This window comes from Klebsiella sp. M041 (genome assembly GCF_059759695.1).
In genome coordinates this window covers 55,922-104,601 of the sequence record NZ_JCAXWU010000016.1, presented here as the reverse complement: position 1 = coordinate 104,601, position 48,680 = coordinate 55,922, and the positions used below count along the sequence as shown (strand labels likewise).

Here is a 48,680-nt window from a genome sequence, read left to right as displayed (position 1 = left end):
CTTTTTGCAACGCGAAATGCTGGGTTAAATGGGTAGGGCGCCTTTCACGCTGCAAATGCGTTGTCTGCGCCCCTCAACCCCGGTCACTTACTGATGTAAGCTCCCGGGGATGTCGGGTCTTGACGCTTTTTTGCAACGCGAAATGCTGAGTTAAATGGGTGGGGCGCCTTTCACGCTGCTAATGCGTGGTCTGCGCCCCGCTCGCGCTGCGCTTACCAGGGCTATAGTTGCCAGGTAACCCGGCTAAGCGAAGCGCCGCCGGGTTCTTCCTTGGTCATGCTCCGCTTATTGGGGCTACGGCTTAATGCTTTTCCCAACCGGTCTGCTGGGCGCTAAAGCCGAGCGCCTGCATAAAGGCCGCCATCACGCCGCGGTCTTCCACCCCGCGGTCGGCGACGCGCCAGCTATTGATCGCCGGGTTATCACGCAATGTCTCTTCCACTAAATATTGCCCGACGCCGCGGCGGCGGGTCACTTCACGCACGCACAGATCGCTGAGCTCACCTTCGACGCCGCGCAGGGTAACGCGCACAGCGCCCAACAGGCGCTCGTTAAAGCGAGCGGCATAGAGACGATGGTTTTCATCCAGGGTCAGCGTCGACAGATCCTGCGACGGCCAGATTTTCCCCAGATCAATGCGATCCTGATCGCTGAAGTGCTGTAAACGGATAATAGTCAGTTTCATGGGCGGCAAGTCCAGTGCAAAACAGAGGCGCCAGTGTACCCAAAATTGCTGTCTGGCGGAGCGCTGTTTTTTGCGCAGACATCAGGGGATTCGTTTTCCTGGCGTTGTTGGGGTAGCGCAATCCGTCATGGATCGAAAAATAAGCAGGATTTTAACCTAATGTGCAGCGTTTTATTCCGCCTTATGTATCGTTATTTTATGCTGCCGCATGGACTTTTTTTTGTTTATCTTCAGCAAAATACAGAATATTATCTTTGCTTAATCGACTGAAAAATAGAGATTTTAATCTGTTTTTTAGTGAAAAGCTGCGCTAAACCATTAAACTCAATGGTAAAAATGGCGTTGTTTAATAAAAGCACAGAATGCTTTTTAACCATAAAAATACAAAACATTTACACCACATCACGAACGGGGTTCTGCAGCATGAAAAGGAACGCGAAAACCATCGTCGCGGGCATTGTCGCATTAGCGATGTCGCACGCGGCGATGGCCAAGGATATTAAGGTCGCCGTGGTCGGCGCGATGTCGGGTCCGGTGGCCCAGTGGGGCGACATGGAGTTCAACGGCGCGCGTCAGGCGATTAAAGACATCAACGCCAGCGGCGGTATTAAGGGCGACAAGCTGGTGGCCGTCGAATATGACGACGCCTGCGATCCGAAGCAAGCGGTCGCGGTGGCCAACAAAATCGTCAACGACGGTATTCAGTACGTTATCGGCCACCTGTGCTCCTCTTCCACCCAGCCGGCTTCCGATATCTATGAGGATGAAGGCATCCTGATGATCTCCCCGGGAGCGACCAACCCGGAGCTGACCCAGCGCGGCTATCAGTACATCATGCGTACCGCCGGCCTCGACTCCTCGCAGGGGCCGACCGCGGCGAAATATATCGTCGAGAACGTCAAACCGCAGCGTATCGCCATCATTCATGACAAGCAGCAGTACGGCGAAGGGCTGGCGCGTTCGGTGCAGGACAACCTGAAAAAAGCCGGGGCCAACATCGTCTTCTTTGACGGCATCACCGCGGGCGAGAAAGATTTCTCCGCGCTGCTGGCGCGCCTGAAGAAAGAGAACATCGACTTCGTCTATTACGGCGGTTACTACCCGGAAATGGGCCAGATGCTGCGCCAGGCGCGCTCCGTGGGGCTGAAAACCGTGTTTATGGGGCCGGAAGGGGTCGGCAACGCCTCGCTGTCCAATATCGCGGGCGCCGCGGCGGAAGGGATGCTGGTGACGATGCCAAAACGCTACGATCAGGACCCTGCCAACAGCGCCATCGTCAACGCGCTGAAAGCGGAGAAGAAAGATCCGAGCGGGCCGTATGTCTGGATCACTTACGCCGCGGTTCAGTCGCTGGCGCAGGCGATGGACAGAACCGGCAGCCAGCAGCCGCTGGATTTAATCAAAGATTTGAAAGCGCACGGGGCGAAAACCGTGATTGGGCCGCTGACCTGGGATGAAAAAGGCGATCTGAAGGGATTTGAGTTTGGTGTCTTCCAGTGGCACGCCGACGGCTCTTCGAGCGCGGCGAAATAAGCGCTGAAGATGAGTTATCCCTCCGCCCGCGATCCGCGGGCGGTTTGAAAAAGGTTACCTTATGTCCGAGCAGTTTCTCTATTTTCTGCAGCAGATGTTTAACGGCGTCACGCTGGGCAGTACCTACGCGCTGATCGCCATCGGCTATACGATGGTGTACGGCATTATCGGCATGATCAACTTCGCCCATGGCGAGGTCTACATGATTGGCAGCTATGTCTCCTTCATGATCATCGCCGCGCTGATGATGATGGGTATCGACACCAGCTGGCTGCTGGTCGCCGCCGGCTTCGTGGGCGCCATTGTGATTGCCAGCGCCTACGGCTGGAGCATTGAGCGCGTGGCCTATCGGCCGGTGCGTAATTCCAAGCGTCTGATTGCGCTGATCTCCGCTATCGGGATGTCTATCTTCCTGCAGAACTACGTCAGCCTGACCCAGGGCTCCCGCGACGTGGCGCTGCCGAGCCTGTTTAACGGCCAGTGGGTCGTCGGCCACAGCGACAGCTTCTCCGCGACGATCACCACCATGCAGCTGGTGATCTGGGTGGTGACCTTTATCGCCATGCTGGCCCTGACGCTGTTCATTCGCTACTCGCGGATGGGGCGCGCCTGCCGCGCCTGTGCCGAAGACCTGAAAATGGCGAGCCTGCTCGGCATTAACACCGATCGCGTCATTGCCCTGACCTTTGTCATCGGCGCAGCGATGGCGGCGGTGGCGGGCGTGCTGCTGGGTCAGTTCTACGGCGTGATTAACCCCTACATCGGCTTTATGGCCGGGATGAAGGCCTTCACCGCCGCCGTGCTCGGCGGTATCGGCAGTATCCCCGGCGCGATGATCGGCGGCCTGATCCTGGGTATTGCCGAGGCGCTCTCTTCTGCCTATCTCAGCACCGAATATAAGGACGTGGTTTCCTTTGCGCTGCTGATTCTGGTGCTGTTAGTGATGCCGACCGGCATTCTGGGCCGCCCGGAGGTGGAAAAAGTATGAAACCGATGCAAATTGCAATGGCGCTGCTCTCTGCTGCGATGTTCTTCATTCTGGCGGGCGTCTTTATGGGTGTGCAGCTGGAGCTGAACGGCACCAAACTGGTGGTGGATACCGCCGCCGATATTCGCTGGCAGTGGATCTTCATCGGCACCGCGGTGGTCTTTTTCTTCCAGCTGCTGCGGCCGCTGTTTCAGAAAGCGGTTAAGAACGTCTCCGGGCCGAAGTTTATTATGCCGGCGATTGACGGCTCGACGGTGAAGCAGAAGTTGTTCCTGATAGCCCTGCTGGTGATTGCCGTGGCCTGGCCGTTTATGGTGTCGCGCGGTACGGTGGATATCGCCACCCTGACGATGATCTATATCATTCTCGGCCTCGGGCTGAACGTGGTGGTCGGCCTTTCCGGCCTGCTGGTCCTGGGCTACGGCGGGTTCTACGCCATCGGCGCGTATACCTTCGCGCTGCTGAACCACTATTACGGTCTCGGCTTCTGGACCTGTCTGCCGCTGGCCGGCCTGGTCTCCGCGGCGGCTGGCTTCCTGCTTGGCTTCCCGGTGCTGCGTCTGCGCGGCGACTACCTGGCGATCGTGACCTTAGGCTTCGGCGAGATCGTGCGTATTCTGCTGCTCAACAATACCGAAATCACCGGCGGGCCAAACGGCATCAGCCAGATCCCGAAACCGACCTTCTTTGGCCTCGAATTCAGCCGCAGCGCCCGCGAAGGCGGCTGGGATACCTTCAGCAACTTCTTCGGCGTCAAATACGATCCCTCCGACCGGGTCATTTTCCTCTATCTGGTGGCGCTGCTGCTGGTGGTGCTGAGCCTGTTCGTTATCAACCGCCTGCTGCGGATGCCGCTGGGGCGGGCGTGGGAAGCGCTGCGTGAAGATGAGATCGCCTGTCGTTCGCTGGGCCTGAGCCCGACGCGCATCAAGCTGACCGCCTTTACCATCAGCGCCGCGTTTGCCGGCTTCGCCGGGACGCTGTTCGCCGCGCGCCAGGGCTTCGTCAGCCCGGAATCCTTTACCTTCGCCGAGTCCGCCTTTGTACTGGCGATCGTCGTGCTGGGCGGGATGGGCTCGCAGTTCGCGGTGATCCTGGCGGCTATTCTGCTGGTGGTGTCGCGTGAGCTGATGCGTGACTTTAACGAATACAGCATGTTAATGCTCGGCGGCCTGATGGTGCTGATGATGATCTGGCGTCCGCAGGGGCTTCTGCCAATGACGCGCGTGCAGTTGAAGCTGAAAAACGGTCAGGCGAAAGGAGAGCAGGCATGAGTCAGCCATTATTATCCGTCAGCGGCCTGATGATGCGTTTCGGCGGTCTGCTGGCCGTCAACAATGTGTCGCTGGAGCTCAAAGAGCGCGAGATCGTCTCGCTGATCGGCCCCAACGGCGCCGGGAAGACCACCGTCTTTAACTGCCTGACCGGTTTTTACAAGCCCACCGGCGGCACCATTCTGCTGCGCGACCAGCATCTGGAAGGGCTGCCGGGCCAGCAGATTGCCCGGATGGGCGTGGTGCGGACCTTCCAGCACGTGCGCCTGTTCCGCGAAATGACGGTGATTGAAAACCTGCTGGTGGCGCAACATCAGCAGCTGAAAACCGGGCTCTTCTCCGGCCTGCTGAAAACGCCGGCCTTCCGTCGGGCGCAGAGCGAAGCGCTGGACCGCGCGGCCACCTGGCTTGAGCGTATCGGCCTGCTGGAGCACGCTAACCGGCAGGCCAGCAACCTGGCCTATGGCGACCAGCGCCGGCTGGAGATTGCCCGCTGCATGGTCACCCAGCCGGAAATTCTGATGCTCGATGAACCGGCGGCGGGGCTGAACCCGAAAGAGACCAAAGAGCTGGACGAGCTTATCGCCGAGCTGCGTAACCATCACAACACCACCATCCTGCTTATCGAACACGATATGAAGCTGGTGATGGGCATTTCCGATCGCATCTACGTCGTGAACCAGGGGACACCGCTGGCCAACGGGACGCCGGAAGAGATTCGTAATAACCCGGACGTGATCCGCGCATACCTTGGTGAGGCATAAGATGGAAAACGCGATGTTAACTTTTGACAACGTCAGCGCCCACTACGGCAAGATTCAGGCGCTGCACAACGTCAGCCTGCATATCAAACAGGGCGAGATCGTCACGCTTATCGGCGCCAACGGCGCGGGGAAAACCACCCTGCTCGGCACGCTGTGCGGCGATCCGCGCGCCTCCAGCGGGCGTATTGTCTTTGACGGTAAGGATATTACCGACTGGCAGACGGCGAAGATCATGCGCGAGGCGGTGGCGATCGTCCCGGAAGGGCGGCGCGTCTTTTCGCGAATGACGGTGGAAGAGAACCTGGCGATGGGCGGTTTTTTTGCCGACCGCGATCAGTTCCAGACCCGCATCAAATGGGTGTATGAGCTGTTTCCGCGTCTGCACGAGCGCCGTATCCAGCGCGCCGGCACCATGTCCGGCGGCGAACAGCAGATGCTGGCCATCGGCCGCGCCCTGATGAGCCAGCCGCGTCTGCTGCTGCTGGATGAACCGTCGCTGGGGCTGGCGCCGATCATCATTCAGCAGATCTTCGATACCATCGAGCAGCTGCGCGAGCAGGGGATGACTATCTTCCTGGTTGAGCAGAACGCCAACCAGGCGCTGAAGCTGGCCGACCGCGGCTACGTGCTGGAGAACGGCCACGTGGTGCTGGAGGATACCGGCGACGCGCTGCTGGCCAACGAGGCGGTGCGCAGCGCCTATCTCGGCGGTTAATTCATCGCAACCCGGCGTCGTTCACTTCGCCGGTTTGTAGCCCGGGCGAGGCGCTTGCGCCGACCCCGGGAGCCGATCGCACAACTATTATCCGTGTCTCAGCTCCCACTTTACTTCCCCCGTCCTTTCATCGGCTTGTCATCTCTCTGACCCGTTACTATCTTTTTTTTGTAATAAAAAAGTTATTTTTCTGTAATTCGAACATGTCATGTTACCCCGCGAGCATAAAACGCGTGAAATCGCGCATCCGGCACAACAAGAGAGATAACCGATGATATCGTTACGACATACAGCTTTAGGACTGGCGCTGAGCCTGGCTTTTGCCGGTCAGGCCCTGGCGGTTACCACCATCCCGTTCTGGCACTCAATGGAAGGCGAACTGGGTAAAGAAGTGGATTCTCTGGCGCAACGCTTTAACGCGGCCAATCCTGATTACAAAATCGTTCCGGTATACAAGGGCAACTATGAACAGAGCCTGAGCGCCGGTATCGCCGCCTTCCGTACCGGCAACGCGCCGGCGATCCTGCAGGTGTATGAAGTGGGTACCGCCACCATGATGGCGTCAAAAGCCATTAAGCCGGTCTACCAGGTGTTCAGCGAGGCGGGCATCACGTTTGATGAATCGCAGTTTGTGCCGACGGTCGCCGGGTATTACACCGATTCGAAAACCGGCCATCTGCTCTCCCAGCCGTTTAACAGCTCCACGCCGGTGCTGTACTACAACAAAGACGCCTTCAAAAAAGCCGGCTTAGATCCGGAGCAGCCGCCGAAGACCTGGCAGGATCTGGCGGCCTACACCGCGAAGCTGAAAGCCGCCGGGATGAAGTGCGGCTACGCCAGCGGCTGGCAGGGCTGGATCCAGATTGAGAACTTCAGCGCCTGGCACGGCCTGCCGGTGGCGACGAAAAACAATGGCTTTGACGGCACCGACGCGGTTCTTGAGTTCAACAAGCCGGAGCAGGTGAAGCATATCGCGCTGCTCGAAGCGATGAACAAGAAGGGCGATTTCAGCTACTTCGGGCGTAAAGACGAGTCCACCGAAAAGTTCTATAACGGCGACTGCGCCATTACCACTGCCTCGTCCGGCTCGCTGGCCGATATCCGCCAGTACGCCAAATTTAACTACGGCGTCGGCATGATGCCTTACGATGCCGACGTGAAAGGCGCGCCGCAGAACGCCATCATCGGCGGGGCCAGCCTGTGGGTGATGCAGGGTAAAGACAAAGAGACCTACACCGGCGTGGCGAAGTTCCTCGACTTCCTGACCAAACCGGAAAATGCCGCCGAATGGCACCAGAAAACCGGCTATCTGCCGATCACCACCGCGGCCTACGATCTGACCCGCCAGCAGGGTTTCTATGATAAGAACCCGGGCGCCGATATCGCCACGCGCCAGATGCTGAACAAGCCGCCGTTGCCGTTCACCAAAGGTCTGCGTCTGGGCAACATGCCGCAAATCCGCACCATCGTCGATGAAGAGCTGGAGAGCGTGTGGACCGGCAAGAAAACCCCGCAACAGGCGCTGGATTCCGCCGTTCAGCGTGGGAACCAGCTGCTGCGCCGCTTCGAACAAGCGACCAAATCGTAATCTGTAACTTGCCCGGTGGCGCTGCGCTTACCGGGCCTACGATGTGCCTTATGTAGGCCGGGTAGGGCGTAGCCGCCACCCGGCATTGTTCAGGAACCCAATCTCAATGTCATCATCCCGTCCGGTATTCCGCTCGCGCTGGCTGCCCTATGTCCTGGTCGCGCCGCAGCTGATTATCACGCTGATTTTCTTTATCTGGCCCGCGGGCGAAGCGCTGTGGTATTCGCTACAGAGCGTCGATCCGTTTGGCCTGTCCAGCCAGTTTGTCGGCCTGGATAACTTCGTGGCGCTGTTCCATGACCCGTACTATCTGGATTCGTTCTGGACCACTATCAAATTCAGCGCCCTGGTGACCGTCAGCGGCCTGCTTATTTCGCTCTTTTTCGCTGCGCTGGTCGACTACGTGGTGCGCGGCAGCCGCTTCTATCAGACTCTGATGCTGCTGCCGTATGCCGTGGCCCCCGCGGTGGCGGCGGTGCTGTGGATCTTCCTCTTTAACCCCGGGCGCGGGCTGATCACCCATTTCCTCGGCGAGCTGGGCTACGACTGGAACCACGCGCAGAACAGCGGCCAGGCGATGTTCCTGGTGGTCTTCGCCTCGGTATGGAAGCAGATAAGCTACAACTTCCTGTTTTTCTTCGCCGCGCTGCAGTCGATCCCGCGTTCGCTGGTTGAGGCTGCCGCTATCGACGGCGCCGGGCCAATCCGCCGCTTCTTCAGGCTGGCACTGCCGCTGATTGCGCCGGTGAGTTTCTTCCTGCTGGTGGTCAACCTGGTTTACGCCTTCTTCGACACCTTCCCGGTGATCGATGCCGCCACCGCCGGCGGCCCGGTGCAGGCGACCACCACCCTGATTTACAAAATCTATCGCGAAGGTTTCGCCGGGCTCGATCTTTCCGCTTCCGCCGCGCAGTCGGTGGTGTTGATGTTCCTCGTCATTATCCTGACGGTGGTGCAGTTCCGTTACGTTGAAAGTAAGGTGCGTTACCAATGATTGAGAACCGTCGCGGGCTGACGATTTTCAGCCACACCATGCTGATTCTGGGCATCGCCGTTATTTTATTCCCGCTGTATGTCGCCTTCGTGGCGGCGACGCTGGATAACCAATCGGTGTTCGAAACGCCGATGACGCTGATCCCCGGCGGACATCTGCTGGAGAACATGAAGACCATCTGGGTGAACGGCGTTGGCGTCAACAGCGCGCCGTTCTGGCTGATGATGCTCAACAGCTTCATCATGGCGTTCGCCATTACGGTGGGCAAAATCGTCGTGTCGATGCTGTCGGCGTTCGCCATCGTCTGGTTCCGCTTTCCGCTGCGTAACCTGTTCTTCTGGATGATCTTTATCACGCTAATGCTGCCGGTCGAGGTGCGTATTTTCCCGACGGTGGAAGTGATCGCCAATCTCAACATGCTCGACAGCTACGCCGGGCTTACGCTGCCGCTAATGGCCTCAGCCACCGCCACCTTCCTGTTCCGCCAGTTCTTTATGACCCTGCCGGACGAGCTGATTGAAGCGGCGCGTATCGATGGCGCTTCGCCGATGCGCTTCTTTCGCGACATCGTGCTGCCGCTGTCGAAAACCAACCTCGCGGCGCTGTTCGTCATCACTTTTATCTACGGCTGGAACCAGTATCTGTGGCCGTTGCTGATTATTCAGGATGTGAATCTTGGCACCGCCGTCGCCGGCATCAAAGGCATGATCGCCACCGGCGAAGGTACTACCCAGTGGAATCAGGTGATGGCGGCGATGCTGCTGACCCTGATCCCGCCGGTTGTCATCGTTTTAGCCATGCAGCGCGCATTTGTGCGTGGCCTGGTCGATAGTGAGAAATAAAATGGCTGGTTTAAAACTACAGGCAGTAAGCAAAAGCTGGGATGGCAAAACCCAGGTGATTCAACCGCTGACGCTGGACGTGGCGGACGGGGAATTTATCGTCATGGTCGGCCCGTCGGGCTGCGGGAAATCAACGCTGCTGCGGATGGTCGCCGGACTGGAGCGGGTGACCAGCGGCGATATCTGGATCGACCGCAAGCGGGTCACCGAGATGGAGCCGAAGGATCGCGGCATCGCCATGGTGTTCCAGAACTATGCCCTTTATCCGCATATGAGCGTGGAAGAGAACATGGCGTGGGGGCTGAAGATCCGCGGCATGGGTAAGGGATTGATCGCCGAGCGGGTGCAGGAGGCGGCGCGTATTCTTGAGCTCGACGGCCTGCTCAAGCGCCGCCCGCGCGAGCTCTCCGGCGGCCAGCGCCAGCGCGTGGCGATGGGCCGCGCCATCGTGCGTGACCCGGCGGTATTCCTCTTCGACGAACCGTTGTCAAACCTCGACGCCAAGCTGCGCGTGCAGATGCGTCTTGAGCTGCAGCAGCTGCATCGCCGCCTGAAAACCACCTCGCTGTACGTTACCCATGATCAGGTGGAGGCGATGACCCTCGCTCAGCGGGTGATGGTGATGAATAAAGGCGTTGCCGAGCAGATCGGCACCCCGGTGGAAGTGTATGAGAAGCCGGCCAGCCGCTTTGTGGCGAGCTTTATCGGCAGCCCGGCCATGAACCTGCTGGAAGGGCGCATCAGCGATGACGGCGGTCGCTTTGAGCTGGCGGGCGGCATCCAGCTGCCGACGAATCATGAGCACCGGCGCCACGCCGGGCGTAAAATGACCCTCGGTATCCGCCCGGAGCATTTTATCTTAAGCTCGCAGGCGCAAGGCGGCATTCCGCTGCTGATGGACTCCCTGGAAATTTTAGGCGCCGATAATCTTGCCCACGGGCGCTGGGGCGAACAGAAGCTGGTGGTCAGACTGCCGCACCAGCAGCGCCCGGCGGCAGGCAGCACGCTATGGCTGCATCTGCCTTTGGAACATCTGCACCTCTTTGATGGTGAAACAGGACAACGCGCATGAGTAACTGGCCTTATCCCCGTATCGTCGCCCATCGCGGCGGCGGTAAACTGGCGCCGGAGAACACCCTGGCGGCTATCGACGTCGGCGCTCGCTACGGGCACACGATGATTGAATTTGACGCCAAGCTGTCAAAGGACGGGCAGATCTTTCTGCTGCATGACGATAATCTCGAACGCACCAGCAACGGCTGGGGCGTGGCGGGGGAGCTGCCATGGGACGATCTGCTGAAGGTGGATGCCGGTAGCTGGTTCAGCCGTGAATTTAAGGGCGAGCCGCTGCCACTGCTCTCCCAGGTGGCGGAGCGCTGCCGCCGTCACGGCATGATGGCGAATATCGAAATTAAACCGACAACCGGCCTTGGGCCGCAGACCGGCAACGTGGTGGCCCTGGCGGCGCGGGAGCTGTGGGCGGGAATGACCGCGCCGCTGCTGTCGTCGTTTGAAATCGATGCCCTGGAAGCGGCGCAGGAAGCCGCCCCCGAGCTACCGCGCGGGCTGTTGCTGGATGAGTGGCGTGAGGACTGGCGGGAGTTGACCGCCCGGCTGGGCTGCGTCTCCATTCACCTTAACCACAAGCTGCTGGACGCCGGGCGGGTGGCAAGCCTGAAACAGGCCGGCCTGCATATCCTGGTGTATACCGTTAACAAACCCCAGCGCGCCGCCGAGCTGCTGCGCTGGGGCGTAGACTGCATCTGCACCGATGCCATTGACGTCATCGGGCCCCATTTCCAGCCTTAATGACCGCTGCGCGGCGGCTGGCCTTTACGGGTTGGTCTGCCGCAGCATCCCTCCGTTATTGTTCGGCAGCACCTGCTGCGGCGGATTGAGATTCCCGCCCTGCGCCGCGCGCTGCTGATTGGTCTGCAGCTGGTTTTGCAGATGCTGCTGCTGGGAGCGAGTCTGATTGTTCAGATTCTGCTTCAGCATGCTCTGTTGCTGCTGTTGCTGCACCTTCATCTCATTTTGCATGCGCTGCTGGCTGGGGACCACGTAACCCGGCTGGTTGGGGTTGTTATCAATATTGATTGGCTGGGCTAAAACGCCGAGCGGCATCAGCGCCGCCAGAAATAACATCGCTTTCATGGTTTTCTCCTCCCGTGCGTGGGATCACTTAAGTGTACCTCGAATCCGCCATAACAATGATTTTTTAGGAGTTATCAACCAGGCTTAAGCGGGGAATGAAACCTACCTATCAGGAGTAAGACAATGATAAAAACAACAATCTGGCGTCAGGTGGTCATCGCTGCGTTGCTGGCGGGCGGTAGTTTTACCGTCGCCGCCAGTCCACCGCCGCCGCCGCCGGTCTCTTATGGCGTAGAGGAGGATGTATTCCACCCGGTGCGCGCCCGGCAGGGCATGGTGGCCTCGGTGGATGCGCTGGCCACCCGCGTCGGGGTGGATATTCTGCGCCAGGGCGGCAACGCCGTCGATGCGGCGGTGGCGGTTGGCTACGCGCTGGCGGTCACTCATCCGCAGGCGGGGAATATCGGCGGCGGCGGTTTTATGATGCTGCGGACGAAAGACGGCAAGACTACGGCGATCGATTTCCGCGAAATGGCGCCAGAGCAGGCCACCCGCGACATGTTCCTCGACGACCAGGGTAACCCGGACAGTAAAAAATCGCTCACCTCGCATCTGGCCTCTGGCACGCCAGGCAGCGTGGCGGGCTTCTCTCTTGCCCTGGAAAAATACGGCACCATGCCGCTGAACAAAGTGATCCGCCCGGCAATCAAGCTGGCGGAAGAGGGCTTTATTGTTAACGATGCGCTGGCGGACGATCTGAAGACCTACGGCAGCGAAGTGATCCCGCAGCACGAAAACAGTAAAGCGATCTTCTGGAAGAACGGCGAGCCGCTGAAGAAGGGCGACCGGCTGGTACAGAAGAACCTGGGGAAAAGCCTCGAGCTGATTGCCGAGCACGGTCCGGATGCCTTCTATAAAGGCGCTATTGCCGACCAGATCGCGGACGAGATGAAAAAGCACGGCGGGCTTATCACCAAAGCCGACCTCGCTAACTATAAGGCCGTGGAGCGCACGCCGATTAGCGGCGAATATCGCGGGTATGAGATCTACTCTATGCCGCCGCCCTCCTCCGGCGGGATCCACATCGTGCAGATCCTCAATATCCTCGAAAACTTCGATTTGCAGAAATATGGCTTTGGCAGCGCCGACGCTATGCAGGTGATGGCGGAGGCGGAGAAACACGCCTATGCCGACCGCTCTGAATATCTCGGCGACCCTGACTTCGTCAAAGTGCCGTGGCAGGCGCTGACCAGCAAAGCCTACGCCAAAGCGATTGCCGCCGAGATCGACATCAATAAGGCGAAGCCTTCCAGCCAGATCCGCCCGGGCAAGCTGGCGCCCTATGAAAGCAACCAGACCACCCACTTCTCGGTGGTCGATAAAGACGGCAATGCGGTTGCGGTGACCTATACGCTGAATACCACCTTCGGCACCGGCATTGTGGCGGGGGACTCCGGCATTCTGCTGAATAACCAGATGGATGATTTCTCGGCGAAGCCCGGCGTACCTAACGTCTATGGCCTGGTGGGCGGCGACGCCAATGCGGTGGAGCCGAAAAAACGCCCGCTGTCGTCGATGTCGCCGACCATTGTGGTGAAAGACGGCAAAACCTGGCTGGTGACCGGCAGCCCGGGCGGCAGCCGGATCATCACCACTGTGCTGCAGATGGTGGTCAATACCATCGATTTCGGGATGAACGTCGCAGAAGCCACCAACGCCCCGCGCTTCCATCATCAATGGCTGCCGGATGAGCTGCGGGTGGAGAAAGGCTTTAGCCCGGATACCCTGAAGCTGCTGGAGGCGAAAGGGCAGAAAGTGGCGCTGAAAGAGGCGATGGGCAGCACTCAGAGCATTATGGTGGGGCCGGACGGGATGCTGTATGGCGCCTCCGACCCGCGTTCGCCGGATGATTTAACGGCGGGGTATTGATATGTTGCCCGGTGGCGCTGCTGCGCTTACCGGGCCAACCACTGCACGAACGCAGGTCGGGTAAGGCGAAGCCGCCACCCGGCAACATGCTACTTCATTCTCGCCATATAATATGCATCCACATATTCACCGTTGCGCAGCGCGTAACGCTTGCCGGTGCCTTCGATCTCAAATCCGTGTTTTTTGTACACCGCAATCGCCGGCTTGTTATCGGCGAACACCGTCAGCTCAATGCGGTCAACGCGCAGCCAGTTATCGCACAGGTCGATCATCTCGCGCATCAGCGCGCTGCCGATACCGCGCCCCTGATGGCCGGCGGCAACCGCCATGCCAAAGGTCGCCACGTGGCTGCGACGAGGGCGCGGTTCGACATGGAGCGACAGATGCCCGGTAACCCGATCGTCCAGCGTCGCCACCAGATGGAAGGTATGGGGTTTAGGCTGTAGCTTCTCCTGCCAGGCTTCCATGGCGGGGTAAGGGATCTGTAGCGTGTCATGATAGACCTCCGGGTGCGCCATCAGCATACGTAAAGGTTCAGCATCGCGCGGTTCGGCATGGCGTATCACTATGTCACTCATTCCCTTATCCTCTTTTTGGTGGTTGATTCCCCTTCACCATCTCTGACGGCAGCCGGGGAGTCAATGCCGTTTTTTGCAAAAAAAGATAGACAAGTGCGAATGAGAATGATTATTATTGTCCTGCATTCAGGAAGACCCTTGCGGAAAGCCTGAAAGCACGACATTGCTCACATTGCTTCCAGTATTACTTTAGCCAGCCGGGTGCTGGCTTTTTTTTTGCTGCTACCTCAGGCGCTTTGCGTCCTGGCGGACATCACGCCGTCTTCCGCAACCAGGCCGATGAGATGACTTTTGCTTTCCGCCGCGGCCAGCACCTCGGCGCTGCCGGTGAACTGGCCGCCCTTTTTAATCGCCAGCGAGCGATAGGCGAGGGTGCCATCCAGATTGCCGTGCTCCTCAATGGTGATGCTGTCGCCGCGGCACTGGCCCTGAACCTTGCCATCAATAATCAGCTCACGGCAGCTGATGTTGCCCTCGACCTGACCTTCACGCATCACCTTAATCAGATGTTCTTTCGCCTCAATGTTGCCGGTAAGCTGGCCGTGAATATAGACATGGCCGCTGGCGACAATATTGCCGACGAAATGCACCCCGCTGGCGATGACCGTGGTCTCTTGTTTTTTGCTGGCGACCGCCTGGGGTTCTGGGTTGTTTGCCGGAGGCGTGGCCACTTCTGACGTCTGAGGTTCCGTTTTATTTTTCTTAATAAACATCGCGTTAATTTTGTTCCGTTGGCTATGGAGGAGAAAGGCGACCAGTGCGCAGGCGGCCGCCAGGCGCGCCGGCACGATCGCATCGACAGACCAGGCGATCAGCGCGAGAAGCCAGAAAAAAAGGGCGCCGTTTAAGGCGAGATACTGTTTGTCCATCCGTAGCGGCTGGCTACTCCGTTAGTCATCAGCAACGTCCTGGTTTGCCCTCCACTTATCCGCAGTTTCGCCATTGAGATCAAGATATTTAACCGAAAAATGTCGATTTAATCTGTTGTTAATAAATGAGTTATTAATAATTACGTATGGATGGTACGAGACCTATTTTTTTGACGAATCTTCACGGAAAACGGACTGAGAGGATGAAGTCATGTCCCGGCTTGCGCTATGGTTGAAGGTAGCTCATTAACTAAGGACAGCGTTATGACTCTGCACTGCGCATTTATTGGCTTCGGCAAAAGCACCACCCGCTACCATCTTCCTTACGTGTTACACCGCCAGGACCGCTGGCAGGTGGCGCACATCTATCGCCGTCGGGCGAAGCCCGAGGAGCAGGCGCCGCAGTATTCCCACATCCATTTCACCAGCGATCTCGATGAAGTATTAAACGACCCGCAGGTCAGGCTGGTGGTGGTCTGCACCCATGCCGACAGCCATTTTGACTATGCGAAAAAGGCGCTGGAGGCGGGGAAAAACGTGCTGGTGGAAAAGCCGTTCACCCCGACGCTGGAGGAAGCCAAGACCCTGTTTGCGTTGGCGAACAGCAAAGGCCTGACGGTGACGCCCTACCAGAACCGCCGCTTCGACTCCTGCTTCCTGACCACTAAAAAGGTGATTGAGAGCGGCAAACTTGGCGAACTGGTGGAGATCGAAAGCCATTTTGACAACTACCGCCCGCTGGCGGAGACCAACCCCGGCGGCCCGCAAAACGGCGAGTTCTATGGCCTTGGCGTGCATACCCTGGACCAGATTATTTCGCTGTTCGGCCGCCCGGACCATGTCGCTTACGATCTGCGCTCGCTGCGCAACAAAGCTAACCCGGATGATACCTTTGAGGCCCAGCTGTTCTACGGCGATCTGAAGGCCATCGTTAAGACCAGCCACCTGGTGCAGATCGACTACCCGAAATTCATCGTCCACGGCCATAAAGGCTCGTTTGTGAAATATGGTATCGACCAGCAGGAGACCAGCCTGAAAGCCAATATCATGCCGGGCGAGCCGGGCTTTGGCGCGGACGACAGCGTCGGCGAGCTGGTGTATGTCAACGAGGCGGGGGAGACGGTGCGCGAAGCGGTCCCGCTGGAGAGCGGCGACTATGGTCGGGTCTACGACGCGCTGTACGACACCCTCGTCAACGGCCAGCCAAATTACGTCAAGGAATCTGACGTTCTTACCAATATGGAGATCCTGCAGCGCGGCTTTGACCAGCCCTCACCGGCCACCATTACTCTGGTGAAATAAGCCCAAGCGGCTCCTCTGCGCTTGTTCATATTTTTTGAACAGAGGAGTCAATTTTCACCCTCTATGATCGTCGGCGAAATGGGTCCACACTGACTCCATCGAAAACATATGGGGGTGCAACATGATCTACTTACGCAAAGCGAACGAACGTGGCCACGCTAACCATGGCTGGCTGGATTCCTGGCATACTTTCTCTTTCGCCAACTACTACGACCCGAACTTTATGGGCTTCTCCGCCCTGCGGGTGATTAACGACGACGTCATCGACGCCGGTCAGGGCTTCGGTACCCACCCGCATAAAGATATGGAGATCCTGACCTATGTGCTGGAAGGGGCGGTGGAGCACCAGGACAGCATGGGCAACAAAGAGCAGGTGCCGGCGGGCGAGTTCCAGATCATGAGCGCGGGTACCGGGGTGCGTCACTCTGAGTACAACCCGAGCAAAACCGATCGTCTGCGTTTGTACCAGATCTGGATTATTCCGGAAGAAACCGGCATTACCCCGCGCTACGAGCAGCGCCGCTTCGACGCCGCCCAGGGCAAACAGCTGGTGCTGTCGCCGGATGCACGGGATGGCTCGCTGAAGGTCTATCAGGATATGGAGCTGTATCGCTGGGCGCTGCTGAAAGATGAGCAATCGGTTCACCAGATTGCCGCGGAACGTCGCGTCTGGATCCAGGTCGTCAAAGGCGAAGTGACCATCAACGGTACCAAAGCCACTACCAGCGATGGTCTGGCTATCTGGGACGAGCAGGCGATTTCGGTTCATGCCGACAGCGATAGCGAAATCCTGCTGTTCGATCTGCCGCCGGTTTGATCGTTATCTGAGGTCGTCTATACCCAAAATAATTCGAGTTGCAGAAAGGCGGCGACGCAGAGAATCCCCAGGAGCTTACTTAAGTAAGTGACTGGGGGTGAGCGAGGAAAGCCAACGCGCATGCAACTCGAAGTATGATAGGTATAAATAAATTGCGTAGCCTTCCCTCATGTTAGGGAAGGTTGCGCTTTGTCCGTGATAAACTGAGAAAATGTTCCCCGTTGATCACAGTCAGGACGATGAAAAAGAAAAGACCCGTACTTCAGGATGTAGCCGATCTTGTCGGCGTGACCAAAATGACGGTCAGTCGCTATTTACGCAACCCGGAGCAGGTCTCCGAAGCGCTGCGTGGCAAGATTGCCGTTGCCCTCGATGAACTGGGTTATATTCCCAATCGCGCCCCTGACATTCTCTCCAACGCCACCAGCCGCGCCATTGGCGTGCTGCTGCCATCGTTAACCAACCAGGTGTTCTCGGAAGTGCTGCGCGGGATTGAAAGCGTCACTGACGCCTTCGGCTATCAAACCATGCTGGCGCACTACGGCTACAAGCCGGAAATGGAAGAGAAACGCCTCGAATCGATGCTCTCCTGGAACATTGACGGCCTGATCCTCACCGAACGCACCCATACGCCCCGCACCCTGAAGATGATTGAAGTCGCCGGCATTCCGGTGGTGGAGCTAATGGACAGCCAGTCACCGTGCCTTGATATCGCGGTCGGTTTCGATAACTTCGAAGCGGCGCGGCAGATGACGGCGGCGATTATCGCCCGCGGCCACCGCCACGTTGCTTATCTCGGCGCGCGTCTTGATGAACGTACTATCATCAAACAGAAGGGATACGAGCAGGCGATGCTCGATGCGGGCATGACGCCCTACAGCGTGATGGTGGAGCAGTCCTCGTCCTATTCATCCGGGATTGAGCTGATGCGCCAGGCGCGCCGCGAATACCCGCAGCTTGACGGCATCTTTTGCACCAACGATGACCTCGCGGTCGGCGCGGCCTTTGAGTGCCAGCGCCTGGGGCTGAAGATCCCGGACGACATGGCGATAGCCGGTTTCCACGGCCACGATATCGGCCAGGTGATGGAGCCGCGGCTGGCCAGCGTCCTGACCCCGCGCGAGCGGATGGGGCGCATTGGCGCCGAACGTCTGCTGGCGCGCATTCGTGGCGAAGCGATTACCCCTAAGATGTTAGATTTAGGTTTCACATTGTCACCGGGCGGATCAATTTAAACTGACAAGTTTGAAGTAGATCACACATATTCACATCTGGCACGAATGGATATTGCTTCTCCACAGGTCCGGCATGACAATGTTACCGATAACAGTTACCCGTAACAATTAACCGATACGCCGCCTTCGCGCTCAATGAGTCAGCCCCGGCGCGGCGTACCTGTCCGGTGGGAGGATGCTTTGAGCACGACTAATCATGATCACCACGTCTACGTTCTGATGGGCGTTTCCGGCAGCGGGAAATCCGCTGTCGCCAGCGAAGTGGCGCATCAGCTGCATGCCGCGTTTCTCGACGGCGACTTTCTGCATCCGCGCAGCAATATCACCAAGATGGCCTCCGGTGAGCCGCTCAACGATGACGACCGTACCCCGTGGCTGCAGGCGCTAAATGACGCTGCGTTTGCCATGCAGCGTACCAATAAGGTGTCGCTGATCGTCTGTTCGGCGCTGAAGAAGAGCTATCGCGACATTCTGCGCAAGGGCAACCCGAACCTCTCCTTCATCTACCTGAAAGGCGACTTCGAGGTGATCGAAAACCGTCTGAAGGCGCGTAAAGGGCACTTCTTCAAAACCCAAATGTTGGTGACGCAGTTTGAAACGCTGCAGGAACCAGGCGCCGACGAGAGCGATGTGCTTATCGTCGATATCGACCAGCCGCTGGAAGGCGTGGTGGCCAGCACCATTGAGGTGATCAACAAAGGCAGTCACTAGTGAGTACTTTAACGCTTGTTTTAACAGCAGTCGGCTCGGTATTGCTGCTGCTGTTTTTAGTCATGAAGGCGCGGATGCACGCCTTCGTGGCTTTGATGGTGGTTTCTATTGGCGCAGGTCTCTTCTCCGGCATGCCGCTGGATAAAATCGCGGCGACGATGGAGAAGGGGATGGGCGGTACGCTGGGCTTCCTGGCGATCGTCGTCGCGCTGGGCGCGATGTTCGGGAAGATCCTGCATGAAACGGGGGCGGTCGATCAGATTGCCGTCAAGATGCTCAAATCCTTCGGCCACAATCGCGCGCACTATGCGATTGGTCTCGCCGGCCTCATCTGCGCGCTGCCGCTGTTTTTCGAAGTGGCGATCGTGCTACTGATCAGCGTCGCCTTCTCGATGGCGCGCCATACCGGCACTAACCTCGTGAAGCTGGTGATCCCGCTGTTTGCCGGGGTGGCCGCCGCCGCGGCGTTCCTGCTGCCGGGACCGGCGCCGATGCTGCTGGCGTCGCAAATGCACGCCGACTTTGGCTGGATGATCCTGATTGGCCTGTGCGCGGCCATTCCGGGAATGATTATCGCCGGGCCGCTGTGGGGCAACTTCATCAGCCGCTACGTTGAGCTGCATATTCCTGATGACGTGACAGAGCCGCATCTCGGCGAAGGCAAAATGCCCTCCTTCGGCTTCAGCCTGTCGCTGATCCTGCTGCCGCTGGTGCTGGTAGGCCTGAAAACCATCGCCGCGCGCTTTGTGCCGGTGGGGTCGACCGCTTACGAATGGTTTGAATTTATCGGTCACCCATTCACCGCGATCCTGGTAGCCTGCCTGGTGGCAATCTACGGCCTGGCGGTACGTCAGGGGATGGCGAAAGACCGGGTGATGGAGATCTGCGGTCATGCGCTGCAGCCGGCGGGCATTATCCTGCTGGTGATCGGGGCAGGCGGCGTCTTCAAGCAGGTGCTGGTTGACTCCGGCGTCGGCCCGGCGCTGGGTGAAGCGCTGACCGGTATGGGGCTGCCGATCGCCATTACCTGTTTCGTGCTGGCGGCGGCGGTGCGTATCATCCAGGGTTCCGCCACCGTGGCGTGCCTGACGGCGGTCGGCCTGGTGATGCCGGTGATTGAGCAACTGAACTACAGCGGCGCGCAGATGGCGGCCTTGTCTATCTGTATCGCCGGCGGCTCGATTGTCGTGAGCCATGTGAACGACGCCGGCTTCTGGCTGTTCGGTAAATTTACCGGCGCCACCGAAGCCCAGACGCTGAAAACCTGGACGATGATGGAAACCATCCTCGGCACCACCGGGGCGATTGTCGGCATGATCGCCTTCCAGCTGCTGAGCTAAGTCTGTTCGCCACCCGCTCGCGGGTGGCCAAAAGCCAGGGTAACGCCGTTTACCCTGGCTTCCCGGCGATAAGCCGCGCTTTTTCCCTCTTTTCTCTTTCCGCTCCTCGCCTTTATTAGCGCTACGACGATGCTCGTATCCTTCGGCAAGCCTTGCTGCACCTGGGTTTGTTGCCTGTTTTTGGCAAGGGGGAAATCAGCGGATTTCGCGCTTAATCCATAATCAGGATCAATAAAATCGCGACGGAAAATGTTCCATTCCCTTGGTGATTTCCCCGATAATCATTGCGCTTTGACGACGACCAGCGACGGTGGACAATGTGCAGGATAAGTTGCTTTTCTGATTGTTCAGCAATCATTGATTAATTTCACTTGCGACTTTAGCTGCATTTTGTAAGGTGAGGGATAATCCAGTTGGAAACTGGTCAGGCACAAACAGCACACACCTCGCAGGAATACGTTATGAAAAATGTTGGTTTTATCGGCTGGCGCGGAATGGTCGGCTCTGTTCTCATGCAACGCATGGTTGAAGAGCGCGACTTCGACGCCATTCGCCCGGTGTTCTTCTCTACCTCCCAGCTGGGACAGCCAGCGCCGTCTTTCGGCGGTAGCACCGGTGGCACGCTCCAGGATGCGTTCGATCTGGACGCGCTGAAGGCACTGGACATTATTGTCACGTGCCAGGGCGGCGATTACACCAACGAGATTTACCCGAAGCTGCGCGAAAGCGGCTGGCAGGGTTACTGGATTGACGCTGCCTCTTCGCTGCGCATGAAGGACGATGCGATCATTATCCTCGACCCGGTTAACCAGGACGTGATCACCGCCGGCCTGAACAACGGCGTAAAAACCTTTGTCGGCGGCAACTGTACCGTCAGCCTGATGCTGATGTCCCTCGGCGGCCTGTTTGCCCAGGATCTGGTGGAGTGGGTCAGCGTGGCGACATACCAGGCGGCTTCCGGCGGCGGCGCGCGTCATATGCGCGAACTACTGAGCCAGATGGGCCAGCTGCACAACCACGTCGCGGCAGAGCTGGCGGACCCGGCTTCCGCCATTCTGGATATCGAGCGCAAAGTGACGTCGCTGACCCGCAGCGGCGAGCTGCCGGTGGATAACTTCGGCGTACCGCTGGCGGGCAGCCTGATCCCGTGGATCGACAAACAGCTGGATAACGGCCAGAGCCGCGAAGAGTGGAAAGGCCAGGCGGAGACCAACAAGATCCTCGCCACCTCGTCCGTTATCCCGGTAGACGGCCTGTGCGTCCGCGTTGGCGCGCTGCGCTGCCACAGCCAGGCGTTCACCATCAAGCTGAAAAAAGATGTCTCTATCCCGACCGTTGAGGAGCTGCTGGCCGCGCATAACCCGTGGGCTAAAGTGGTACCGAACGATCGCGACATTACCATGCGCGAGCTGACCCCAGCCGCGGTGACTGGCACCCTGACCACCCCGGTAGGACGCCTGCGTAAACTGAATATGGGGCCGGAGTATCTGTCGGCCTTTACCGTTGGCGACCAGCTGCTGTGGGGCGCCGCGGAGCCGCTGCGCCGGATGCTTCGCCAGCTGGCGTAAGCGCAGGATGAACAGAAAGGGGGTCTTCGAGCCCCCTTTTTTTTTGCGTAATACAAGGAGTAAACGCGGATGTTAGATTTTTCCCCACGGAGGTAACTCAGCCTTGGCTATGCTTTAAGTAAGGAATTCCTTACCTGAAGGTGGGACGGAGCAGAAGGATGCAGAAAGCGCTGCGCCGTTCAGGTCAAAAAAAGTCGCCAGTTACAGGAATGAGCGACACTTACAACAGGATGAAAGCATGTCTAATCATATCGATAGAGACGTGATTAATGCGCTAATCGCCGGTCATTTCGCGGACCCTTTTTCCGTGCTCGGCATGCACCGTACCGACGCCGGGCTGGAAGTGCGCGCATTATTACCCGATGCCACCGATGTGTGGGTTATTGAACCGAAAACCGGACGCAAAGTCGGCAAGCTCGAATGCCTCGACTCGCGTGGTTTCTTCAGCGGCGTTCTGCCGCGGCGTAAAAACGCCTTTCGCTATCAGTTGGCCGTCACCTGGCACGGGCAGCAGAATCTGATTGATGACCCTTATCGCTTTGGTCCGCTGCTGCAGGATCTTGACGTCTGGCTGCTGTCGGAAGGGACCCACCTGCGCCCTTACGAAACGCTGGGCGCGCACGCCGCCACCATGGACGGTGTCACCGGCACCCGTTTCTCGGTATGGGCGCCGAACGCCCGTCGCGTTTCGGTGGTGGGGCAATTTAACTACTGGGACGGCCGGCGCCACCCGATGCGATTCCGCAAAGAGTCCGGCATCTGGGAACTGTTCGTCCCCGGCGCGCACAATGGCCAGCTGTATAAATTCGAGCTGATTGACGCCCACGGCCATCTGCGGGTCAAAGCCGATCCTTACGCCTTTGAATCGCAAATGCGTCCGGAAAGCGCCTCGCTTATCTGCGACCTGCCGCCTAAAGTCGAACAGCCGGCGGACCGCAAAGCGGCGAACCAGTTCGATGCCCCTGTCTCTATCTATGAAGTGCATCTTGGCTCATGGCGTCGCCATACCGACAATAATTTCTGGCTGAGCTACCGCGAGCTGGCCGACCAGCTGGTGCCCTACGCGAAATGGATGGGCTTCACCCATCTCGAGCTGCTGCCGGTTAACGAGCACCCGTTCGACGGCAGCTGGGGCTATCAACCCACCGGCCTCTATGCGCCGACCCGCCGTTTCGGCACCCGCGATGATTTCCGTTACTTTATCAACGCCGCGCACGCCGCCGGGCTAAACGTCATTCTGGACTGGGTGCCTGGCCACTTCCCGGCGGATGATTTTGCCCTTGCCTCTTTCGATGGCACCGCGCTGTATGAGCACAGCGATCCGCGCGAGGGGTATCACCAGGACTGGAATACCCTGATCTACAACTACGGACGCCGCGAAGTCAGCAACTTCCTGGTGGGAAATGCGCTGTACTGGATCGAACGCTTCGGCATCGATGCTCTGCGCGTCGACGCGGTGGCCTCGATGATCTATCGCGACTATAGCCGCAAGGCGGGGGAGTGGATCCCCAACGAATACGGCGGCCGGGAAAATCTGGAAGCCATTGAGTTTCTGCGCAACACCAACCGCATCCTTGGCGAACAGACGCCGGGCGCGGTCACCATGGCGGAAGAGTCCACCGATTTCGCCGGGGTAACCCGTCCGCCAGCCGGCGGCGGCCTCGGTTTCTGGTTCAAATGGAACCTCGGCTGGATGCACGACACCCTGGATTACATGAAACTCGATCCGGTGCACCGCCGCTACCATCACGACAAAATGACCTTCGGCATGCTCTACAACTACACCGAGAACTTTGTGCTGCCGCTCTCCCACGATGAAGTGGTGCACGGCAAAAAATCGATTCTCGACCGCATGCCGGGGGACGCCTGGCAGAAGTTCGCCAACCTGCGCGCCTACTACGGCTGGCTGTTCGCCTTCCCGGGGAAAAAGCTGCTGTTTATGGGCAATGAGTTCGCCCAGGGCCGCGAGTGGAACCATGACGGCAGCCTCGACTGGCATCTGCTGGAGGGCGGCGACAACTGGCACCACGGCGTCCAGCGGCTGGTGCGCGACCTGAACCATACCTATCGCCACCATAAGGCGCTGCACGAGCTGGACTTTGACCCGTACGGCTTCGAATGGCTGGTGGTGGATGACCACGAGCGCTCAGTGTTTGTCTTTGTGCGCCGCGACCGGGCGGGGAACGAGATTATCGTCGCCAGCAACTTCACGCCGGTGCCGCGCCACGACTACCGCTTCGGCATCAACCAGCCGGGCCGCTGGCGCGAGGCGTTGAATACCGACTCAATGCACTATCACGGCAGCAACCAGGGCAACGGCGGGGTGGTGGAAAGCGATGCCATCCCCAGCCACGGTCGCGAACATTCGCTGTCCCTGACCCTGCCGCCGCTGGCGACGATCTGGCTGGTCCGGGAGGCGCAATGACCAACCTCGCGGCAGGCAAGCCTGCGCCGTTGGGCGCCAGCTATGACGGCAAGGGGGTGAACTTCGCCCTCTTCTCCGCCCACGCGGAGCGGGTGGAGCTGTGCGTGTTCGACGAGCAGGGCAACGAGCAACGCTTCGATCTCCCGGCGCGCAGCGGCGACATCTGGCACGGCTGGCTGGCTGCCGTCGGGCCGGGCCTGCGCTACGGCTACCGGGTGCATGGCCCCTGGGATCCGGCGCAGGGACACCGCTTTAACCCGGCCAAGCTGCTGCTCGATCCCTGCGCTCACCGGGTTGAGGGCGATCTGCCGGACGACGAGCGCCTGCACGGCGGAATGTGGCAGCCGGATCATCGCGATAGCGCCGCGATAGCGCCAAAATCGCAGGTAGTGGATCTGCGTTACGACTGGCTGGGCGATAAACCGCCGCGTACCCCATGGGGGGAAACGGTGCTTTATGAAGCGCACGTGAAAGGGCTCACCTTGCTTAATCCGCAGCTGCCGGAAGCCATTCGCGGAACGTATAAGGCGCTGGGCCACCCGGTGATGATCGCTTACTTCAAATCGCTGGGCATCAGCGCCCTTGAACTGTTGCCAGTGGCGCAGTTCGCCAGCGAGCCGCGACTGCAGCGGATGGGGTTGAGCAACTACTGGGGCTACAACCCGCTGGCCTGGTTCGCGCTGGATCCGCGCTATGCCAGCGACCCGACGCGCGCCCTGGATGAGTTTCGCGATGCGGTTAAGGCGCTACATGCCGCCGGTATCGAGGTGATTCTGGATATCGTGCTCAACCATAGCGCGGAAATCGATCTTGAAGGTCCCACCGTCTCCCTGCGCGGAATCGACAACCGTAGCTATTATTGGGTAAGGGAAGATGGCGATTATCACAACTGGACCGGGTGCGGGAATACGCTCAATCTCAGCCACCCGGGGGTAGTGGAACTGGCGCGCCAGTGTTTGCGCTTCTGGGTGGATGAGTGCCATGTCGACGGTTTTCGCTTCGATCTCGCCTCAGTGATGGGACGGACGCCGGAATTCCGCCAGGATGCGCCGCTGTTCGAGGCTATCCGCCACGACAGCGTGCTGTCGCAGGTGAAACTGATCGCCGAACCCTGGGATATCGGCCCGGGGGGCTACCAGGTGGGCAATTTTCCCCCGCTGTTCGCCGAGTGGAACGACCATTTTCGCGATAGCGCCCGCCGCTTCTGGCTGCAGCAAAACGTCTCCCTGGGGGATTTCGCGCAACGCTTCGCGGCCTCCAGCGATCTCTTTGCCCGTGATGGCAAGCCGCCATCGGCGACGGTCAATCTGGTGACGGCCCACGATGGCTTCACGCTGCGCGACTGCGTTTGTTTCAATCAGAAACACAATGAGGCGAACGGGGAGGAGAATCGCGATGGGACTAACAATAACTACAGCAACAATCATGGTATAGAAGGATTAGAAGCTAATTTTGCGGTGATTGAACGGCGACGCGCCAGCGTGCATGCGCTGCTGACGACGCTGCTGCTGGCTCAGGGGACGCCGATGCTGCTGGCGGGCGATGAGCAGGGCCACAGCCAGCACGGCAACAATAATGCCTACTGTCAGGACAACGCCCTTACCTGGCTCGACTGGCGCCAGGCGAACCCGGGATTAACCGCCTTTACCGCGGCGCTGATCCACCTGCGCCGGCGCATTCCGGCGCTCACCCGCAACCGCTGGTGGCAGGAGGGGGATGGCAGCGTCCGCTGGCTTAATCGCCATGCCCAGCCGCTGACTGCCGGGGAGTGGCAGCAGGGGGCAGCGTGTATGCAGATCCAGTTGTCGGATCGCTGGCTGCTCACGCTGAACGCCACCGCAGAGGTGGTCGATATGGTTTTACCCGAGGGGGAATGGCGCGCCGTTCCTCCATTCGCCGGAGAGGATAATCCGGTCATCATGGCTGTCTGGCATGGGCCCGCGCACGGAGTGTGCGTATTTCAAAGGTCGTAAGCCCTGAAGCTTCCGGTTGAACCCGTGGCGGCGGCGCGGCGGGATGAGCAGGAAAGCGGGGGTGTAAAAAGGAGTTAATCATGGTTAGGCTTGAAAAAAACGATCCGCTGATGCTGGCGCGTCAATTACCTATCAAATCCGTGGCGTTGATCCTCGCGGGCGGCCGTGGCACCCGGCTTAAGGATCTCACCATTAAGCGTGCGAAACCTGCCGTTCACTTCGGCGGCAAGTTCCGTATTATCGATTTCGCATTATCTAACTGCATTAACTCAGGGATCCGCCGCATCGGCGTTATTACCCAGTATCAGTCGCATACGCTGGTGCAGCACATCCAGCGCGGCTGGTCGTTCTTCAGCGAAGAGATGAACGAGTTTGTCGATCTGCTGCCGGCCCAACAGCGCGTACACGGCGAAAACTGGTATCGCGGCACGGCGGACGCGGTGACGCAGAACCTGGACATCATCAGCCGCTACAAGGCCGAGTACGTGGTGATCCTCGCGGGCGACCATATTTATAAGCAGGACTACTCGCGCATGCTGATCGACCATGTCGAAAAAGGGGCGCGTTGCACCGTGGCCTGCATGCCGGTGCCCATTGAAGAGGCATCCGCCTTCGGCGTCATGGCGGTCGACGAAAACGAAAAAATCATTGAGTTTGTCGAGAAACCCGCCAACCCGCCGGCGATGCCGACCGACCCGACCAAATCGCTGGCCAGCATGGGCATTTATGTCTTCGACGCCGCCTATCTTTATGAGCTGCTGGAAGAAGACGATCGCAACGAGAACTCCAGCCATGATTTCGGCAAAGACATCATTCCGAAGATCACCGAAGCTGGCATGGCTTATGCACATCCTTTCCCGCTCTCCTGCGTGCAGTCCGACCCGAACGCCGAGCCGTACTGGCGCGACGTGGGGACGCTGGAGGCCTACTGGAAGGCCAACCTCGATCTGGCGTCAGTTACGCCGGAGCTGGATATGTACGACCAGAACTGGCCGATCCGTACCCATATGGAATCGCTGCCGCCGGCGAAGTTCGTGCAGGACCGTTCCGGAAGCCACGGCATGACCCTGAACTCGCTGGTCTCCGGGGGCTGCATTATCTCCGGGTCGGTGGTGGTACAGTCGGTGCTGTTCCCGCGCGTGCGGGTGAACTCATTCTGTAACATTGATTCGGCAGTCTTGTTGCCAGATGTCTGGGTGGGGCGCTCATGCCGCCTGCGTCGCTGCGTGATTGACCGCGCCTGCGTCATCCCGGAAGGAATGGTGATTGGTGAGAACGCGGAAGAGGATGCACGCCGCTTCTATCGCTCAGAGGAAGGTATCGTGCTGGTGACCCGCGACATGCTGCGGAAATTGGGGCACAAACAGGAGCGCTAATGCAGGTCTTACATGTATGTTCTGAGATGTTCCCGCTGTTAAAGACGGGCGGTCTGGCGGACGTCATCGGCGCGCTGCCGGCGGCGCAAATCGCGGAGGGTATCGATACGCGCGTGCTGTTGCCGGCGTTTCCCGATATCCGCCGCGGCGTGGTGGATGCCCAGGTGGTGACCCGCCGGGATACGTTCGCCGGGCGGATCACGCTGCTGTACGGCCACTTTAACGGCGTGGGGATCTATCTGATAGACGCCCCGCATCTCTATGACCGGCCGGGGAGCCCTTACCACGATACCAACCAGCACGCTTATACCGACAACGTTCTGCGCTTTGCGCTGCTGGGATGGGTGGGAAGCGAAATGGCCAGCGGACTGGATCCGTTCTGGCGCCCGGATGTGGTCCATGCCCACGACTGGCACGCCGGCCTGACGCCGGCCTACCTGGCGGCGCGCGGGCGTCCGGCTAAATCGGTCTTTACCGTGCACAACCTGGCGTACCAGGGGATGTTTTACTCCTGGCATATGAATGATATCGAGCTGCCGTGGTCGTTTTACAACATGCATGGCCTCGAGTTTAACGGCCAGATCTCGTTTCTGAAGGCCGGTCTTTACTACGCCGACCATATTACGGCGGTGAGCCCGACCTACGCGCGCGAGATCACCGAGCCGCAGTACGCCTACGGCATGGAGGGGCTGCTGCGTCAGCGCCATCATGAAGGGCGGCTGTCGGGAATTCTCAACGGCGTTGACGACGGTATCTGGAGCCCGCAAAACGACCTCCTGCTGCCGATGCGCTACGATCGCGACACGCTGGAGGAGAAGGCGGAGAACAAGCGTCAGCTGCAGATCGCCATGGGCCTGAAGGTCGATGATAAAGCGCCGCTGTTTGCCGTCGTCAGCCGTCTCACCAGCCAGAAAGGGCTGGATCTGGTGCTCGAAGCGCTGCCGGGCCTGCTTGAGCAGGGCGGCCAGCTGGCGCTGCTGGGCGCTGGCGACCCGGTGCTGCAGGAAGGGTTCCTTGCCGCCGCTGCCGAACACCCGGGCAAGGTGGGGGTGCAGATTGGCTATCATGAGGCCTTCTCCCACCGCATTATGGGGGGCGCCGACGTCATTCTGGTCCCGAGCCGCTTTGAACCCTGCGGCCTGACCCAGCTGTACGGTCTGAAGTACGGTACGCTGCCGCTGGTGCGCCGCACCGGCGGGCTGGCGGACACGGTCTCTGACAGTTCGCTGGAGAACCTTGCCGATGGTCTGGCGACAGGTTTTGTCTTTGAGGACAGCAATGCGCTGTCATTGCTGCGCGCTATACGTCGCGCCTTTGTCCTCTGGTCGCGCCCATCGCTCTGGCGCTATGTGCAGCGTCAGGCGATGAATATGGATTTTAGCTGGCAGGTTGCCGCGAACTCCTATCGCGAACTTTATCAACGCTTGATGTAATCACTGGAGTCATTGTTATGAATGTACCCTTTAGCTATGCATCACCGACGCTGAGCGTTGAGGCGTTAAAACATTCTATTGCCTATAAGCTGATGTTTATCATCGGTAAAGATCCGGCCATCGCCAACAAGCATGAATGGCTTAACGCCACGCTGTTTGCCGTTCGCGATCGCATGGTGGAGCGCTGGCTGCGCTCCAACCGCGCGCAGCTCTCGCAGGAAGTGCGCCAGGTATACTATCTGTCGATGGAGTTCCTGATCGGCCGTACCCTCTCGAATGCCCTGTTGTCGCTCGGCATCTATGACGATGTGAGCAGCGCGCTGGCGGAGATGGGGCTCGATCTCGAAGAGCTGATCGATGAAGAGAACGACCCCGGACTTGGCAACGGCGGTCTGGGCCGCCTGGCGGCCTGCTTCCTTGACTCCCTGGCGGCGCTGGGGCTGCCGGGACGTGGCTACGGGATCCGCTACGACTACGGGATGTTTAAACAGAATATCGTCGATGGCCGGCAAAAAGAGTCCCCTGACTACTGGCTGGAGTACGGTAACCCGTGGGAGTTTGAGCGCCACAACACCCGCTATAAAGTGCGCTTCGGCGGCCGCATTCAGCAGGAGGGGAAGAAAACCCGCTGGATAGAGACGGAAGAGATCATTGCCGAAGCCTACGATCAGATTATCCCCGGCTTTGACACCGACGCCACCAACACGCTGCGTCTGTGGAGCGCGCAGGCCAGTAGCGAAATTAACCTCGGTAAGTTTAACCAGGGCGACTACTTCGCCGCGGTAGAGGATAAGAACCACTCCGAAAACGTCTCCCGCGTCCTCTATCCGGACGACTCGACCTACTCCGGCCGCGAGCTGCGCCTGCGCCAGGAGTATTTCCTCGTCTCGGCCACGGTGCAGGATATTCTGAACCGCCACTATCTGTTGCATAAGACCTATGACAACCTGGCGGACAAGATAGCCATCCACCTGAATGACACCCACCCGGTGCTGTCGATACCGGAGCTGATGCGCCTGCTTATCGACGAGCATAAATTCAGCTGGGACGAGGCGTTCGAGGTGACCTGTCAGGTCTTCTCTTATACCAACCATACCCTGATGAGCGAAGCGCTCGAGACCTGGCCGGTGGATATGCTGGGCAAAATTCTCCCGCGCCATCTGCAGATTATCTTTGAGATTAACGACTACTTCCTCAAGACCCTGCAGGAGCAGTATCCCAACGATACCGCGCTGCTCAGCCGGACCTCGATTATCGACGAGTCAAACGGCCGTCGCGTGCGGATGGCCTGGCTGGCGGTGGTGGTCAGCCACAAGGTCAATGGGGTGTCGGAGCTACATTCCCGATTGATGGTGGAGTCGCTGTTTGCCGAATTCGCCAAAATTTTCCCGATGCGCTTTATCAACGTGACCAACGGCGTCACGCCGCGCCGCTGGCTGGCGCTGGCCAACCCTCCGCTGTCGAAAGTGCTGGATGAGCATATCGGCCGCACCTGGCGGACCGATCTGAGCCAGCTTGACGAGCTGAAGCAGCATATCGACTATCCGACGGTCAATCAGGCAGTGCGTCAGGCTAAACTGGAAAACAAACAGCGGCTGGCCAGCTATATTGCGCAGCAGCTCAATGTGGTGGTGAATCCGAAGGCGCTGTTTGATGTGCAGATCAAACGCATTCACGAGTACAAACGCCAGCTGATGAATGTGCTGCACGTCATTACCCGCTATAACCGGATCAAAGCCGATCCGCAGGCGGAGTGGGTGCCGCGGGTGAACATTTTCGCCGGTAAGGCGGCTTCAGCCTACTACATGGCCAAGCATATTATTCACCTGATCAACGATGTGGCGGCGGTGATCAATAACGATCCGCAGATTGGCGACAAGCTGAAGGTCGTTTTTATCCCCAACTACAGCGTTAGCCTGGCGCAGCTGATCATTCCGGCGGCAGACCTGTCGGAACAGATCTCGCTCGCAGGCACGGAAGCCTCCGGCACCAGTAATATGAAGTTTGCCCTTAACGGCGCGCTGACGATCGGCACCCTCGACGGGGCGAACGTGGAGATGCAGGAGCACGTGGGCGAAGAGAATATCTTTATCTTCGGCAACACCGCGGAAGAGGTGGAGGAGCTGCGTCGCAGCGGCTATAAACCGCGCGAATATTACGAGCAGGATGAAGAGCTTCACCAGGCGCTGACGCAGATCGGTACCGGCGTTTTCAGCCCGGCGGAACCGGGGCGCTACCGCGACCTGCTGGATTCGCTGATTAACTTTGGCGACCACTACCAGGTGCTGGCGGACTATCGTAGCTATGTGGACTGCCAGGATCGCGTCGACGAGCTGTATCAACATCCGGAAGAGTGGGCCTACAAGGCGATGCTGAATATTGCCAATATGGGCTACTTCTCTTCCGACCGGACGATCCAGGAGTACGCGAAATACATCTGGCATATCGACCCGGTAAGGCTGTAAGCCAGTCAACGCAACACAACGGGGCCATTTGGCCCCGTTGTTTCATTATTGCGGTTGGATCCGGCCTCAGGCGTTTCCCCAGGCCCGCGCAGCCGGGCGCGTTAAGACGCTAACGACAGCTCAGACTTTCCCGCATGCTGCGCCAGCCATTCGCTGATGCGCGCCTGCTGCTCGCCATTCAGCCACATGCCCTGTTTGGTTCGACGCCAGATGGCGTCATCCAGGCTGCGCACCCATTCATGCTCAACCAGATACTTCAGCTCGGCTTCATAAAACTCATGGCCGAAATCTTCCCCCAGATCGCTCAGGGCGCTGGCTTCCTTGAGGATCCACTCGCTGTTGCTCCCGTAGGTGCGGGCATAATGGCGGGCCAGTGATTCACTGATGAACGGGAAGCGACGGCGCAGTTTTGCCGCGTAGTCGTCGCGGTCGCCGCCGATATCGCCGCCGGGGAGCACCGCGGTTTTGGTCCATGCCGGGCCGATCCCTTTGTAATAGGGGGTCAGTTTTTCCAGCGCATGCTCGGCCAGTTTGCGATAGGTGGTCAGCTTCCCGCCGAAGACGGAGAGCAGCGGCGCCTGGCCGTTCTCATCGTGAATATCCAGCGTGTAGTCGCGGGTGATCGCCTGCGGTGAATCCGACTCGTCGTCGCACAGCGGACGGACGCCGGAGTAGGTCCAGACGATATCGTCCCGGCTGAGGGTCTTTTTAAAGTGCGCGTTATAGACGTTCAGCAGGTAATTAATCTCTTTATCATCAATGGCCACCGCTTTCGGATCGCCCTTATACTCGACGTCCGTCGTGCCGATGATGGAGAACTCATCCATCCACGGGATAACAAACACAATACGTTTATCTTCGTTTTGCAGAATGTAGGCCTGCTTCTGGGTATGCACCCGCGGCACCACGATGTGGCTGCCCTTGATCAGGCGGATACCGTAAGGCGAGCGGAGATGCATCCCTTCGTCGAAGAACTGTTTGACCCATGGACCGGTGGCATTGACCAGACCGCGCGCCTTCCAGGTAAACTTCTCGCCGCTATCGATATCTTCCGCTTCCACCACCCACAGGCCGTTCTCCCGTTTTGCCGAGATGGCGCGAGTGCGGGTCCGCACCTCGCCGCCTTTGCGGACGACCATCTGCGCGTTGGCCAGCACCAGGCGGGCATCGTCGACCCAGCAGTCGGAATATTCGAAACCGCGCACAATTTCCGGCTTAAGTACCGATTCTGCGCCAAAACGCAAGCCGGTGGATCCCGGCAGACTGGTGCGTTTGCCCAGATGATCGTACATAAACAAGCCGATGCGGATCATCCATGCCGGACGCAGATGCGGGCGATGCGGGAGACGAAAGCGCATCGGGAAGGCGATATGCGGGGCCATTTTTAACAGCACTTCGCGTTCGGCCAGCGCTTCGCTGACCAGGCGGAACTCATAGTGTTCGAGGTAGCGTAGCCCGCCGTGGATCAGTTTGGAACTGGCGCTGGAGGTGGCGCAGGCGAGATCGCGCGCTTCCAGCATCAGTACGGATAAACCACGCCCGGCGGCATCTGCCGCGATACCGGCACCGTTGATGCCTCCGCCTATCACAATCAGATCTTTGGTTTCCACGTTCTTACCCTCTCACACTTTCGTTTAAGCTCACAAATGCTCGATATCGCTCACTGTAGCAAACAAACACGCTTTTGGTAACATCAAAAAAACATTTTGGAGTGATGGGTGTAACATATTGGCGTTTCTTTACCGCCTGACGGTACACTACAGGGTAAAATTGGGCTGGCCACTGCCCGTCATGACGAGAAAGAGAAGAGAACCATGGAACAGTTTGAATGTATCAACGTTGAAGAAGCGCACCAGAAACTGCATCAGCAGACGGCGGTTTTGGTCGATATCCGCGATCCGCAAAGCTATGCGATGGGCCATACGCCGGGCGCGTTTCATCTGACCAACGATACCCTGGGCGCGTTTATGCGTGACAACGACTTTGACACGGCGGTGATGGTGATGTGCTATCACGGCAACAGCAGCAAGGGCGCCGCGCAGTATCTGCTGCAGCAGGGGTTTGATAAGGTCTACAGCGTTGACGGCGGGTTCGACGCCTGGCATCGCCATTTCCCGGCGGAAGTGGCGCACGGGACGTTTTAACGACTGGCAGGTATACTATCTCCCTTTGTGTGGAATAAGCGATTCGCTGCATGTTAATGATTACCTCTTTTGCCAACCCGCGCGTGGCCCAGGCGTTTGTCGATTATATGGCGACGCAGGGGATTATCCTGACTATCCAGCAGCACACCCAGAGCGACGTCTGGCTGGCTGATGAGAGTCAGGCCGGGCGCGTCAGGGCTGAGCTGGCGCGTTTTCTCGAAAACCCGGCGGACCCGCGCTATCTGGCGGCGAGCTGGCAGTCCGGACAGACCAACAGCGGGTTGCGCTATCAGCGCTTTCCTTTCTTTGCCACGCTGCGGCATAACGCCGGCCCGTTCACCTGGGCGATTCTGCTGATCTGCATCGCGGTGTTCATCCTGCAAAATCTGCTGGGCGATCAGCCGGTGATGATTTGGCTGGCCTGGCCCTACGATCCTTCGCTGCAGTTCGAAGCCTGGCGTTATTTCAGCCATGCTTTCATGCATTTCTCGCTGATGCATATTCTCTTCAACCTGCTATGGTGGTGGTATCTCGGCGGCGCGGTGGAAAAGCGCATCGGCAGCGGCAAGCTGGTGGTGATCACCGTCATCAGCGCCCTGCTGAGTGGCTTCGTGCAGCACCAGTTTAGCGGCCCGTGGTTTGGCGGGCTGTCGGGCGTGGTTTACGCGCTGATGGGCTATGTCTGGCTGCGGGGCGAGCGCGATCCGCAGAGCGGTATTTATCTGCAGCGCGGGTTGATACTCTTCTCTTTAGTGTGGTTAATTGCTGGCTGGTTTGACGTTTTCGGCATGGCGATCGCCAACGGCGCGCACGTGGCTGGTCTGGCGACTGGCCTGGCGATGGCGTTTGTCGATACCTTGCATGGGCGAAAACGCGCATAAAGACTTACCGACAGGGGTCGGGTAGGCGACATTTTTCCAGGGATATTTCATGAAACAAACACAACGTCATGACGCCATTATCGAGCTGGTAAAAAAACAGGGTTACGTCAGCACGGAAGAGCTGGTTGAGCAGTTCGCGGTTAGCCCGCAGACCATCCGCCGCGACCTGAACGATTTAGCCGAACAGAAAATGATCCTCCGTCATCACGGCGGCGCGGCGCTGCCCTCCAGCTCGGTGAACACCTCCTGGCACGATCGCAAAGCGACCCAGACGGCGGAGAAAGAGCGTATCGCCCGGCGGGTGGCCAGCGAGATCCCGGACGGGGCGACGCTGTTTATCGATATCGGCACCACGCCGGAAGCGGTGGCGCACGCCCTGCTCGATCACAACGATTTGCGGATTGTGACCAATAACCTGAACGTCGCCAACACGCTGATGGTGAAAGAGGACTTCCGCATTATTCTCGCCGGCGGCGAACTGCGCAGCCGCGACGGCGGGATCATCGGGGAAGCCACCCTCGACTTTATCTCGCAGTTCCGTCTCGACTTCGGCATTCTCGGCATCAGCGGCGTCGACAGCGATGGCTCGCTGCTGGAGTTTGATTATCATGAAGTGCGCACCAAGCGCGCGATTATTGAGAATTCACGCCACGTGATGCTGGTGGTAGATCATACCAAGTTTGGCCGTAACGCGATGGTCAACATGGGCAGCATCAGCATGGTCGATGCGGTCTATACCGATGTGCTGCCCCCGGCGGGCGTGCTCAAGGTCATCACCGATAACAACCTCCAGCTCGAGCTGTGCTAAGCGACAACGGCGTCGTCAGACGCCGTATCCCATCATCTTAAGCAACTGCTGGGCATGCTGCACCGCGTCCTGACGGTGGGCGACGCCCAGTTTCTGATACAGGTTGCGAATATGGGTCTTGATGGTGGTGGCCGCCACGTCAAGCTCGCCGGCAATCTGCTCGTTGCTGTAGCCGGAATAGATTAAGCCAAGCACCTGCCATTCGCGCTGGGTCAGCGGGCTGGTGCGGATAAGCTCCGGCACCTCGGGGTGATTCAGCAGCCGCTCGACGAACCCTTCGTCAAAGTGGGCGAATTTGTGGCGATGATGCTGGTTGATGTCGCGCAGAATGCGCTGGGCGCGATGCTGCTCCAGCTCCGGCAGGGTGTTCAGCTGGATCAGCTGGCGCAGCTGCTGGGCCATCGCCTCGCCTTCAATCACAAAGTGGTTGATAAAGCCGGTGCGGTTGGCGAGCGTCAGGGCTTCCAGCAGGGCTTTCTGCGCTTCGCTCTTGCGTCCTGCCTGCCAGTACAGCTGGTTGAGCAGCAGCAGGTTGCGGTTGAGATCGCTCATCAAACGCAGTGAACGCGCATTTTCGTTCAGCTCTTCCAGCACCATTTCCGCCGGTTCGAAATCGCCCAGCAGGATCTGCGCGCGGGCAATATTGCGCCACTGGCTCTGCAGGAAGTGGTTATTGGCGAATTCCGGCTTCGGCGTCTGGCGCAGCCAGTTGTCCGCCGCGGTTTTATCGCCGGTCATCTGCCAGTAGATCACCCGCACCTTGTCGGCGTTGGAGACCCAGTCGCTGTGGTAGTGACCGTTACCGAGCAGGTTTTCCAGCCGGTTCAGGTGGCTACGGGCATTATCCAGATCGCCGCGCGCCAGCGAGCATTGCACCATCAGCGCCAGGCACTGCAGCTGCTGCTGCGGTTGATAAGTTGAGAGAACCGCCATCCCCTGGCGGGCGCAGGCTTCAGCCTCGTCGAGGCGCGCCCATGCCCACAGCAGCTGAGAGCGGATGCGCAGCAGGAACTCATGCATCGGCAACTGCTCAAGATGCTGTTCGCGTACCAGATGGAAGGCTTTCTCCTGGCTCTCCCAGGCGGCCTGCAGGAAGCCCTGGGCGAACAGAATTTCGCTTTGCTGAATGATGCTCCACAGGGCGTAATGCCAGACGTCGTGACGGCGGGCCATCTGTTCGGTCTGCTGCATCACGGCGAGAGATTTGGTCAGTTTCCCCTTACAGTGGAGGACTTCGCCATGTACCGAGGTGGCGACGATGCGGCTGTAATAGTTGGCCAGCGGCAGCTCTTCCAGCGCCACCATCGACAGACGTTCCGCTTCGTCCTGATCGCCGTCGTTAATCGCCACCTGCGCGCGCAGGGCGTTGAAGTCGCCATGCATCGCGATATCCATTTCGACGCTCATCTCCTGCTCGGCGCGCGCCAGCAGGGTGTTGACTTCGCTGTAGCGATGCTGGCTCTGCATCAGCCAGGCCTGCAGCAGGATCAGGCGCGGATTTTCCAGCAGATTTGACCAGGGCAGCGCCGACAGCGACTGCTCCAGCAGACCCAGTTCGCTATGGTTGAACATGCCCCAGGCGTGATTGAGCAAGATATCGCGCAGCATTTTGGCATCGCCGGCCGCCAGCGCATGGTGGATGGCCTCGCTGGGGAAGCCTTGCGCCATCCAGCTCTCCGCCGCGGCGCGGTGGATCTCCGGCAGTTCAACCGCCAGCTCCCACTGACAGCGCTGGCGCAGGAAACTGCCAAACAGCGGGTGATAGCGGAACCATTCGCCGGAATCATCCATCCGCTGCAGGAACAGCCCCTGACGTTCGATCTCCTCCAGCTGCATCTGGCCATTCTCTTCGCCGGTGACGCGCACGATTAACGCGTCGTTCATTGAGCGCAGCAGAGAGCTCTTCAGCAAAAAGTTGCGCGTGCGGGCGTCGACGTTATCCAGCACTTCATCCACCAGATAATCCGACAGATGGCTGGCGTTAATCCCGGCGAGGCGACGGGCGGAGTGTTGGGCGGAGGAGTTATTCTGGCGGGCGGAGAGGGCGATGAGCTGCAGCGCGGTGGCCCACCCGGCGACGTCGTCGCACAGCCGACTGCTGTCGTCGGCTTCGATAGGCGACGTCAGACGACAGTCGAAAAATTGTTTCGCTTCCTGGTGGGTAAAGGCCAGCTGCTGGCTGCCAATCTCCAGCAGCTGATCGCGGACGCGCAGGTTGGCAATGCCCAGCTGCGGCAGGTTCCGCGACAGGACCACGAGGGTCATATTCTCCGGCTGATGGCGCAGGAAAAAGCGCATCGCGTCATGGATCACCGGATTATTGATCAGGTGATAATCATCAATGACGAGGTACAGCGGGCGCTGCCAGTCGGCGAGTTCAATAAACAGCTGCGCAAAAAGAGAGGAGAGGCTGGCGTACTGGCGCTTTTGCACCATAGCTTCACTGGCCGCGCAGTGGTTGCCGGTGGCCTGCTGGATCGCCGCGATCAGATAGCTGGCAAAACGCTCCTGCTGGTTGTCGCCTTCGTCCAGCGAAAACCACCCAAGATCGTTTTTACCTGCGGCCCACTGAGAAATGAGCGTTGTTTTACCGTACCCGGCAGGACTGGTGATCAGCACGAGACGATAATTGTTCGCGCCGGAAAGTTTCGCCAGTAAACGCTCACGAACCACGGTGTGTTCAAGGCGGACCGGACGACTTAATTTGGACGGAATCAACATAGTTCTACATTTCGCTGTGCAAGAGAGAGGTTGCGATTTTTTTTGCGCTTCGTAATTAATATCTAATAAGGTCGGTGATTATGAAATTTATTGCAAGTTATGTCCGAAGTTTATGCTCTTGAATTTGCTCTATGTCACAAATTTCGACATTGGTTGCGAATGGGTAAAAATCGCAGGCAGGACTCGTCCTCAGCGGTTTTTAGCCGGCAGCTGGCGGAGCGGGGAGAGATTTATTTTATATCGGGAGTAGTTGTTTGTTTTTATTAAATTATTGTCAGTGATTTCTTAGAAGTAATCTTTTTTGCGGATTAATGTGATGAAATGTGCTTATTTTCCCGGAGGTCGCAATTCATTTTTTTAATAACCAGGCGAAAGGCGGGAAGCGTTTTGCCGCGTAGTGGCCTGTAACAAATTTTTACCCTGCACAGGTGACATCTCGACTGTCATACAGCGGTGATTTTTACAGCATATTTTGGCCTTCTCACCCACACTATAGTGGCCAGGATCACACTTTTCGCTCATCCCCGGTACTCCTCCCTGTCTAATCCCCGTCGGGATGAGGACGATGAATCGGGAGGTCGGCACACTAGCGCCATCGTTTTAGTAAAGGACCCGGATCTCATTATGTCACAGACTTCATTTAACAAAGCTCAGTTTCAGGCTGCACTGACGCGTCAGTGGCAGCGTTTTGGTTTACAGTCCGCTTCCGAGATGACGCAGCGTCAATGGTGGCGCGCCGTCAGCGGAGCGCTGGCGGAACTTCTGTCGGCGCAGCCGGTGGCAAAACCAGCGCAAGGACAACGTCACGTTAACTACATCTCGATGGAGTTTCTGATTGGTCGCCTGACCGGCAACAACCTGCTCAACCTGGGCTGGTACGAGGGTGTGAGCGACGCGCTGAAAGGCTATGACGTCAACCTCACCGATCTGCTGGAAGAAGAGACCGACCCGGCGCTGGGTAACGGCGGCCTGGGCCGTCTGGCAGCCTGCTTCCTCGACTCCATGGCGACCGTGGGGCAGTCGGCGACCGGCTACGGCCTCAATTACCAGTATGGTCTGTTCCGCCAATCCTTTGACGATGGCCAGCAGAAGGAAGCCCCGGACGACTGGGGTCGCAGCAGCTACCCGTGGTTCCGCCATAACGAGGCGCTGGATGTCCAGGTCGGCATCGGCGGCAAAGTCAGCAAAAACGGCGAATGGCAGCCGGCGTTCGTCATTACCGGCGAAGCCTGGGACCTGCCGGTGCTCGGCTATCGCAACAACGTCGCCCAGCCGCTGCGTCTGTGGCAGGCCAAACACGCCCATCCGTTTAACCTGACCAAATTCAACGACGGCGATTTCCTGCGCGCCGAGCAGCAGGGCATCGACGCGGAAAAACTGACTAAGGTGCTGTACCCGAACGACAACCATCAGGCCGGTAAAAAACTGCGCCTGATGCAGCAGTACTTCCAGTGCGCCTGCTCAGTGGCCGATATCCTGCGTCGTCATCATCTGGCAGGTCGCAAGCTGGCCGAGCTGGCGGATTACGAAGTGATCCAGCTGAACGATACGCACCCGACCATCGCCATCCCGGAACTGCTGCGCGTGCTGATCGACGAACACCAGCTGAGCTGGGACGACGCCTGGGCGATCACCAGCAAAACCTTTGCTTACACCAACCATACCCTGATGCCGGAAGCGCTGGAGTGCTGGGATGAGAAGCTGGTGAAAGCGCTGCTGCCGCGCCATATGCAGATCATCAACGCGATTAACGACAAATTTAAACTGCTGGTGGACAAAACCTGGCCGGGCGATAAGCAGGTCTGGGCGAAACTGGCGGTGGTGCATGACAAGCAGGTGCGGATGGCCAACATGTGCGTGGTGGGCGGTTTTGCCGTCAACGGCGTGGCGGCGCTGCACTCGGACCTGGTGGTGAAAGATCTGTTCCCGGAATATAACCAGCTGTGGCCGAACAAATTCCATAACGTGACCAACGGCATCACGCCGCGCCGCTGGATCAAGCAGTGCAACCCGGCGCTGGCCACTCTGCTGGATGAGACGCTGAAAAAAGAGTGGGCCAATGACCTCGACCAGCTGATCAATCTGGAAAAATACGCTGACGATGCGGCATTCCGTCAGACTTATCGCGATATCAAGCAGGCCAACAAAGTTCATCTGGCTGAGTTTGTGAAGCAACGTACCGGGATTGAGATCAACCCGCAGGCGATTTTCGACATTCAGATCAAACGTCTGCACGAGTACAAGCGTCAGCACCTCAACCTGCTGCATATCCTTGCGCTGTACAAAGAGATCCGCGAAAACCCGCAGGCCGACCGCGTTCCGCGCGTCTTCCTGTTCGGCGCGAAAGCGGCGCCGGGGTACTATCTGGCGAAAAACATTATTTTTGCCATCAACAAGGTAGCGGAAGCGATTAACAACGACCCGAAAGTCGGCGATAAGCTGAAAGTGGTCTTCCTGCCGGACTATTGTGTATCGGCTGCGGAAAAACTGATCCCGGCGGCGGATATCTCCGAGCAGATCTCCACCGCGGGCAAAGAAGCCTCTGGCACCGGCAACATGAAGCTGGCGCTGAACGGCGCGCTGACCGTCGGGACGCTGGATGGCGCCAACGTGGAAATCGCCGAGCAGGTCGGTGAAGAGAACATCTTTATCTTCGGCCACACGGTAGAAGAAGTGAAAGCCCTGAAAGCGAAAGGCTACGATCCGCTGAAATGGCGTAAAAAAGACAAACTGCTCGATGCAGTGCTTAAGGAGCTGGAGAACGGCACCTATAGCAACGGCGATAAGCATGCCTTCGACCAGATGCTGCATAGTCTGCTGCAGGGCGGCGACCCGTATCTGGTGCTGGCCGATTTCGAAGCCTACGTGGCGGCGCAAAAACGGGTAGATGAGCTGTATCGCGACCAGGAGGCCTGGACCCGCGCGACAATCCTCAACACTGCGCGCTGCGGCATGTTCAGCTCCGACCGCTCGATCCGCGATTATCAGCAACGTATCTGGCAGGCGAAACGCTAAAGGAAGGCCTATGGAGAGTAAACGCCTCGATAATGCCGCGCTGGCGGCGGGCATCAGCCCCAGCTATATCAACGCGCACGGCAAGCCGCAGTCTATCGCGGCTGTCACCAAACAGCGTCTGCTGGATGCGATGCATCGCTCAACCGCCGCCACGAAAGTGGCGGTTAACCCGCTGCCGAACGTGAAGATCTTCACCCACGGCAAAAAAATGTCGCTGCCGGTGGCTGGACGCGGTGAGTATCAGTGGATCCTGACCACTGAGGACGGTAAGCAGTATCAGGGTAAAACCCGCGGCGGCGAGACGCTGCCGCTGCCGGCCAGACTGCCGGAGGGGTATCACTCCCTGACGCTCACCCAGGAGGGGGAGCGCTGGCACTGCCGGACCATCGTCGCCCCGGCCCGCTGCTATGAGCCGCAGCCGCTGAAAGAGGGGAAAAAGCTGTGGGGCACCTGCGTGCAGCTGTATACCCTGCGTTCGGAGAAAAACTGGGGGATCGGCGATTTTGGCGATCTGCGCGCCATGCTCCCGGAAATCGCCCGCCGCGGCGGGTCGTTTATTGGCCTCAACCCGATCCATGCCCTCTATCCGGCGAACCCGGAGAGCGCCAGTCCGTATAGCCCGTCTTCACGGCGCTGGCTGAACGTCATCTACATCGACGTCAACGCGGTTGAAGATTTCCAGCGTAGCGAAGAGGCGCAGGCGTGGTGGCAGTCCGCTGCGACCCAGCAGGCCTTGCAGGCGGCGCGGCAAACGGATGATGTGGATTACACCGCCGTCACCACGCTGAAAATGACCGCGCTGCGTATGGCGTGGAAACGATTCTCCCGTCGTGAAGATGAACAGATGACGGCGTTCCGCGAGTTTGTTCTGCGCGAAGGGGAAAGCCTCTACTGGCAGGCCGCTTTCGATGCGCTGCACGCCTGGCAGGTTCAACAGGACCCGCTGCGCTGGGGCTGGCCGGCCTGGCCGAAGGCCTTTCAGGATATCGACAGCCCGGAGGTGAAAGCTTTCTGCGTCGAGCATGAGGACGACGTCAGTTTCTATCTCTGGCTGCAGTGGCTGGCCTGGAGCCAGTTTGCCGCCTGCTGGGAAACCAGCCAGCGCGACGGGATGCCGATCGGCCTCTACCGCGATCTGGCGGTGGGCGTCGCCGAAGGCGGGTCGGAGACCTGGTGCGACCGTGAGCTGTACTGTCTGAAAGCGTCCGTGGGCGCGCCGCCGGATATTCTGGGCCCGCTGGGCCAGAACTGGGGCCTACCGCCGATGGATCCGCATATTATTGCCGCTCGCGCCTATGAGCCGTTTATCGACCTGCTGCGCGCCAATATGCAGAACTGCGGCGCGCTGCGTATCGATCACGTGATGTCGGTGCTGCGTCTGTGGTGGATCCCCTATGGTGAAACCGCCGACCATGGCGCTTACGTTCAGTATCCCGTCGACGACCTGCTGTCGCTTCTGGCGCTGGAAAGCCAGCGTCATCGCTGCATGGTGATCGGCGAAGATCTGGGCACGGTACCGGTGGAGATCGTCAGCAAGTTACGCAACAGCGGCGTCTATTCGTATAAGGTGCTCTATTTTGAGAGTGATGCAGAGAAAACGTTCCGCGCGCCGGCGCTGTACCCGGAGCAATCAATGGCTGTGGCGACGACGCACGACCTGCCCACCCTCCGCGGCTACTGGGAAAGCGGCGATCTGACGTTAGGCAAAGCGCTGGGTCTCTATCCTGATGAGGTGGTGCTGCGCGGGCTGTACCAGGACCGTGAGCTGGCGAAGCAAGGGCTGCTGGATGCGCTGCATAAGTACGGCTGTCTGCCCAAGCGTGCCGGCCATAAGGCCTCCCTGATGAGCATGACGGGGATCCTCAACCGGGGGATGCAACGTTATATTGCCGACAGCAACAGCGCCCTGCTGGGCCTGCAGCCGGAAGACTGGCTGGAGATGGCGTCGCCGGTCAATATTCCGGGCACCAGCACTGAGTACCCGAACTGGCGCCGGAAGCTGTCCGTCACCCTTGAGCAGATGTTTGCCGATGAACAAGTCAATAAGCTGATTAAGGATCTGGATAAACGGCGCAAAGCGGCGAGCAAAAAAGCCGCCTCCTGATGACTCCCCGCCGCGCGCACCTCAGCGCGGCGAAGAGTATGTCCGATAAAAAAGGCCGGTCCGCATGATGCGGACCGGCCTTTTTCTATGGCGGGAGTAACCTTACACCACCATCCCCAGCAGCAGACAGCCTACCAGGCCGCAGACCGAGATAATGGTTTCCAGCACCGACCAGGACCTGATGGTCTCGCCGATGGTCAGGTTAAAGTACTCTTTGAACAGCCAGAAGCCCGGATCGTTCACGTGGGAGAAGATAACGCTGCCGGAGCCGACCGCGATAACCATCAGCTCCGGGCTGACGCCGGTGGTAGCGATCAGCGGCGCGGCGATCCCGCCCGCGGTGATGGCGGCAACGGTCGCCGAACCCAGCGCGATACGCAGCACCGCGGCGATGGACCAGGCCATAAACAGCGGAGACATATTCGATTCGTGCATGATAGAAGCGATATATTTATCCATGCCGCTATCCACCAGCACCTGTTTGAAGGCGCCGCCGCCGCCGATGATCAACAGCATCATGGCGATGATTTTAATCGAAGAGGTCAGGGTATCGTTGATCTGCTCCATGGAGCGGCCGCGGTTCAAACCGAAGGTGAACAGCGCGATCAGTACCGCAATCAGGGTGGCCATGACCGGGTCGCCGAAGAACTCGGCAATCGGCAGGAAGGCGTGGCCCTTCGGCAGGATCATCTCGGCAACGGCGCGCATCGCCATCAGGATCACCGGAACCAGCGAGGTCCAGACGCTGACGCCAAAGCCAGGCATCTCTTCTTCAGTGAACACTTTCGGGTTATGCAGGCCTTCCGGGATCGGCTTATCAATGCCTTTCAGGAATCGGGCGAAAACCGGGCCGGCGAGAATAACCGTCGGGATAGCCAGAATGGTGCCGTAGAGCAGCGTTTTACCCATATCGGCGTGGAAGATGGTGGCGATCGCGGTCGGACCCGGGTGCGGCGGCAGGAAGCCATGGGTGACGGAGAGCGCGGCGGCCATCGGTACGCCGACGTACAGCAGCGGAATACGGGCCGAGGCGGCGATGGTAAACACCAGCGGCAGCATCAGCACGAAGCCCACCTCATAGAACAGGGCGAAACCGACGGTGAAGCCGGTCAGGACCACGGCCCATTGAATATGCTTCTTACCGAATTTATTGATAAGCGTGGTGGCGATACGCTGAGCGCCGCCGCAGTCTGCCAGCAGCTTACCGAGCATAGCGCCGAAGCCCATGATCAGCGCGAGGCTGCCAAGGGTACCGCCGACGCCGTTCTTGATGGAGACGATCACTTTATCCAGCGGCATACCCTGCATTAATCCGACGGCGAGCGCCACCAGAACCAGCGCAATGAAGCCGTTCATTTTGAAACGGATCATTAACAGCAATAACAGGGCAACCCCGATAGCAACGATGATTAATGGCATGATTTACCTGGCCTTAATTTGTTATGGGTAACGTCAAAGTTTCAACCTTTACAACATTCGCTCCGTCAGGGAGCAAAATAGTCTGGCACCGTAAACGCTTGCATTATCCTTACCCAGAGAAAGGATAGCTGGCTATTTTTTTGCCGGTGGCGCCTGAAGGGGATGATACGGGTAACATGTGAGGGTTGAGAATCACCTGGCGGGGGAAAATGTTAAATATGAGACTTAAGTCATACTCTTTCCCCGGTTTTTGCCGGTCGTTTAGCGGGAGATGTTGCGCGGTAACACAGAAAGGAGAAAGGAGAGCCGGCGACAGGCTGCCGCCGGAGGGAAGGCTTAGTAGTAGGAGTGCTCGCCGCGCTGGTGCTCGGTCAGATCGCGAACCCCTTTCAGCTCCGGAAACTCGTTCAGCAGCTGTTTTTCAATACCTTCTTTCAGGGTCACGTCGACCATCGAGCAGCCGTTGCATCCGCCGCCGAACTGCAGGATAGCCAGACCGTCGTCGGTGATCTCCATCAGCGACACGCGGCCGCCGTGCCCGGCCAGCTGCGGGTTAATCTGCGACTGCAGCAGGTACTCGACGCGCTCCATCAGCGGGGCATCGTCAGCGACTTTGCGCATTTTGGCGTTCGGCGCTTTCAGGGTCAGCTGCGAGCCAAGCTGGTCGGTGACGAAATCAATTTCAGCGTCTTCCAGATAGGGCGCGCTGAGCTCATCGACATAGGCGGTCAGCTGTTCAAATTTCAGCGCCGTGTCGGTGTCTTCCACCGCATCCGGTGGGCAGTAGGATACGCCGCACTCAGCGTTTGGGGTGCCGGGATTAATCACAAATACGCGAATTTGCGTCCCTTCTTCCTGATTTGCCAGCAGTTTGGCAAAGTGCGCTTGTGCAGCATCGGAAATACGGATCATAGCGTTGGCCTAATAGTTGACTATTTTACTGGGTTATAATACGCCCATCAGCGGGGGTCTACAAGGTACGGCATACACACCATACCTGAACCGTCGCGGCGCCGTTTCGCAAAAGCAGGCGGGATATCTCGGCGACGGTGCTGCCGGTCGTGACGACATCATCCACCAGAGCGATATGGAGTCCCTGCACGGCAAATTCAAGCTGAAAGGCATTTTTCAGGTTCTGCCTGCGCAGGCGGGCATTAAGCGAATGCTGCACGGCGCCCGCTCGCTGGCGCGTCAGGCCGTCGCGACGCCAGACGCACCCACGCCAGCGGGCTAACGGTCGGCACAGCTCATCGCACTGATTATAACCCCGGCGCCAGCGGCGGCGATGCCCCAGCGGCACGCCGACCAGCGCGTCTACCGGCGGCAAATCGTCACGCTGTTTAAGGCGCAGCAGCAGCAGGCGCGCCAGGGCGGGGCCCAGTTCCGGACGATGGTGAAACTTCAGCTGCCGCACCAGATCGCTCAGCGGCGGACAATAGTCATTGACCGCTACCATCCGATGCCAGGGAGGCGGCTTTTGCAGGCAGCGGCCGCAGGGATGCCGGGACATTGCCGACGGCAGGCCGCACTGCGGGCAGAGCGGGGGGCAGGCGAGCAGGGCGCGGCTGCAGCGAGAGCAGATCCCCCAGCGGGCGACCGCCAGCGGCATTTGGCATAGCCAGCATAAGCTGTGTGCTGTTAGCATATTTGGCCTTCTGTCCAGTAAAAAAGAGAACGGTAACGGATGAACGACATCTGGTGGCAAACAATCGGCGAAGGTGATTGTCATCTTGTGCTGCTGCACGGTTGGGGGCTGAACGCTCAGGTCTGGGATTGCATCACGCCGCAGCTGGCTTCGCATTTTACCCTTCACCTGGTGGACCTGCCGGGCTATGGCCGTAGCGGCGGGTTTGGGGCGATGTCGCTGGAGGCGATGGCGCAGCGGGTGCTGGAGCAGGCTCCGCCTCAGGCGGTGTGGCTGGGCTGGAGCCTGGGCGGGCTGGTGGCCAGCCAGATAGCGATAAGGTGCCCGCAACGGGTGCAGGCGCTGGTAACGGTCGCCTCTTCCCCCTGTTTCGCGGCCCATGAGGACTGGCCGGGCATCAAGCCGGAGGTGCTGGCCGGATTTCAGCAGCAGCTGAGCGAGGATTTCCAGCGTACCGTCGAGCGGTTCCTCGCCCTGCAAACCATGGGAACGGAGAGCGCTCGTCAGGATGCGCGGGCGTTAAAGCAGGCGGTGCTCTCGCTGCCGATGCCTTCCGCTGAGGCGCTGAACGGCGGTCTGGAGATCCTCAGAACCGTCGATCTGCGTCAGGCGCTGGTCGGACTGCCGATGCCGTTTCTGCGGCTGTACGGTCGGCTGGACGGGCTGGTGCCGCGCAAGATTGTCCCGCTGCTGGATAAGCTATGGCCGGATAGTGAGTCAATTCTCTTTGACAAGGCAGCGCATGCGCCGTTTGTTTCCCATCCCGCGGCCTTCTGCGAGCCGCTGCTGGCGTTGAAAAAACGGCTGGGGTAATTTTTTTTGCCGCGCCATGGTAAAAGGGCCATTCACAGCAATACTTAGGTTGTTACGGTGGTTGATTATTTCATTCCGCCACCGTGACCTAAAATAACAACCTAATGGAGAGTAGAGGCTATGAAACTTGTTACAGGAATGGTTGCATCTCTGGTGATTGGCTGTCTGTCTTTTGGCGCATTCGCAGCGAAAGAGATCCAAAAAGAGGACGTGGCGAAGATGAATCTGACCAAGGTCGGCAGCATCACGACCTCAAGGACGACCTCGCCGATGGACGCCCGACGCGATCTGTCGAAAAAAGCCGATGAGCTGGGTGGAAAATACTTTGTGGTGATTGCCGGGCAGAAAAACGAAAAAACCGTTCACGCTAACGCTGACGTGTATAAATAATCCAGTCATAAAAACGGGCCTGCTGGCCCGTTTTTCTCTGCTGTCGCACTCGTTTTATCCCGTGGCGCTTGCAGGCCTTACTCCCTTCATCGCAGCGCCCACCACTCCTGCTGGCACGCCGCTTTCCCTTCAGGACAGCTTTTACAGCTGCCGGAGAGACAGCCCTCGCTGGTTTCGCTGATCCGTACCACCTTACCCATGGCTTCCATGCGTTCGAGCATGGCGTCAATCAGCGGCTGAGGCGTCCGCAGGCGGGCGCTGAGCTGTTTCGCCTCCATGCGGCCCTGCAGGGCCAGCATATCGCGGACTTCCATTAACGACGCCACAGATCCTCCTTAGTGGCAATCGCCAGCCGGGCTGGAACAGCAGGAGGCCGGCGTTTTCCGGGTGGCCAGCAGCGAGACGTCAACCCGGCTGCGCGCCCGACGCAGCAGACCGAAGAGCACCACGTTGAACAATATCACCGCCAGGATACACACCAGGCTGTAGCGCGGATGGTCGCTAAAGCTGACGGTCTGGTAGTAGAGCGTCGAGAGCGAATAGGCGATATTCAGTCCCCACAGAATGGAGAAGGTCATCCAGCCGCGGCTCGATTCGCGGGCGATGGCCCCCATCACCGAGATGCAGGGGATATAGAGAAGAACGAAGATCAGGTAGCTGTAAGCCGCCGCGGCGCTGCCAAATTTACTGCCCATCACGCCCATCGCGCCGGTGGCCATTTCGCCATCGCCTTTGCTGGCTTCGATGGGGTTGGCCAGGACGCTGAGGCTGAAGGTGTCTTTCAGTCCCTGCCATGTTTCGTCGACGGCGGCCAGCAGTTCCTCGCCGAGGCTGAAGGTCTGCGGATTGAACTCCTCGTTCTGGATATCTTCGGCGGTATAGAGGGTGTTCAGCGTACCGACCACCACCTCCTTCGCCATTGCGCCGGTAAACAGGCCCACGGTGGCCTGCCAGTTATCTTCATGCACGCCGATCGGCTTAAACAGCGGAGTGATGACCCGGCTCACCGAGGCCAGCGCGGAGTCGTTGATGTTGTCGACGACCTTACCGCTCAGCGAGAAGCTGTTCAGCGCGCTGAGGAAGATGCTGACAATGACGATCACCTTCCCGGCGCGCAGCACAAAGCCTTTCAGGCGCTGCCAGGTCTGGATAATCAGGCTCTTAATATGCGGGACGTGGTACACCGGCAGCTCCATCACGAACGGCGAGGCTTCGCCGCGCATAATGGTGTGCTTCAGCATC

The 48,680-nt window shown here is 58.8% G+C and carries 40 protein-coding genes and 1 pseudogene (1 of these 41 cut by a window edge); 29 read left to right on the top strand and 12 right to left on the bottom strand.

Annotated elements, in window-relative coordinates; genetic code table 11:
- Positions 1–301 precede the first annotated feature (301 nt).
- Positions 302–685, bottom strand: coding sequence for an aspartate 1-decarboxylase autocleavage activator PanM (gene panM / locus AC6CWS_RS20390; protein WP_023291228.1), 384 nt, complete (start codon positions 683–685; stop codon positions 302–304).
- A 423-nt stretch (positions 686–1,108) separates the two neighbouring features.
- Between panM and livK the strand changes: the two genes are divergently transcribed.
- The 10 genes from livK (at position 1,109) to ugpQ (ending at position 11,192) form a co-directional block, all read left to right on the top strand.
- Positions 1,109–2,218 (top strand): high-affinity branched-chain amino acid ABC transporter substrate-binding protein LivK, encoded by a 1,110-nt coding sequence (gene livK / locus AC6CWS_RS20385; protein WP_048298510.1) that lies wholly within the window; start codon positions 1,109–1,111, stop codon positions 2,216–2,218.
- A gap of 61 nt (positions 2,219–2,279) precedes the next feature.
- Entirely contained in the window at positions 2,280–3,206 is a 927-nt protein-coding gene (gene livH / locus AC6CWS_RS20380) for a high-affinity branched-chain amino acid ABC transporter permease LivH (protein ID WP_002920807.1), read from the top strand.
- Positions 3,203–4,480, top strand: coding sequence for a branched chain amino acid ABC transporter permease LivM (gene livM / locus AC6CWS_RS20375; protein WP_004202111.1), 1,278 nt, complete (start codon positions 3,203–3,205; stop codon positions 4,478–4,480). Before livH ends, livM begins: the two co-directional genes overlap by 4 nt.
- Positions 4,477–5,244: a high-affinity branched-chain amino acid ABC transporter ATP-binding protein LivG gene (gene livG / locus AC6CWS_RS20370; RefSeq protein ID WP_023291227.1), complete on the top strand. Its 768-nt coding sequence runs from the start codon at positions 4,477–4,479 to the stop codon at positions 5,242–5,244. The genes livM and livG overlap by 4 nt, the downstream gene beginning before the upstream one ends.
- A gap of 1 nt (position 5,245) precedes the next feature.
- The gene (gene livF / locus AC6CWS_RS20365) at positions 5,246–5,959 is read left to right on the top strand and encodes a high-affinity branched-chain amino acid ABC transporter ATP-binding protein LivF (protein ID WP_004145133.1); all 714 of its coding nucleotides are present in this window, start codon (positions 5,246–5,248) and stop codon (positions 5,957–5,959) included.
- A gap of 271 nt (positions 5,960–6,230) precedes the next feature.
- Entirely contained in the window at positions 6,231–7,547 is a 1,317-nt protein-coding gene (gene ugpB / locus AC6CWS_RS20360) for a sn-glycerol-3-phosphate ABC transporter substrate-binding protein UgpB (protein ID WP_065883165.1), read from the top strand.
- A gap of 106 nt (positions 7,548–7,653) precedes the next feature.
- Positions 7,654–8,541: a sn-glycerol-3-phosphate ABC transporter permease UgpA gene (gene ugpA, locus AC6CWS_RS20355; protein WP_032454247.1), complete on the top strand. Its 888-nt coding sequence runs from the start codon at positions 7,654–7,656 to the stop codon at positions 8,539–8,541.
- A complete protein-coding gene (ugpE, locus tag AC6CWS_RS20350) occupies positions 8,538–9,383 on the top strand; it encodes a sn-glycerol-3-phosphate ABC transporter permease UgpE (protein ID WP_008806976.1) in 846 nt (281 codons plus the stop codon). Before ugpA ends, ugpE begins: the two co-directional genes overlap by 4 nt.
- 1 nt (position 9,384) lies before the next feature.
- A complete protein-coding gene (locus tag AC6CWS_RS20345; protein ID WP_023291224.1) occupies positions 9,385–10,455 on the top strand; it encodes a sn-glycerol-3-phosphate import ATP-binding protein UgpC in 1,071 nt (356 codons plus the stop codon).
- The gene (gene ugpQ, locus AC6CWS_RS20340; protein ID WP_065883163.1) at positions 10,452–11,192 is read left to right on the top strand and encodes a glycerophosphodiester phosphodiesterase; all 741 of its coding nucleotides are present in this window, start codon (positions 10,452–10,454) and stop codon (positions 11,190–11,192) included. The genes AC6CWS_RS20345 and ugpQ overlap by 4 nt, the downstream gene beginning before the upstream one ends.
- Before the next feature lie 24 nt (positions 11,193–11,216).
- On the opposite strand, the gene AC6CWS_RS20335 is transcribed toward ugpQ, so the two are convergent.
- A complete protein-coding gene (locus AC6CWS_RS20335; protein WP_023291222.1) occupies positions 11,217–11,537 on the bottom strand; it encodes a DUF2756 family protein in 321 nt (106 codons plus the stop codon).
- 123 nt (positions 11,538–11,660) lie between these two features.
- Between AC6CWS_RS20335 and ggt the strand changes: the two genes are divergently transcribed.
- Positions 11,661–13,406, top strand: coding sequence for a gamma-glutamyltransferase (gene ggt / locus AC6CWS_RS20330; RefSeq protein WP_065883161.1), 1,746 nt, complete (start codon positions 11,661–11,663; stop codon positions 13,404–13,406).
- Positions 13,407–13,495: 89 nt separating this feature from the next.
- Here the strand turns inward: ggt and yhhY are convergent, their stop codons facing one another.
- Both yhhY and AC6CWS_RS20320 read right to left on the bottom strand, forming a co-directional pair.
- Entirely contained in the window at positions 13,496–13,972 is a 477-nt protein-coding gene (gene yhhY / locus AC6CWS_RS20325; RefSeq protein WP_072096665.1) for an N-acetyltransferase, read from the bottom strand.
- A gap of 239 nt (positions 13,973–14,211) precedes the next feature.
- Complete coding sequence (locus tag AC6CWS_RS20320) at positions 14,212–14,853, bottom strand: bactofilin family protein (protein WP_065883159.1); 642 nt, start codon at positions 14,851–14,853, stop codon at positions 14,212–14,214.
- Positions 14,854–15,117: 264 nt separating this feature from the next.
- Here AC6CWS_RS20320 and AC6CWS_RS20315 point away from each other — a divergent pair, with 264 nt between their 5' ends.
- From AC6CWS_RS20315 to gntU, 5 genes are all read left to right on the top strand, one after another.
- A complete protein-coding gene (locus AC6CWS_RS20315; protein WP_065883153.1) occupies positions 15,118–16,155 on the top strand; it encodes an oxidoreductase in 1,038 nt (345 codons plus the stop codon).
- A 121-nt stretch (positions 16,156–16,276) separates the two neighbouring features.
- Positions 16,277–16,972: a pirin family protein gene (locus AC6CWS_RS20310; RefSeq protein WP_002920779.1), complete on the top strand. Its 696-nt coding sequence runs from the start codon at positions 16,277–16,279 to the stop codon at positions 16,970–16,972.
- 239 nt (positions 16,973–17,211) lie between these two features.
- Positions 17,212–18,207, top strand: coding sequence for a gluconate operon transcriptional repressor GntR (gene gntR / locus AC6CWS_RS20305; protein ID WP_023291217.1), 996 nt, complete (start codon positions 17,212–17,214; stop codon positions 18,205–18,207).
- A 180-nt stretch (positions 18,208–18,387) separates the two neighbouring features.
- A complete protein-coding gene (gene gntK, locus AC6CWS_RS20300; RefSeq protein ID WP_004202126.1) occupies positions 18,388–18,918 on the top strand; it encodes a gluconokinase in 531 nt (176 codons plus the stop codon).
- The gene (gntU, locus tag AC6CWS_RS20295; RefSeq protein ID WP_004202127.1) at positions 18,918–20,258 is read left to right on the top strand and encodes a gluconate transporter; all 1,341 of its coding nucleotides are present in this window, start codon (positions 18,918–18,920) and stop codon (positions 20,256–20,258) included. Before gntK ends, gntU begins: the two co-directional genes overlap by 1 nt.
- Here gntU and AC6CWS_RS20290 read toward each other — a convergent pair.
- A pseudogene (locus AC6CWS_RS20290) lies at positions 20,255–20,616 on the bottom strand (hypothetical protein). The gene gntU and the pseudogene AC6CWS_RS20290 sit on opposite strands and share 4 nt — an antisense overlap.
- Before the next feature lie 103 nt (positions 20,617–20,719).
- Between AC6CWS_RS20290 and asd the strand changes: the two are divergent.
- The 6 genes from asd to glgP all read left to right on the top strand — a co-directional run bounded on the left by asd (position 20,720) and on the right by glgP (position 31,498).
- Complete coding sequence (asd, locus tag AC6CWS_RS20285) at positions 20,720–21,826, top strand: aspartate-semialdehyde dehydrogenase (RefSeq protein ID WP_023291215.1); 1,107 nt, start codon at positions 20,720–20,722, stop codon at positions 21,824–21,826.
- A gap of 238 nt (positions 21,827–22,064) precedes the next feature.
- A complete protein-coding gene (gene glgB / locus AC6CWS_RS20280; RefSeq protein ID WP_048335469.1) occupies positions 22,065–24,251 on the top strand; it encodes a 1,4-alpha-glucan branching enzyme in 2,187 nt (728 codons plus the stop codon).
- Positions 24,248–26,224: a glycogen debranching protein GlgX gene (gene glgX / locus AC6CWS_RS20275; protein ID WP_023291213.1), complete on the top strand. Its 1,977-nt coding sequence runs from the start codon at positions 24,248–24,250 to the stop codon at positions 26,222–26,224. The genes glgB and glgX overlap by 4 nt, the downstream gene beginning before the upstream one ends.
- Before the next feature lie 80 nt (positions 26,225–26,304).
- Positions 26,305–27,600, top strand: a complete 1,296-nt coding sequence (gene glgC / locus AC6CWS_RS20270) for a glucose-1-phosphate adenylyltransferase (protein ID WP_002920566.1) — start codon at positions 26,305–26,307, stop codon at positions 27,598–27,600.
- Complete coding sequence (glgA, locus tag AC6CWS_RS20265; protein WP_004202133.1) at positions 27,600–29,033, top strand: glycogen synthase GlgA; 1,434 nt, start codon at positions 27,600–27,602, stop codon at positions 29,031–29,033. The genes glgC and glgA overlap by 1 nt, the downstream gene beginning before the upstream one ends.
- A 17-nt stretch (positions 29,034–29,050) precedes the next feature.
- Positions 29,051–31,498, top strand: coding sequence for a glycogen phosphorylase (gene glgP, locus AC6CWS_RS20260; protein ID WP_023291212.1), 2,448 nt, complete (start codon positions 29,051–29,053; stop codon positions 31,496–31,498).
- A gap of 101 nt (positions 31,499–31,599) precedes the next feature.
- Here the strand turns inward: glgP and glpD are convergent, their stop codons facing one another.
- A complete protein-coding gene (gene glpD, locus AC6CWS_RS20255) occupies positions 31,600–33,108 on the bottom strand; it encodes a glycerol-3-phosphate dehydrogenase (RefSeq protein WP_004202136.1) in 1,509 nt (502 codons plus the stop codon).
- Between the two features lie 204 nt (positions 33,109–33,312).
- Here glpD and glpE point away from each other — a divergent pair, with 204 nt between their 5' ends.
- The 3 genes from glpE to AC6CWS_RS20240 are packed head-to-tail and all read left to right on the top strand — an operon-like array spanning position 33,313 to position 35,331.
- Positions 33,313–33,642, top strand: a complete 330-nt coding sequence (gene glpE / locus AC6CWS_RS20250) for a thiosulfate sulfurtransferase GlpE (RefSeq protein WP_023291211.1) — start codon at positions 33,313–33,315, stop codon at positions 33,640–33,642.
- 50 nt (positions 33,643–33,692) lie between these two features.
- On the top strand, positions 33,693–34,523 hold the full coding sequence (glpG, locus tag AC6CWS_RS20245; RefSeq protein WP_004151408.1) for a rhomboid family intramembrane serine protease GlpG: 831 nt from the start codon (positions 33,693–33,695) through the stop codon (positions 34,521–34,523).
- 49 nt (positions 34,524–34,572) lie between these two features.
- Positions 34,573–35,331, top strand: coding sequence for a DeoR/GlpR family transcriptional regulator (locus AC6CWS_RS20240; protein WP_002920548.1), 759 nt, complete (start codon positions 34,573–34,575; stop codon positions 35,329–35,331).
- A 15-nt stretch (positions 35,332–35,346) separates the two neighbouring features.
- On the opposite strand, the gene malT is transcribed toward AC6CWS_RS20240, so the two are convergent.
- Complete coding sequence (malT, locus tag AC6CWS_RS20235) at positions 35,347–38,052, bottom strand: HTH-type transcriptional regulator MalT (protein WP_323109683.1); 2,706 nt, start codon at positions 38,050–38,052, stop codon at positions 35,347–35,349.
- 624 nt (positions 38,053–38,676) lie between these two features.
- On the opposite strand from malT, the gene malP reads away from it, so the two are divergent.
- Entirely contained in the window at positions 38,677–41,067 is a 2,391-nt protein-coding gene (gene malP, locus AC6CWS_RS20230; RefSeq protein WP_023291209.1) for a maltodextrin phosphorylase, read from the top strand.
- Between the two features lie 10 nt (positions 41,068–41,077).
- On the top strand, positions 41,078–43,171 hold the full coding sequence (gene malQ / locus AC6CWS_RS20225) for a 4-alpha-glucanotransferase (protein WP_023291208.1): 2,094 nt from the start codon (positions 41,078–41,080) through the stop codon (positions 43,169–43,171).
- A gap of 102 nt (positions 43,172–43,273) precedes the next feature.
- On the opposite strand, the gene gntT is transcribed toward malQ, so the two are convergent.
- From gntT to gntX, 3 genes are all read right to left on the bottom strand, one after another.
- Positions 43,274–44,590 (bottom strand): gluconate transporter, encoded by a 1,317-nt coding sequence (gene gntT / locus AC6CWS_RS20220; protein ID WP_008806999.1) that lies wholly within the window; start codon positions 44,588–44,590, stop codon positions 43,274–43,276.
- Between the two features lie 336 nt (positions 44,591–44,926).
- A complete protein-coding gene (nfuA, locus tag AC6CWS_RS20215; RefSeq protein ID WP_004202143.1) occupies positions 44,927–45,502 on the bottom strand; it encodes a Fe-S biogenesis protein NfuA in 576 nt (191 codons plus the stop codon).
- Between the two features lie 58 nt (positions 45,503–45,560).
- On the bottom strand, positions 45,561–46,235 hold the full coding sequence (gntX, locus tag AC6CWS_RS20210; protein ID WP_065883147.1) for a DNA utilization protein GntX: 675 nt from the start codon (positions 46,233–46,235) through the stop codon (positions 45,561–45,563).
- 39 nt (positions 46,236–46,274) lie between these two features.
- On the opposite strand from gntX, the gene bioH reads away from it, so the two are divergent.
- Together bioH and AC6CWS_RS20200 are read left to right on the top strand one after the other, a co-directional pair.
- Positions 46,275–47,048, top strand: coding sequence for a pimeloyl-ACP methyl ester esterase BioH (gene bioH, locus AC6CWS_RS20205; protein ID WP_023291206.1), 774 nt, complete (start codon positions 46,275–46,277; stop codon positions 47,046–47,048).
- A 120-nt stretch (positions 47,049–47,168) separates the two neighbouring features.
- Positions 47,169–47,438 (top strand): YdgH/BhsA/McbA-like domain containing protein, encoded by a 270-nt coding sequence (locus AC6CWS_RS20200; protein WP_004202149.1) that lies wholly within the window; start codon positions 47,169–47,171, stop codon positions 47,436–47,438.
- Positions 47,439–47,524: 86 nt separating this feature from the next.
- On the opposite strand, the gene feoC is transcribed toward AC6CWS_RS20200, so the two are convergent.
- Together feoC and feoB are read right to left on the bottom strand one after the other, a co-directional pair.
- Positions 47,525–47,764, bottom strand: coding sequence for a [Fe-S]-dependent transcriptional repressor FeoC (gene feoC / locus AC6CWS_RS20195; protein ID WP_004202151.1), 240 nt, complete (start codon positions 47,762–47,764; stop codon positions 47,525–47,527).
- A gap of 9 nt (positions 47,765–47,773) precedes the next feature.
- Positions 47,774–48,680, bottom strand: partial view of a Fe(2+) transporter permease subunit FeoB gene (feoB, locus tag AC6CWS_RS20190; protein WP_032454235.1) — the 3' end only. 1,412 nt of this gene lie beyond the right edge of the window; the window shows 907 of its 2,319 coding nt (coding positions 1,413–2,319); the start codon falls outside the window, past its right edge; the stop codon is at positions 47,774–47,776.

What these genes read in the sequence shown, in the direction of transcription:
- panM (WP_023291228.1), bottom strand. Translation starts at nt 685, where the DNA reads ATGAAACTGACTATTATCCGTTTACAGCACTTCAGCGATCAGGATCGC.
- livK (WP_048298510.1), top strand. Translation starts at nt 1,109, where the DNA reads ATGAAAAGGAACGCGAAAACCATCGTCGCGGGCATTGTCGCATTAGCG.
- livH (WP_002920807.1), top strand. Translation starts at nt 2,280, where the DNA reads ATGTCCGAGCAGTTTCTCTATTTTCTGCAGCAGATGTTTAACGGCGTC.
- livM (WP_004202111.1), top strand. Translation starts at nt 3,203, where the DNA reads ATGAAACCGATGCAAATTGCAATGGCGCTGCTCTCTGCTGCGATGTTC.
- livG (WP_023291227.1), top strand. Translation starts at nt 4,477, where the DNA reads ATGAGTCAGCCATTATTATCCGTCAGCGGCCTGATGATGCGTTTCGGC.
- livF (WP_004145133.1), top strand. Translation starts at nt 5,246, where the DNA reads ATGGAAAACGCGATGTTAACTTTTGACAACGTCAGCGCCCACTACGGC.
- ugpB (WP_065883165.1), top strand. Translation starts at nt 6,231, where the DNA reads ATGATATCGTTACGACATACAGCTTTAGGACTGGCGCTGAGCCTGGCT.
- ugpA (WP_032454247.1), top strand. Translation starts at nt 7,654, where the DNA reads ATGTCATCATCCCGTCCGGTATTCCGCTCGCGCTGGCTGCCCTATGTC.
- ugpE (WP_008806976.1), top strand. Translation starts at nt 8,538, where the DNA reads ATGATTGAGAACCGTCGCGGGCTGACGATTTTCAGCCACACCATGCTG.
- AC6CWS_RS20345 (WP_023291224.1), top strand. Translation starts at nt 9,385, where the DNA reads ATGGCTGGTTTAAAACTACAGGCAGTAAGCAAAAGCTGGGATGGCAAA.
- ugpQ (WP_065883163.1), top strand. Translation starts at nt 10,452, where the DNA reads ATGAGTAACTGGCCTTATCCCCGTATCGTCGCCCATCGCGGCGGCGGT.
- AC6CWS_RS20335 (WP_023291222.1), bottom strand. Translation starts at nt 11,537, where the DNA reads ATGAAAGCGATGTTATTTCTGGCGGCGCTGATGCCGCTCGGCGTTTTA.
- ggt (WP_065883161.1), top strand. Translation starts at nt 11,661, where the DNA reads ATGATAAAAACAACAATCTGGCGTCAGGTGGTCATCGCTGCGTTGCTG.
- AC6CWS_RS20320 (WP_065883159.1), bottom strand. Translation starts at nt 14,853, where the DNA reads ATGGACAAACAGTATCTCGCCTTAAACGGCGCCCTTTTTTTCTGGCTT.
- AC6CWS_RS20315 (WP_065883153.1), top strand. Translation starts at nt 15,118, where the DNA reads ATGACTCTGCACTGCGCATTTATTGGCTTCGGCAAAAGCACCACCCGC.
- AC6CWS_RS20310 (WP_002920779.1), top strand. Translation starts at nt 16,277, where the DNA reads ATGATCTACTTACGCAAAGCGAACGAACGTGGCCACGCTAACCATGGC.
- gntR (WP_023291217.1), top strand. Translation starts at nt 17,212, where the DNA reads ATGAAAAAGAAAAGACCCGTACTTCAGGATGTAGCCGATCTTGTCGGC.
- asd (WP_023291215.1), top strand. Translation starts at nt 20,720, where the DNA reads ATGAAAAATGTTGGTTTTATCGGCTGGCGCGGAATGGTCGGCTCTGTT.
- glgB (WP_048335469.1), top strand. Translation starts at nt 22,065, where the DNA reads ATGTCTAATCATATCGATAGAGACGTGATTAATGCGCTAATCGCCGGT.
- glgX (WP_023291213.1), top strand. Translation starts at nt 24,248, where the DNA reads ATGACCAACCTCGCGGCAGGCAAGCCTGCGCCGTTGGGCGCCAGCTAT.
- glgC (WP_002920566.1), top strand. Translation starts at nt 26,305, where the DNA reads ATGGTTAGGCTTGAAAAAAACGATCCGCTGATGCTGGCGCGTCAATTA.
- glgA (WP_004202133.1), top strand. Translation starts at nt 27,600, where the DNA reads ATGCAGGTCTTACATGTATGTTCTGAGATGTTCCCGCTGTTAAAGACG.
- glgP (WP_023291212.1), top strand. Translation starts at nt 29,051, where the DNA reads ATGAATGTACCCTTTAGCTATGCATCACCGACGCTGAGCGTTGAGGCG.
- glpE (WP_023291211.1), top strand. Translation starts at nt 33,313, where the DNA reads ATGGAACAGTTTGAATGTATCAACGTTGAAGAAGCGCACCAGAAACTG.
- glpG (WP_004151408.1), top strand. Translation starts at nt 33,693, where the DNA reads ATGTTAATGATTACCTCTTTTGCCAACCCGCGCGTGGCCCAGGCGTTT.
- AC6CWS_RS20240 (WP_002920548.1), top strand. Translation starts at nt 34,573, where the DNA reads ATGAAACAAACACAACGTCATGACGCCATTATCGAGCTGGTAAAAAAA.
- malT (WP_323109683.1), bottom strand. Translation starts at nt 38,052, where the DNA reads ATGTTGATTCCGTCCAAATTAAGTCGTCCGGTCCGCCTTGAACACACC.
- malP (WP_023291209.1), top strand. Translation starts at nt 38,677, where the DNA reads ATGTCACAGACTTCATTTAACAAAGCTCAGTTTCAGGCTGCACTGACG.
- malQ (WP_023291208.1), top strand. Translation starts at nt 41,078, where the DNA reads ATGGAGAGTAAACGCCTCGATAATGCCGCGCTGGCGGCGGGCATCAGC.
- gntT (WP_008806999.1), bottom strand. Translation starts at nt 44,590, where the DNA reads ATGCCATTAATCATCGTTGCTATCGGGGTTGCCCTGTTATTGCTGTTA.
- nfuA (WP_004202143.1), bottom strand. Translation starts at nt 45,502, where the DNA reads ATGATCCGTATTTCCGATGCTGCACAAGCGCACTTTGCCAAACTGCTG.
- gntX (WP_065883147.1), bottom strand. Translation starts at nt 46,235, where the DNA reads ATGCTAACAGCACACAGCTTATGCTGGCTATGCCAAATGCCGCTGGCG.
- bioH (WP_023291206.1), top strand. Translation starts at nt 46,275, where the DNA reads ATGAACGACATCTGGTGGCAAACAATCGGCGAAGGTGATTGTCATCTT.
- AC6CWS_RS20200 (WP_004202149.1), top strand. Translation starts at nt 47,169, where the DNA reads ATGAAACTTGTTACAGGAATGGTTGCATCTCTGGTGATTGGCTGTCTG.